This window comes from Amycolatopsis alba DSM 44262 (assembly GCF_000384215.1).
Classification (GTDB): Bacteria; Actinomycetota; Actinomycetes; order Mycobacteriales; family Pseudonocardiaceae; genus Amycolatopsis; species Amycolatopsis alba.
This window is the reverse complement of record NZ_KB913032.1, coordinates 8,663,784-8,721,454: the sequence shown is the minus strand read 5'-3', so window position 1 is coordinate 8,721,454 and position 57,671 is coordinate 8,663,784. Positions and strand designations below refer to the sequence as shown.

The window sequence follows — 57,671 nt, the reverse complement described above, 5'->3', positions numbered from 1 at the left end:
CGCCGCCGGTCGGGGCGAGCGCGGTGGTCGTGTTCACCGTCGGCCAGAGCGGCGGTGGACTGTCCACGGCGGACCTGTTCCTGTTCGGCGCGCTCGTGCTGTGCGCGTTCGGGTACGCCGAGGGCGGCAGGCTGGCCAGGGAGATGTCCGGCTGGCACGTGATCGGCTGGGCGCTGGTCCTCGCGCTGCCGGTCACCGTCGCGTTCACCGTCTTCGGGCTGGTGACCGAGCCGCTGCACGTCACCGGCGAGGGGATCGCCGGCCTGCTCTACGTCGCGCTCATCTCGCAGTTCGGCGGCTTCTTCGCCTGGTACCGGGGAATGGCCGAGATCGGGGTCACGCGGGCGAGCCAGCTGCAACTGGCCCAGCCGCTGCTCACCCTGGTCTGGGCGGTCCTGCTGCTCGGTGAGCACCTCCCGGCCGCCGCACCGGTGACCGCGCTGATCGTCGTCGCCTGCATCGTGGTGACCCAGCGGTCCAAGAGCTAGATCAACGTCGCGAATCCGCCAGACCGCGGTGTCCGCGCGGTGATGGGCTGGGGCATATGACCGCCTCGACCCTCGACACCTCCGCCCGGACCCCGCTGAAGGGATGGCTCGCCGTCCTCGCGGTGACACTGGGGATCTTCTCCCTCGTCACCACGGAGATCCTGCCGATCGGCCTCCTGACCCCGATCGGCGGGGACTTCCGGATCACGCCGGGGACGGCGGGCCTGACCATGACCCTGCCCGGCTTCGTCGCCGCGCTCGCCGCCCCGGCCGTCACCGTCGCCGCCGGGCGGCTCGACCGCCGGATCCTGCTGTGCGCGCTGATGCTGGTGCTGGCGCTGGCCGACGTCCTCGCGGCGACCGCGCAGGCCTACTGGGTGGTGCTCGGCTCGCGAGTCCTGGTCGGACTGGTGATCGGCGCGTTCTGGGCGATCGGCTCAGGGCTCGCCGCGCGGCTCGTCGGCCCCGGCCGCGCGGGCCGGGCGACCGCGGTGATCTTCTCCGCCGTACCGCTCGGTTCCGTGCTGGGGGTGCCTGCCGGGACGTTCGTCGGCGAACTGTTCGGCTGGCGGGCGGCCTTCGCGGCACTGGCTGTCTTCACGATCGGCGTGCTCGCCGCGCTGGCGTGGGCGCTACCCCCGTTGCCTTCAAGGGACGCGATCCGGCTCGGCGTCCTGCGCGAGACGATCCGCGGGCGGGCGACCCGGCTGGGCCTGCTCGTCACGGCGCTGGTCGTCCTCGCCCATTTCGGGACCTACACCTACGTCACGCCGCTCCTGCTCCAGGTGACGCGGGCGAGCCCGGAGCTGATCACCGTCTTCCTGCTGGTCTACGGCACCGCCGGGATCGCGGGCAACTTCGTCGCCGGTGCGGCGATCGCCCGCGATCTCCGGCTGACCTTCCGCGCCGCCGCCGGGTTGATCGGCGCCGCGACCTGCGCGTTGCCGTTTCTCGGCGACTCGAAAGCGGGCGCGCTCGCGTTGCTGGTGATCTGGGGTTTCGCCTACGGAGCCGTGCCGGTCTGTTCGGGAACGTGGTTCGCGAGGGCGGCACCGCAGGCACCCGAAGCGGCCTCGGTGCTGTTCACCTCGTCGTTCCAGGCGACCCTTTCGGCGGGCGCGCTGCTCGGCGGGTTCGTCGTCGACGCGGTCTCCGTCCCGGCCGCGATGGTCGCCGGCGGGGCGGTCGCCCTGGCCGCGGTGGCGGTCCTCAGCCGAGCACGGACAGCGTGACCAGCGCGGTGGTCCCGACCAGCAGGGTGGAGAGCAGGCCGAGCAGCAGGGCGCGGCCCCCGGTGCGGACGAGGTTCCCGATCCGGACCGCGCAGCCCAGCCCGAACAGGGCCCCGGCCAGCAGCAGCGTGCAGGCGATCTTGGCGACGTCGAGCGCGGCGCCCGGCACGATCCCGGTGCTGCGCACGGCGGCCATCGCCAGGAAACCGAGGACGAACAGCGGGACCAGCGGCGGCCGCTTCCCGTCGGCGGGACGGTGGCGTTCGGCCACGCCGACCGCGGCGACCATCGGGGCCAGCAGGACCACCCGGCTGAGCTTGATCACGATGGCGACCGCGATGGCGGCGCTGCCCGCGGGGGTGGCCGCGGCGACGACCTGCGCGACTTCGTGCACGGAGAGCCCGGCCCATTCGCCGATCCGGACCGCGTCCAGGTGCAGCCAGCCGCCGATCAGCGGGACGGCCGCGATGGCGAGCCCGCCGTAGAAGGTGACCAGCGCGACCGCGGTCGCGACGTCGGAGTCCTCGCGTTTGACGACGCCTTCCATGGCGGCGATGGCGGACGCGCCGCAGATCGAGAACCCGGTCGCGACCAGCATCGCCAGGCCGCGCGGCACGCCGAGCAGCCTGCCGAGTCCGATCGTGCCGAGGAACGTGACGCCGACCGTGAGCACGACGGCGAGCAGCGTCCCCGGCCCCAGCGCCAGGACCGACGGGAGGGAAAGCTGCAGCCCCAGCAGCACGACACCGGCGCGAAGCAGCTTCTTCGTGACCCCGGAGATCGCCTTCCGGGTCTCTTCCGACAACGAGGGCAGCGAGCCGGTGAGGATGCCGAGCACGACGGCGATGGTGAGCGCGCTGACGACCGGGAACGCGGTGCCGACCAGATACGCGGCGGCCACTCCGGCGCCGGTGACGGCCAGGGCGGTCAAGTAGGGCTTCGTCGGCCTCGCGTGCGTGGTGCTCATGGTTCGAGCCTCGTCCGGACGAGCCGACCTCGGTAGCCGGGAACACGCGGGGTAGGTCATACACTTGGGCTATGACCACACCCGATCTGGACTCCCTGCGCCTGCTGGTGCTCGTGGACGAGCTCGGCAGTATCGGGCAGGCCGCGACCAGGCTCGGGATCGCGCAGCCGTCGGCGAGCAAACGACTGTCCACAGTCGAGCGACGGCTCGGGCTGGTGCTGGTCGACCGTACGCGGCGGGGCTCCGCGCTCACCCCCGACGGCCAGGTGATCGCGGGCTGGGCGCGGCGCGTGCTTTCCGAACTGGACGGTCTGCTCGACGGCGCCGAGGCGCTGCGCACGCAGCACGAGGCGCAGCTGCGGGTCGCCGCGAGCATGACACTGGCCGAGTACCTGGTGCCGGGCTGGATCGGCGAGCTCAAAAGGAGCGATCCCGGTCTGTACCTCGGCTTGGAGGTCACCAACTCCGATCAGGCGGCCGAGCTGGCGCGGGAGGGCAAGGTCGACCTCGGGTTCGTCGAGTCGCCCGGCTCACTGCCCGGCCTCTCGTCGAAACGGGTGGCCACCGATCACCTGGTCCTCGTCGTGCCGGGAAGTCATCCGTGGGCGCGCAAGCGGCGGCCCGTGACCGCGGCCGAGCTGGCGATCACGCCGCTGGTGGTCCGCGAACCGGGTTCCGGGACCAGGGAGACCGTGGACACCGCGCTGCGCAAGGCCGGCGTCGGACCGGCGAAACCGTTGCTGGAACTGGGTTCGGCCTCCGCCGTCTGCAACGCCGTGATCGCGGGCGCCGGTCCGGCGGTGATCAGTGAACTCGCCATCGTCCGGGACGTCGCCGACAGCAGGCTCGTCCCGGTCGCCGTCGAGGGCGTCGACTTCGGCAGGGAACTGCGCGCGGTGTGGCCCGCCGGGCGACGGCTCGCCGGGCCTGCCGCGGCGCTGCTGGCCATCGCGGTCCGGAATGCGAAATCCCGGTGAGTCCTTTCACGTTCTTCTGTGAACGGGTCGTTAATCACGCGTGATACCGAAAGTCCCGGCGGCATGGATACCGACGACAGGGCGAATCGGTCGCAATTCCCCGGAATGGGCGCGGACCACTATTTCCGGTGGTACTGGCGAAAGCGGGGCGGTGAACTCCGGGTAACAGGCCGGATGGCGTATCGGCCGTTGGGACACCTGGTCGTTGACGGTACTTCCCTGGTACTGCGGGAAAACTTGGCGTGCCCAGTGTCGCCCGTGTATCCGGAACGCTAATTTTCCGCGACGATCCCCGCGTTTCGCAGGTCGGCGTACCGCCATCCGGTTCCTGTGACCGGAAACCCTACTGTCGAGTATTGACGTGAAGCCCCGCCTGCGTTTAAGTACGCCCGGTAACCAAATCACTCTTCCGTGTGCTCGGAGGCTTCCCGTGGGTAAGTCGCTTCGTAGCGCCGCTGCCTCGATGTTGACCGGTACGGCGGATCTGCTCATCGCGGTGCATCCTTTCGGGGTGCCTTCCGCGCGGTTCGCAGCGGCGGCGACACGGGCCGGTGCGCTCGGCGTCCTCGACCTGACCAGCGGAAACCGGGCTGCCCGCGAGGAGCTCGACCTGGCGGGGGAGTGGCTCGGAACAGGTTTCGCCGTCCGTGTCGCGGGGGAGGCCGAGCTTCCCCCGGCGGTGCACACGATTCTTCTCGCCGCGGGCACTTCGGTGTCCACTGTGGACTTCAAAGGGCGCCGGGTTCTCGTGGAGGTCACCAGCCGGGATGAGGCGGTCGAAGCCGTCGCCGCCGGTGCGGACGGCTTGATCGCCCGCGGCCACGAGTCGGGCGGCCGGGTCGGCGAACTCGGCACGTTCGTGTTCCTGCAGCAGCTGCTGGCCGATCCCGCGATCGAAATCCCGGTCTGGGCCCACGGCGGGATCGGCGAGCACACGGCGGCCGCCGCCGTGGCCGGTGGCGCCGCCGGTGTCGTGCTCGACACGGCGTTCGCGCTGCTCCCCGAAGCGGAACTCGCCTCGGACATCACACTGGCGCTGGAGGGCCTCGACGGCTCGGAGACCATTGTGGACGACGGGGTGCGGGTGCTCCGGCGCCATCGAGCGCTGGAAGCGGGGCAGGACGCGTTCCTGCCTCAGCGTTTCCGCGACACCTGGGGAACGCTCCCGGCCGCGATCCAGGGCATTCGCGCGTCGATCGCCGAAGGCCTCACCGCTTCCGCGGGCGCGTTGCCGCTTGCGCAGGGCCCGATGACCAGGGTCAGCGATCAGCCCGAGTTCGCCGAGGCCGTCGCCGCCGGGGGAGCGCTGCCGTTCCTGGCGCTGGCGTTGTCCGGGCCCGCGCAGACCCGCGAGATGCTCGGAAAGACCAAGGCGGCGCTGGGTGACACGCCTTGGGGCGTCGGGGTCCTCGGGTTCGCCGCCGAGGACGTCCGTGCCGCGCAACTCGAAGTGATCCGCGAGATCCGGCCGAGCCACGCGATCATCGCCGGTGGCCGCCCGGCGCAGGCCAAGGCGCTGGAGGACGTCGGCATCTCGACCTTCCTGCACGTCCCTTCGCCGGGATTGCTGCGCCAGTTCCTCGAAGCGGGTGCGCGCAAATTCGTCTTCGAAGGCTCCGAATGCGGTGGGCACGTCGGCCCGAGGGCGAGTTTTCCGTTGTGGGAAGCCCAGATCGGCGTCCTTCTCGAATACGGCGGTGACGTCGAGGTGTTCTTCGCCGGTGGAGTGCACGACGAGCGGTCGGCCGCGATGGTCACCGCCGCCGCGGCGCCGCTGACCCGGCTCGGCGCGACCGTCGGCCTGCTGATGGGCACGGCGTACCTGTTCACCGAGGAGGCCGTCCGCGCGGGCGCCGTCCTGCCGTTGTTCCAGCGCCAGGTTGTCGAGGCCACCCGCACCGACCTGCTGGAGACCGCGCCGGGACACGCGACGCGATGTGTGCGTTCGGCCTTCACGACCGGATACGCGGAGCTCAAAAGCGCGCTGAAGGACCAGGAGGTGCCGGACCGCGAGGCGTGGGAGCGGCTGGAGAAGCTCAACGTCGGACGGCTTCGGCTGGCCAGCAAGGGAATCGAGCGGGTCGGGGACACGATCGGCCCGGTCGGTGAAGACCGGCAGCTCGCCGAAGGCATGTTCATGGCTGGAGACGTCGCCGTCCTGCGGTCCGAGGTCACGACGATCGGCCGGCTGCACGAGGCCGTCGGCACGGGAGCGCGGGCGTTCCTCGAAACCCGCGCGGCCGAGCTGCTGAGCCCCCGCGACGACGAGCCCGCCCCGGAACCGCTCGACATCGCCATCGTGGGCATGGCCGGTGTCTTCCCGCAGGCCGGGGATCTGCCGTCCTTCTGGTCGAACATCCTGTCCGGAGTGGACTCGGTCACCGAGGTCCCCGCCCGGCGCTGGGACCCGGCGCTCTACTACGCGCCCGACGGCGACGGCGAGAAGACGCCGTCGCGCTGGGGCGGCTTCCTGCCGGAGATCCCGTTCGACCCGCTCGACCACGGTATCCCGCCCGCGTCGCTCGCCAGTATCGAACCGGTCCAGCTGCTGGCGCTGGAAGTGTCGCGGAGGGCGCTCGCCGACGCCGGATACGCCGAACGCGCCTTCGACCGGTCCCGCACGTCGGTGGTCTTCGGTGCGGAAGCCGGGAGCGACCTGTCCAACGCGATGACCCTGCGGACCGTGCTCCCGTCCTACCTCGGCGAACTCCCGGCAGACCTCGACCGTCAGCTGCCGCGCCTGACCGAGGACTCGTTCCCCGGCGTGCTCGCCAACGTCATCGCAGGCCGGGTCGCGAACCGGCTCGACCTCGGCGGCGCGAACTACACGGTCGACGCGGCGTGCGCGTCTTCGCTGACCGCCGTCGACGTCGCCTGCAAGGAACTCGTCACCGGCACCAGCGACCTCGTGCTGTGCGGCGGCGCCGATCTGCACAACGGCATCAACGACTACCTGCTGTTCTCCTCGGTGCACGCGCTCTCCCCGTCCGGGCGCTCGGCCACCTTCGACAGCGACGCCGACGGGATCGCGCTGGGCGAGGGCGTCGCGTGCGTCGTCCTGAAACGGCTGGCGGACGCCGAACGCGACGGCGACCGGGTCTACGCCGTCATCAAAGGCGTCGGCAGCGCCAGCGACGGGCGGGCGCTCGGGCTCACCGCGCCGCGGCCGGAAGGCCAGCACAACGCGCTGACCAGGGCTTATCGCAACGCCGGGATCTCGCCGTCACGGGTCGGGCTCGTCGAAGCACACGGCACCGGCACCGTCGTCGGCGATCGCACCGAACTCGCCACGCTCACCAAGGTGTTCACCGAGGCGGGCGCCGAACCCGGCCGGTGCGTGCTCGGTTCGGTGAAATCCCAGATCGGGCACACGAAATGCGCCGCCGGACTGGCCGGGCTGATCAAGGCGAGCCTCGCGCTGCACACCGCCGTCAAACCGCCGACGCTGCATCTGACGAAGCCGAACCCCGCGTGGGACCCGGAGACCAGCCCCTTCGCGTTCCACACCGAAGCCCGGCCGTGGGCCGAGGACGAGCGGGTCGCCGGGGTGAGCGCGTTCGGCTTCGGCGGCACCAACTTCCACGTCGTCCTCACCTCTCACGAAGGCGCCGTCCCGCCCGTCAAGACGCTCGACGAGTGGCCCGCGGAACTCTTCCTGTTCGCGGGCAAGGACGACAAGGACGCCGAGGAGCTGCTGTCCGCCACCGGACAGGGCTGGCGGCTGCGCGACCTGGCCCTGGCCGCGTCCCGCCGTGCGGAGACACGAGGTGGCCGGATCAGATTCGCCATCCTGGCGTCCACTGTGGACGAACTGGCCGTCCTGCTCCGCCGGGCCATCGCGGGTGAGCGCGACGAGAACGCGGGCATCTTCACCGCCGACGGCGAACCGGTGGGCGAGATCGCGTTTCTCTTTCCCGGACAGGGCAGCCAGCGGCCGGGAATGTTCGCGGAGCTGTTCGTCGCGTTCCCCGAACTCCGGCGCTATCTCGCGCACGCCGGGAGCATCGTCGACGTCCTGTTCCCGTCCGCCGCCTTCGACGAGGCCGGACGCGAGGAGCGGCGCGCCCGGCTGACCGACACCCGTGCCGCGCAACCCGCGCTCGGGATCGTGGGGCTCGCCGCGCACCATCTGCTGGGGAAAGCCGGGGTCCGGCCCGCGATGGTCGCGGGCCACAGCTACGGCGAGCTCGTCGCGCTGACCGCCGCCGGAGCGCTGAGTTCGGCCTCGCTGCTCGAATGCAGCCGCGCGCGGGCGGCGGCGATCCTCGGCGCGACCGGCACCGGCGACACGGGAACGATGGCGGCCGTCGCGGCGAGCGCCGCCGCCGTCACCGCCGCGCTCGTGGCCGAGGGGTTGGCCGACACCGTCGTCACCGCCAACCGGAATTCGCCGAAGCAGACGGTGATCTCCGGACCGACCGCCGACGTCGGCCTGGCGGTGGAGCGGTTGCGGGGCCGCGGGATCGGTGTGAAGACCCTGCCGGTCGCCTGTGCGTTCCACAGCCCGCTCGTCGCCCCGGCGGAGGCGGAGTTCGCCCGCGTGCTCGACGGCGTCCCGGTCACCGGACCGGAGATCCCGGTGTGGGCCAACCGGACCGCCGCGACCTACCCGGCGGACCCGGACGGGATCCGCGCCGGGCTGGCCGCGCAGATCGGCGCACCGGTGCGGTTCGCGGACCAGATCGAAGCCATGTACGAGGCGGGGGCCCGGATCTTCGTGGAAGCGGGACCGGGATCCGTCCTCGCCCGGCTCGTCGGCGCCGTGCTCGACGGACGTCCACATCGGACGGTCACGTTCGAGGCCGGGCGCCGCACCGGGATCCCCGGTTTCCTCGCCGCCTTGGCCAGGCTCGCGGTCGCGGGCGTGGACGTCCGCACCGGAAGGTTGTTCACCGGCCGCGCGTGCACGGACGCGCTGTCCGCGCGGCCGCCGGAGAAGGCGGGCTGGACCGTCGACGGCCAGCTCGTCCGCACCGCCGACGGGGAGATCCCCGCCGCCGCCCTGCATCCAGCCCAGCGAATCCCCACGGAGGCGATCGTGACATCCCGGCCCGGCCCCGACGGCGGTGAGGCGCTCATCTCCGAGTTCCTCCGGACCAGCCGCGAGATGATCGCCGCGCAACGGGACGTCCTGCTCGGCTACTTCGGCACGGACCCCGGCGTCCGCCCGCCCGCGCCCGTCGTCCTGCCCGCGGTGCCCGAGCCGGTGCCCGAAGCCGAGCCGGTGCGCGTCGAGGCCGCTCCCGAACGTTCGGTGTTCGACGTCGTCGTCGAGGTGATCGGGGAGCGGACCGGCTACCCGGCCGACATGATCGAGCCCGATCTGGACCTGGAAGCGGATCTGAGCGTCGATTCGATCAAACGCGCCGAGATCGCCGGGGAACTGGCGGCCCGGCTGGGCATCACCGGCGGCGATCCCGAGGAACTGGCCAAGGCCAGGACCGCCGCCGCGCTGGCGGACCTGATCACCGGCGGCGGAAGCGAAGCCGCGCCGCCCGCCGAGGAGACCGGCGCCGTCGTGGTGGCGCCGAAACGCTATCTGATGCGGGAATTCGACCTCGCCGACGCCGTCCCCGCGGACGAGGAACTCGCCGGGCTCCGCTTCGCCGTTGTCGGGGAGGGGCAGGTCGCCGAGATGCTCGTCGCCCGGCTCGCCGGGTACGGCGCCGAAACCGAGCTGGTCCAAGGTGTGCCGCGGCACGGCGCGGACGGCGTGTTCCATCTGTCCCCGGCCTTCCCTGACGATTTCCCGCTGTACCAGGCCGTCCTGGCGGGCGGGCCACGCTGGCTCATCGCGAACGGCCCCGCCGACGGTGCCCGCGGCTTCTTCCGCACGGTGGCCAGGGAGTACCCGGACACGGTCGCCCGCGTCGTCGAGCAGCATCCGGAGTCCACTGTGGACGAACAGGTGGAGACGCTGCTCGCGGAACTGTCCGCCGGGGACTGGGAACCGGTCGTCGTCCGCCGTGACGGCGCGCGGCGCGGGCTGAGGATGACCGAGGCGGGCCTCGGCCTGCTCGGCAGCACGGGTGCCGGTCCGGCGGGCGACGGGACCGCCGAAGCCGAAGCGCTGGGCCTGGACCGGGATTCGGTCGTCCTCCTGGTGGGCGGCGGGAAGGGTATCGCCGCCCGGCTGGCCACCACGCTGGCCTCGGCGTCGCGCTGCCGGATCGAGCTGTTCGGCCGCACCGCCGTGCCCGCCGGGGGCGAGGAACCGGAGATCGCCACCGCGACGACGACGGCCGGGCTGCGCGCGGCCCTCATCGAAAGCGGGCTGAGCAAACCGGCCGAGATCGAGCGGACCATCCGGCTCATCGAGGCCGAACGCGAGGTCCGCGGGACAGTGCGGCGGATCACCGGCCTCGGCAGCCCCGTGCGCTACCACTCGGTGGACATGCTCGACGCGGAGGCCGTGCACCGCGCGGTCAAGGAGATCCACGCCGAGCACGGCCGGATCGACGGCATCGTCTACGCGGCGGGCGTCATCGAGGACAAGCTGATCGCGGAGAAGGACCCGGCGTCGTTCGACCGCGTCTTCGCCACCAAGGTCGAAGGGGCGAGCACCCTGCTCGCGGCGGCGGGTGAACTGCCGGAAGCACCGAAGTTCGCCGTCCTGTTCGGCAGTGTCGCGGCGACACTCGGCAACCGGGGGCAGTCCGACTACGCGGCCGCGAACGACGCGCTGGAGGCGCTCGGCCACCGATGGTCCACCGTGTACGGACGGCGCGGGCTCACCGTCCACTGGGGACCGTGGGCGCCCACCGGGATCAACAACGGGATGGTCACCCCCGAGCTGATGCGGGACTACGCCCGGCGCGGGATCGAACTGATCGACCCCGAAGAAGGCACGTTGAGCCTGCTGCGCGAGCTGGCGTGGGGCGACGAGGCCTTGACGGCCGTCACCTACACCGCGTCGGGGTGGTGACCGGTGGCCGAAACACCCCCGATCGCCATCGTCGGGATGTCGGTGCTGTTCCCCGGCGCCCCTGATCTCGACACCTACTGGCGCAACATCGTCGACGGGGTCGACGCGATCACCGAGGTCCCCGCCGACCGCTGGGACCCTGGCTTCTACCAGCCCGACGCGGCACCGCGAGCGGACCGGATCTACTGCCGTCGTGGCGGTTTCGTCGGTGAACTGGCCGAAGTGGACGTCACCGGCTTCGGCGTGATGCCGTCGTCGATCCCCGGTACCGAACCCGATCAGCTGATCGCGCTGCGGGTCGCGGCGCAGGCCATCGCCGATGCGGGCGGCGAGCACCGGCTGCCCGCCGACCGGCAGCGGACCGGCGTCATCCTCGGCCGCGGCGGCTACCTCACGCCCGGCCTGGTGCGGCTCGACCAGCGGGTCCGGACGGCCGCCCAGGTCGTCCGCACTCTCGGCGAACTGATGCCCGAACTCGGTGGTGAGCGGCTGGAGGAACTCCGCCAGGCCTTCACCGATCGCCTCGGTCCCGAGGCTCCCGACGCCGCGATCGGGCTCGTGCCCAACCTCGCCGCCTCCCGGCTGGCGAACCGGCTCGACCTGCGCGGTCCGGCGTACACGGTGGACGCCGCCTGCGCGTCCTCGCTCGTCGCCGTCGACCACGCCGTGCGCGAACTGGCGACCGGCCGATGCGACGTGGTGCTGGCAGGCGGTGTGCACCATTGCCACGACGTCACCTTCTGGAGCGTGTTCTCGCAGCTCGGCGCGTTGTCGCGCAGTCAGCGGATCCGGCCGTTCCACCAGGACGCGGACGGGGTGCTGATCGGCGAGGGCACCGGCGTCGTCGTGCTGAAACGGCTCGCGGACGCCGAACGCGACGGCGACCGGGTCTACGCCGTCGTCACCGGGACCGGCGTGGCCAGCGACGGGCGCACCGCCGGACTGTCCAATCCGGACACCGCCGGGCAGGTCCGCGCGGTGCGGCAGGCCTGGACCGCCGCGGGGATCGATCCCTCCGCGATCGGGCTGCTCGAAGCGCACGGCACCGCGACCCCGGCGGGCGACGCCGCCGAACTGGCGACCATCGCGGCGGTCTTCGGGCAGTCGGAGGAGCCGACGGCGGTGCTCGGTTCGGTCAAGTCGATGATCGGGCACACCATGCCGGCGGCGGGCGTCGCCGGTCTGGTCAAGGCCGCTTTGGCCGTGTACCACGGGGTTCTCCCGCCGACCCTGCACTGCGACGAACCGCATCCGGCGCTGGCCGCGACCCGGTTCGAGACACTCGGCGCCGCGAAGGTCTGGGAGACCGACGACCGGCGGCCGGTGCGGCGGGCCGGGGTCAACGCCTTCGGTTTCGGCGGGATCAACGCCCACGTCGTGCTGGAGCAGGCCGCGACGCGCGGTGGCGTCGAAGTCTCCGAACCCGAACGCGTCCTGCGGCTCTCCGCGCCGACCGTCGCCGAGATGGGCTGCCTGCTCGAGCGCGACGACCTCCTGAGTACCGGCGACACCGGACGCGGCCGGATCCGGCTCGGCCTCGTCGACCCGACGCCGAAACGGCTCAACCTGGCCAGGAAGGTGGTCGCGAAGGGCAGGCCCTGGCGCGGCCGCAACGACCTCTGGTTCGTGCCGGAACCGCTGCTCGGCGCGGGCGGCGGCAAACTCGCGTTCGTCTTTCCCGGACTGGAGAACGAATTCGAGGCCCAGGTCGACGACGTCGCCCGGCACTTCGGCCTTCGCTGGGATTCCCCGGAGGTCACCGTCGGCGACGTCGGCAGGCACGGCAAGGGTGTGTTCCAGCTGGGCAGGCTTCTCGACACGGCGTTGCGCGGGCTGCGCGTGGCCCCGGACGCGCTCGCCGGGCACAGCCTCGGGGAGTGGACCGCCATGGCCGTCGCCGGGATCCACGCCGGCGACGAGGTCGACGCGTTCCTGGCGGGCTTCGATCCCGACGCGCTCACGGTGCCGGGGCTGGCCTTCGCGGTGATCGGGGCGGACGCCCGCGTGGTGACCGAAGCCCTCGAAGGACAGTCCGAAGTGGTCCTTTCCCACGACAACGCGCCCAACCAGTCGATGATCTGCGGTCCCGCGGAAGCCGTCGACGACTTCGTGCTCGCGTTCCGCGGTGACGGCGTGATCTCCCAGGTGCTCCCGTTCCGGTCCGGGTTCCACACGCCGATGCTCGCGCCGTATCTCGGCCCGATCCGCGAGGCCGCCGAGCGCTACACCCTGCATCCGGCGAAACTCCCGGTCTGGTCGGCCACGACGGGACGGCACTACCCGTCGGCGGCCATCGAAGTGCGCGACCTGTTCGTCCGGCATCTGCTGGAGCCGGTGCGGTTCCGCGGTCTGGTCGAGAACATGTACACGGCCGGGTTCCGCGCGTTCGTGCAGACGGGCGCCGGCCAGCTCGGCTCGCTGATCGGGAACACCCTGCACGACCGCGAACACCTCGTCGTCGCCGCGCATTCCGCGCACCGGCCGGGTCTCCCGCAACTGCTGCGGGTCGCCACGGCCTTGTGGGCCGACGGCGCCGATCCGGCGTTCGAACTCCTGCCGGGTCAAGGCGGCGGGAAGCGCGGCCGGGCTGTCCGCCTCGATCTCGGCGGCGCGCTGGTGTCGCTCGACGAGCGGGTCCGGCGCGCCTTCCGCCCCGTCGCCGCCAAGGCGTCCACTTTGGACAGGATCGCGGAGCGGAATCCGCTGGCGGCCGAGTTCTCCGGGCTGCTGGCCGACACCGCCGGGCTGGCGGCCGAACTGTTCACCGCCAGGTCCGCGCCCCGTCTCCGGCCGCTGAACACCGAACTCCGCGTTTCTGTCGAGACGATGCCGTACCTGCTCGACCACTGCTTCTTCAAACAGCCGGCGGGCGCGGACCCCGTCGACGCGTGGCCGGTCGTCCCCGCCACGACGGTGATCGGGCATCTGATGGAGTTCGCCGAACAGGCGGCGCCGGGCAGCCGCGCGATCGCACTCGAGGACGTCCGGCTGAACCAGTGGATCGCCGCTACCCCCGCGCTGGACGTGCCGGTGGCCGTGGTGCCCCAAGGCCCTTCCCGTGTCTGCGCGTCGCTGGGCGAGTACTCACGGGCCGTCATCGAACTGGGCGGCGGATTCCCCGCCGATCCGCCCGCGCCGTGGACGTTCGCCGCCGGGGACGAACGAACGCCGGACCTGCTCGCCGAGCAGCTCTACACCGAGCGCTGGATGTTCCACGGGCCGAAGTTCCAGGGGGTCGAGGAGCTGGTCGCGGTGGGGGAGCGGCACGTGCGCGGGGTACTGCGGACACCCGAGGCCCCAGGGGCGCTGCTGGACAACGCCGGTCAGCTGCTCGGGTACTGGATCATGTCCCGGCTGACCGGGCGCACCACGGTGTTCCCGGTCGGGATGCGGCGGATCCGGTTCTACGGCGAGCACCCGTTGCCGGGGGAGCGGCTCGACTGTGTCGTCCGCGTCGTCTCGGTCACCGACGCCGAACTCGAAGCGGACATCCAGCTGATCCTTCGCGGCCGGGTCTGGGCGCAGGTCGAGGGCTGGCGCGATCGCCGGTTCGACAGCAATCCGGTGATCCGCGCGATGGACCGGCGGCCCGAACGCGCCACGCTGTCGGAAGAGCGGCCGGGCCGCTGGGCCCTGGTCCGTGAGCAGTGGCCGGATCTGGCGACCCGCGACCTGATCATGCGCAACGTGCTGGCGGGTGCGGAAAGACAGGCGTACGCCGACCAGCCGCCACGCCGGAGACGGACCTGGCTGCTCGGCCGGATCGCGGCCAAGGACGCCGTCCGCCGTCTCTTGTGGACAGGCGGCGAAGGCGACATCTTCCCCGCCGAGCTGCGGATCGGGAACGACTCCTCGGGAGCGCCGACCCTTTCGGGCGCCTACGGGCGGGTGCTGCCGGAGCTCACCGTCTCGATCGCCCACCGGGACGCGCTCGGCGTCGCCATCGCCCGCCGGGGGCCGTGCGGGATCGACGTCGAGGCCGTCGAAGACCGCCAGGAGAGCACGGTCACCGCCGCTCTCGGCGAAGGGGAAAGAGCACTGCTCGGCGAGCCGGAAGCCTTGTGGTTCACCAGGTTCTGGGCCGCCAAGGAAGCCGTCGCGAAACGGCTCCGCACCGGCCTGCGTGGTGACCCGCGCGCGTTCACCGTCGTCGGCGCGGACGGCGGGCGGCTCACCGTCGAGGCGGGCGGTGCCCGGTATCCGGTGTGGCACACCACGATCGCCACCCCGGCCAAGAAGTACGTCGTGGCTTGGACGGAGAACGAAGATGACCACTGAAACCGTATCGGCCGCGGCGGTACTGGCCGACATCGCCGAGATGCTGCGGGAACTGCTCGAGGAATACGGACTGGACGACGCCGAGATCGGCCTGGACACGAAGTTCCACGACGACCTCGAACTGGAGAGCATCGACCTCGTGACGCTGTCCGGCCGGTTGCGCGACCACTACGGCGACAAGGTCAACTTCGCCGAGTTCATCGCGGAACGCGAACTGGACGAGATCATCGCGCTGACCGTCGGCGAACTGGTCGACCACGTCGTCGGGTCCCTGGCAAGGAAGGCCTGAGATGGCGAAGGTCAAGGTGGGCGACCTCGACGTCCATGTCCAGCGCCTCGGGCCCGAGGACGGGGCCGGGCCGGTCGTGGTGTTCGTACACGGCCTCCTCACCGACAGCCTGGCGAGCTACTACTTCACCCTCGGGCACGCCTTCGCCGCGCAAGGCATCGACGTCGTCATGTACGACCTTCGCGGGCACGGGCGCACCACGCGGCCCGCGACCGGTTACCGGCTCGAAGACTTCGTCGCCGACCTCGACGGCCTGCTCGCCGCGTTGGGGATCGACCGGCCGGTGCACGTGGTCGGGAACTCGTTCGGTGGTTCCGTGGCTTTCGGTCTCGCGGCTTCGCGTCCCGAGCGGGTCGCCAGCGTGATCGCCATCGAGGCGGAGCCGCCGGTGCGGGCCTGGATCGGGCATATGGCCGAAGGGCTGGCCGACGCGAAGAACCGGCTCGCGCACGACGAGGTGATCGGCTGGATCGCCGAGAACCACGGGGCGCACACCGCCCGGCTGTCGAAAGCGGCGTACAAGATCCTGGCGGCCACCACGCTGGCCGAGGACATCCCGCTGAGCCGCACCATCGGCGACGACCTCGCGGCGGTGCGCTGCCCGGTGCTCGCGTTGTTCGGCGACCTGTCCGGGCTTTCGGCGCAGGTCCCTGACCTGGAGGCGAACCTCGGCACCTGCCGCACGGTCGTGCTGCCGGATCAGGGGCATTCGGTGCTCGTCGAACGCACCGACGAGACGTCGGAGCTGATCCTGGACTGGGTCCGCGAACACTCGTGCGAGGTGGCGGCGTAAGTGGGCAGATTCCTCTTCGTCACGCCGCCGCTGACCGGGCACGTGAACCCGGCGGTGGGGGTCGCCGCCGCGCTGACCGCGCGCGGGCACCAGATCGCCTGGGCGGGGCAGCCGCAGGTCATCCGGCGGCTCGCCGGCGACGGCGCCGACGTGTTCCCGTGCGCCGTCCCGCGAGGACTGCCCGAGCGCGACGCGAGCCTCAAGGGACCGGCGGCGTTCCGGTTCCTGTGGGAGCAGTTCCTGATCCCGCTGGCCGAGGCGATGGCGCCGGGGATCCGCGCGGCGATCGCCCGGTTCCGCCCGCAGGTGGTGGTCGCCGACCAGCAGGCCATCGCGGGCGGGCTGGTCGCCGACGGGCTCGGCCTGCCGTGGGTCACCTCCGCGACGACGTCCGCCGAACTCGTCGACCCCCTGGCCGGGATGCCGAAGGTGGCGGCGTGGCTCGACGACCTCCTCGACGGTTTGCGCAAGCGGATCGACGGCGGCCCCGCCGACCCCAGGATGTCCCCGCACGGCGTGCTCGCGTTCACCACGAAGGAACTGCTCGGCCCGGCCACGCTGCCGAAGCGGGTCCGGCTGGTCGGTCCGTCGATCGGCGGGCGCGTGCCCGCCGATGATTTCCCGTGGGACCGGCTCGACCCCGCGGTGCCGACGGTGTTCGTCACCCTCGGGACCGCGAACGCCGACGCCGCCGTCGACTTCCTCGGCGCGGCCGCACGAGGGCTTTCACGGGTCGCCGGGATCCGGACCGTCATCGCCGATCCCGGCGGTGCCGTGGGGTGCGTGGGGGACACGGTGCTCGTGGTGCCGCGCGTGCCCCAGATGGCGTTGCTGGCGCGGGTGGACGCCGTCGTCTGCCACGGCGGGCACAACACCGTCTGCGAAAGCCTGTGGCACGGTGTGCCGCTCGTGGTCGCGCCGATCCGGGACGACCAGCCGATCGTCGCCGGGCAGGTCGTCCACGCGGGCGCCGGGGTCCGGCTGCGGTTCGGCCGTGTGAAACCCGACCGGATCGCGGCCGCCGTGACCAGGGTGCTGGACGATCCGGCGTACCGCTCGGCCGCCGAAAAGGTGGGCGCCTCGTTCCGGGAGGCGGGCGGGGCCGCGACGGCGGCGGATCACCTGGAGGCTCTACTCTCCTAGCCCTTGAAAAGCCCGCGTGTAGGGACTCTCCTGGAGGGGTACCAGCTTTCAGAAGGTGTGTCCTCGTGCTGGGAGTCGCCGTGACCACAGTGAAGACATCGCCCCGACGGGAGGCCATCCGCTTCGGCGGGCGGCCTCGCGCCCCCAAAGGCTCCGTGTTCCTCAGCGTCGTCCGCACCACCGACCACAAGACGATCGGCCTGCTCTACCTCGGCACCTCGTTCGCGTTCTTCCTCGCCGGCGGGTTCATGGCGCTGCTCATGCGCGCCGAACTCGGCAGGCCGGGACTGCAGTTCCTCTCGCAGGAGCAGTACAACCAGCTGTTCACCATGCACGGCACGATCATGCTGCTGCTGTACGCGACACCGAATCTGTTCGCCTTCGCCAACTACATCCTCCCGCTGCAGATCGGATCACCCGACGTCGCGTTCCCGCGCCTGAACGCGTTTTCCTACTGGCTGTACCTTTTCGGCGGCACGATGACGCTGACGTCGTTCGTCACGCCGGGCGGCGCACCCGACTTCGGCTGGACGGCCTACACGCCGCTCTCGGAAGCCGCGCACGCGCCGGGCGTCGGCGCCGATCTGTGGATCATGGGCCTGATCGTGTCCGGGCTGGGCACGATCCTCGGCGCGGTCAACATGATCACGACGATCCTCTGCCTGCGCGGGCCGGGGATGACCATGTTCCGGCTGCCACTGTTCACCTGGAACATCCTTTTCACCACGATCCTGATCTTGATCGCGTTCCCGATCCTCACCGCCGCGCTGTTCGCGCTGGAAGCCGACAGACGGCTCGGCGCGCACGTTTACGACCCGGCCAACGGCGGGGTGATCCTGTGGCAGCACCTGTTCTGGTTCTTCGGCCATCCCGAGGTCTACATCGTCGCGCTGCCGTATTTCGGCATCGTGACCGAGATCGTCCCGGTGTTCAGCCGGAAGCCGTTGTTCGGCTACAAGACCATGGTGTTCGCGACGATCTCGATCACCGCGCTGTCGATCGCGGTGTGGGCGCACCACATGTTCGCCACCGGCGCGGTACTGCTGCCGTTCTTCTCGATCATGACCTTCCTCATCGCGGTGCCGACCGGGATCAAGTTCTTCAACTGGATCGGCACGATGTGGAAAGGGCAACTGACCTTCGAGTCGCCGATGCTGTGGTCGGTCGGGTTCATGGTGACGTTCCTGCTCGGCGGGCTGACCGGGATCATCCTCGCCTCGCCGCCGCTGGACTTCCACGTGCACGACAGCTATTTCGTGGTCGCGCACTTCCATTACGTGCTGTTCGGCACCATCGTGTTCGCCACCTTCGCCGGGATCTACTTCTGGTTCCCCAAGATGACCGGCCGGATGCTCGACGAGCGGCTCGCGAAATGGCATTTCTGGACCACGTTCATCGGCTTCCACACGACGTTCCTCGTCCAGCACTGGCTCGGCAACGAAGGCATGCCGCGCCGCTACGCCGACTATCTCACTTCGGACGGATTCACCACGCTCAACACGATTTCCACGATCGGCGCGTTCCTGCTGGGCGTGTCGGTGCTGCCGTTCCTCTGGAACGTCGTCCGCAGCTACCGGTTCGGGGAAGTCGTCGAAGTCGACGACCCGTGGGGACACGGGAACTCCCTGGAATGGGCCACCACCTGTCCGCCTCCCCGGCACAACTTCCACGACCTGCCGAGGGTCAGATCCGAACGTCCGGCGTTCGAACTCCACTATCCGCACATGGTTCCCCGGCTGCGCGCCGAAGGGCATTCGGGCCGACCGAAGGAATGAGGTACCGCACATGATCACGATGGACGTCGAAGGGATGGCAGTACTGGCTCCGGAAGCGGCACCGGTGATGCTGCTGCGGGAGCGGGAGGGCGAACGCCGCTGGCTGGCGATCACGATCGGCGGCCCGGAGGCGAGCGCGGTGGCGCTCGCGCAGGAGAAGATCCGGCTGCCCCGGCCCGGCACGATCGAACTGATCGGCAAGGTGGTCGAGTCGTTCGGGCACCGGGTCACCGGGGTCGAGGTCACCGCGCTGCGGGACGGGATCTTCTTCGCCGACCTGGTGCTCGATTCCGGCATCCGGATCTCGGCCAGGCCGAGTGACGCGGTCGCGATCGGCTTGCGCGCCGGGGTCGTGATCGAGGTGGCGGACTCGGTACTGGAGGTCGCTTCGGTGCGGGTCGAGATCGTGGGGGCCGGGCCCGACGCGGAACTGCCGTCGGCGCCGCCGGATCCGGTCGCGCAGGAGCGGGAGGTCGAGGAGTTCCGGGCGGCTTTGGACAAGATCGTGCCGGAGGACTTCGGGGACCCGCCGTCCGAGCCGGGCGACTGACCCGCCGAAGTAGTGAAGGCCTCCTTCACCACCCTGAGGGTAGGGAAGGAGGCCTTCACGGACCTTCTGCAGGCTACTGCTTCGCGAGGCCCCGTTCGATCGCCTCGATGATGCGCGGCCGCATCTCGGCCGCGCTGATGATCGCGTCCACCGAACCGACCTTCACCGCGCGTTCGATGCTGTGCACGCCGTCGAACTCCGAAGCGACCGCGCCGAGCTTCTCGGCCCGCACCGAAGACTGGACTTCCGCCAGTTCCGCGGCCAGCGCGGCGCGTTCGGCGCCGGTCGCCCCGCTCAGCTTCTCGTTGAGCGACCGCACCCGCTGATCCGCCGCGGTCCGCGCGTTGACCTCACCGGAGAACACGACCGCCGCGGCGGGTGCGCCACCGAGCACGGAGGCGAACGAGCCTTCCAGCGCCAGCACGGTCATGTTCGGGTTCAGCGCCTTCGAGAAGACCACGAACGCGCCGCCGTGGTACCGCGAGATCACGGTGAACACGATCGGGCCTTCGAAGTTCACGATCGCCCGGCCGATCTCCGCGCCGTACTCCAGCTGGAGTTTCCGCATCGACTCCGGCGAACCGTCGAAGCCGGACAGGTTCGCCAGCACCACCAGCGGCCGGTTGCCGCTGGCCGCGTTGATCGCCCGCGCCGCCTTCTTCGACGACCGCGGGAACAGGGTGCCCGCGGTGTAGGTGTCCGGGCCGTCGGTGGGCGGGAAGCCGCGGCGCGGCACCGAACGCGACTCGATACCGAGCAGGCACACCGGCCGCCCGCCGAGGTGCACGTCCTGCACGGCCGCGGTCTCCGCGTCGGCCATCCCCGGCCAGCGCTCCAGCACCGGGTGGTCCTGATCGGACAGCGCGCGCATCACGGTGCGGATGTCGAACGGCTTCTTGCGGTCCGGGTTGGCCTCCCGCGAGAAGATCTGGCCGACCGTGGTGAAGTCGCTGTCGACGGCCGCGTGCGGGAACGACGAGATGTCCCGTTCGACCGGGTCGTTCGTGACCGCCTTGCGCGGGCCGGTCTCCTCCGGCGCCACGTAGGTGTGGTCGTAGTGCGACATCAGCACATCGCGGGCCGCGGCGAGGTTCGGCGCCCAGTACTGCGCCTGGCCGTTCGGGCCCATGACGCGGTCGTAGCCGCCGATGCCGAAGTTGTCCTCGGCCGAGACGCCACCGGAGAAGTCGAGCGACTGCTTACCGGTCAGCACCATCGCGGAATCCGGTGTCATCACCAGGATTCCCTTGGTGTGCATGAGCATCGTCGCTTCGGCGTTCCAGTACGGCTGGGCACCGACGTTGATCCCGGCGACGACGATGTTGATCTCGCCGCCGTCCTGGGTGAAGTGCACGATCCGCTTGAGCGCGGCCGCGACCCAGTCCATGTTCTCGGTGCCGGACTCCATCGAGATCCTGGCGCCCGCCGAGAGTGCGTACCACTCCAGCGGGACCCGCAGCCGTTCGGCCAGATCCAGTGCCGCGATCACCCGCGAGCACTCCGGCTCCGACAGCGCGCCGAGCGCCTTCGTCGGGTCGCCCAGCAGCACCACGCGCTTGACGCCCTCCGGGTACCGCTCGGTCGGCGTGGTGACCACACCGGCGACGATCGCCGCCTTGTTGCGGCCCTTCTTGCGGTCGACCGGGACGAGGGTGTTGCTGTCGTCCATGTCGTACTCGGTGAACGAGCCGAGCATCTCGGTCAGCTCGTACGGGTACACCGTGTCGCGGCGGCGGGCGCGCAGCACGTTCTGGCGGTAGTCGTCGAGCGGGAGGACCGGCTCGGTGGTGGGCTCGGACAGCGACATCTGCACGCCGCCGCTGACGTCGTAGCCGATCCGCACGGCGACCTCGGTGACGTCGCCGGTCACGCGGTCGCGCTGCCTGCCGAGGAACTGGACCTCTTCGAGGCCCGCGCCCGCCGTCGACGGCTGCACACGCTGCGCGACCGTGTTCAGCTCCTCGCCGGTGAGCTCACTGGTCGGCCACACGTACAGCATGATCCGGTTGGTGTCGAAGCGCTTCTTCGGCGGAAGCTTCGCCTGCACCTCGCGGATCGCGTCGAGGCAGCCCGCCAGCGTGCCCTCGACCGCGGGCAGGGCCAGCAGCTTGCCGTCGTTGTCCCGCAACGGGGTCAGGTCACGGACCTGGGCGAGCGCGACCAGCCGCTGATCCGACGGGTTCATCGGCGAGACGCACTTGAACAGGTAGACGTCCTCGTCGCCGGACGGCAGCCGCGTGAGGTCGAAGTTCGCCAGCCGCTGCAACTGCATCCGCAGGGCGATCAGCGGGTGGAGGCCGCGGATCAGCCGTTCCTCGCTGAAACCGGTCGAGGACGGGCGGAAGGTGAAGTGGTGGTGCGTCACCGCTCCGCCGTGCCCGGCGACCGTGGTGGTGACGCGCCGGATCCGGCTCGGCAGCGACTCGGCCGTGAGGACCTCGCGCAGGCCAGCCGCCATCGTGTCGTCATCGGCCGATTCGTCGTCCCACGTCAGATAGATGTCCGCCTCGACGTCGGTGTCGGCGGGCAGCTGGGCGGCGAGATCGGCGACCGCCTTGATCGCGCCGGGCAGCCCGGCACGGTCGACGGCGGTGGTGGCCATGTGGAACCGCTCGTTCTCGTCCGCGTAGTCACCGGTGACGAAAGTGCAGCCACCGACGGTGACCTGCTGGACGCCGGTGAGCGCGCGGTTGCCGTAGTAGCGGCGGCTCAGCACTTCGAGCAGTGGCGTGTGATCGGTGCCGGGGCGCCCGATCCGCTGCCCGAGCAGGCGCACCAGCGGCTGCGCGCTGGCCAGCATGCTCGCGATCCGCTCGGCGCGGTCCGGCGAGTCCGGGTGCAGGTCGAGGTGACGCAGGTGCTTGCGGACCTCGCTGTACACCTCGGCGCGGGTGCGGCGGAGCAGCGGCTGGGCGAACCAGCGGAACACCACGCTGCGCGCCAGGTCGCCGACCACCGGGAACCGGAGCTGGGTGGCGGCGATGAGTGCCTCCAGCGCCTTGCCTGCCGGTTCGCGCATCGACTCGAACGGCTGCGCCTCGGTGAGCCACTGCCGCAGCAGCGCGGTGACGATCGCGACGTCCGAAGCGGTCCGCTGCTGGGCGAGGAAGATGCGGAAGACCGCCTCCTCCAGTTCCGGCGTCCGCTCCAGGTCGGTGATGCCGTAGTGCGCGAGCACCTTCTTGAGCTTGTTCTGGAACGACTCCGAGAGCCCGGCGCGTTCGACGTCGAGGCTCTGCAGGTAGGTGTGGAAGAACTCGCGTGCGCTGTGCACACGGGTGTCCGTCTTGGCCTCTTCGCGCGCCGGCTTGTTGCGCATCAGCTCGGAGAGGTCGGCGAACACGGTCAGCAGTTCGACCTCGCCCTCCAGCGGGCGGTCGCCGTTGTCCTCCAGCTCGGCACGGGCGGCCAGGTACGCGCTGAGCGTGCGGCGCTCGTCGTGCGGGTCGACGTCGAAACCGAGCAGGAGACTGCGCAGATCCTGCTGGCCTCGCGTGATCCGCTGCGCCGCCGACGCGCCGTCCGGCTCCACGGGCAGCTCGATCTCGACACTGCCGGTGTCTTCGGCGGCCTCGTCGCCTTCGTCCGCCACCGGTTCGAGCCGCAGTAGAGGAGCGCCGGTCTCGACCTGGCTGCCGACCGAGACGACGCACTCACGCAGCTTCGCGCGGAACGGCGCGCGGAGCACCGTCTCCATCTTCATGCTTTCCAGCACCAGCACGGGTGCGCCTGCCTCGACCTCCGCGCCGACCTGGAGCGGTGTCGCGACGACGAGCGCGGGCGCAGGGGAACGGACGACGCCGCCCTCGTCGCGGCTGACGCGGTGGGTGACACCGTCGACCTCGACCAGGTGGATCGGCCCGTGCGTGCCGGTGACCAGGCGGAACCGGGTGCCGTTGACGGTGATCTGGCCGGTGTGCTCGTCGAACCGGTCGACCTCGACGTCGGCGGGGTGGATGTCGCCGCCCCCGGAGACGCCGACGCGGAACCGGCGGTGGCCGATCCTCGCCACGCTCACGCGGTACGCGGCGCCGCGCAGCTTGAGGTCGAGCGGACGTCCGCTCTCGTGCTGCACCTGCGGGCGGCCACCGTGCGCGGTGGACAGAAGCCGTTGGCGCTCAACGGCTTCCTCGTCCTCGTAGGCCTCGATCGCGGCGGCCGCGAGCGCGATCGCCGAATGGCGGTGGGTGACCAGGTCGCCCTCGGCGCGGACGCGGTCGATCCAGCCGGTGTCCGCGCTGCCGTCGATCACCTCGGGCCGGTCGAGCAGGTCGAGCACGAAGCTCTTGTTGGTCGCGCCGCCCTCGATGATGACCGTGGTCTGCGCCATCGCGCGGCGAAGACGGCCGAGCGCCTCGTCACGGTCGCGGCCGTAGGCGATGATCTTCGCGATCATCGAGTCGAAGTCGGCCGGGATCGTGTCGCCTTCACTGACGCCGGTGTCGACGCGGATGCCGGGTCCGGCGGGCAGGTCCAGGCGCGCGATACGACCGGGCGACGGGGCGAAGTCGCGGTCCGGGTCCTCGGCGTTGAGCCGCGCCTCGACGGCGTGGCCGAACTCAGCGGGCTGGGCGCCTTCGAGCTTGCCGCCGGACGAGACGTGCAGCTGCGCCTTGACCAGGTCCATGCCGGTGGTCAGCTCGGTGATCGGATGCTCGACCTGCAGGCGGGTGTTGACCTCGAGGAAGGCGAACAGCTTGTCGCCGGGGTGGTAGAGGAATTCAACGGTGCCGGCGCCGCGGTAGTCGACCGCGAGCGCGAGCCGCTCGGCGGACCGCTTGAGCTCGTCGGCCTGCTCGGGGCTCAGCACCGGGGAGGCGGACTCCTCGATGATCTTCTGGTTGCGGCGCTGCACCGAACAGTCGCGGACGCCGAGCGCCCACGCGGTGCCCTGACCGTCGGCGATGACCTGGACCTCGACGTGCCGGGCGCCGGTGACCAGGCGCTCCAGGAACACGACGCCGCTGCCGAAGGCCCGCTCGGCCTCCAGGCTGGTGCGCTCGTAGGCGTCCTTGAGCTCGTCGGCGGACGTGATGACCCGGATACCGCGGCCGCCACCGCCGGCGGTGGCCTTGAGCATCAGCGGGTAGCCGATCTCCTCGGCCGCGCTGATGGCCGCGTCGAGGTCCGCGACGGCGCCGCGGCTCCACGGCGCCACGGGCACGCCGACCTCTTCGGCGATCAGCTTCGCGCCGATCTTGTCCCCGAGCTTGCGCATCGCGTCCGCGCTCGGGCCGATGAAGGTGACGCCCAGCCGCTCACACAGCTCGGCGAAGGCCGGATCCTCGGCCACGAAGCCCCAACCGACCCAGGCCGCGTCGGCCCCGGTCTCGGTCAGCGCCCGCTCCAGCACGGCGAAGTCCAGATACGGGCGCGCCGACGCGGGCCCCAGGTTGTGGCTGATGTCGGCTTCCCGCACGAACGTCGCCGACCGGTCCGCGTCCGTGTAGAGAGCGACGGTCTCGATCCGCTGTCCGGTCTCCGCCGACAGCTCGCGGACGGCATGGATGAGCCGCATCGCGGCTTCTCCGCGGTTGACGATGGCGACACGACTGAACACCGACTGAGCCTCCCAAGTACGCAGCACAACAGGGTGACGTCCCGCCGGATCTCGCGCGGGACAGTCTCCTGTACCTGCCTTACAGCCTGCCTCTTACCGGCCGGTACGAGAATGTCGTCGGTGGCGCATGCCGGGGGCCGGGTCTTGTAGGAACCCGCCAAAAAGTGTCCTGGAACACCTAGTGCAGGGCCCTGATGACGTGATGAAGTGGACAATCGGGGGTCCGGCTTGCTAGTCGGGTTCGTGAGCTGTCATCAGGTGTTCACGCCGGTTTCACCGGGGTGCTCGGGTGGTTGTTCCGGTCCGGGCGGTCGTCGAGTCGGTCGTCGAGTCGCGGGGGTGGCGAGAGACGGGGGCGAGCCGCTCCGGGGAGGGGCTGTGGCCGTTTTTCGGCGACAGGGTCGGCACGGCGGTGGTTCTACGGCGAGCGGGCGCAGTGATGCCGGATAGGGGTTTTCAGCGGAGGTCTGCTTGCGAAGGTGGCCTTTCGGCTGGGGGCTCTTCGAGTCACGGGGTGTCCGGCTCGGATGTGGTGCTGCTTTCGGCAGGGGCGTGGCCGTTTTTCGGCGACGGCGTTCTGTCGGGGCGACGTAACAGGCCCCGTGTGGAGGGATGCTCAGGCGGGACGTGGCCGTTTTCTGACGACGGGGTTCTGTCAGGGGCGACGTAACGGGTCCCGTGTGGAGGCGGCTCGTACGCTCGGCGTCGTCGTCGTTTTCCGGCGACGGGGTCAGAACGGTGGTGGTTCGTCTGTCAGGCGGGGTTCGTGCAGCGGTGGTGGTGAGCTGTCGTAGGTCTGCCCTGTCGGGGTGGTGACAGTGAGCGTGCCATCAGGAGCGAGCGTGTAGATCCAGCCGGGTTCGTCCTTGAGCCGGTGATCGCGGCGGCACAGGTCGACCAGATCGTCAGCGCTGGTATGGCCACCGAACTGCCACGGCACGGAATGGTCGAGGTCGCAGGCCTGCGCGACCCGGTGACAGCCGGGTCTTCGGCACTCACGATCCCGCACCCGCACGAACTCACCCAACCCGGCGGTGGGCCGGTACCGCTCCCGCCCCAAGTCCAGTACCTGCCCGGACAACGGGTCGGTGATGATCCGCCGCAGCACCGTGTCCGGACCCGAAGCGATCTCCCGCGCCAGCGACGCCGGGATATGGCCATGCCCGGCCAGTTCCGCGGGATCCTCGTTCAACCCGAGATAAGTATTCAAGTCCATATACAGGAACACCTCCGACCGTTCACCGGGCCCACCCTGCCCACCGAGCAGGAGATCGAGAGCGACATCGGCACGCAACTGGTCCAGCGTCCGGGTCTCACCACCCGCCCGCAGCGCCCGTGCTTCCCGGTCGATCCGCGTGTAGGCCGCGGCCACCTTCTCCACCGGGCCGTCCTCGACCTCGATCGACGCCACCCCGCTCTCACCCTGCCGCAGCCTCAACCGACGGCCCTCGCGGAAATGCTTCGTGCGCCGGGCGGCGCCCTCCCGGTCCACCGTGTTCGCCGCATGACTCGCCGCTTTCCGGATCTGCTCGGTGTTCCTCTCCTCCAAACGATCCTCCAGCAACGCATCCACCTCCAGCGCGTTCTCCTGCGAGAGCCATCCGGTCGCGGCGGCGACCTTCGCCGCACCCGCGCCACTCACCAACCCCTGGTCCATCAACCCCAGCGTGCGGGGCAGGCGAGTCGCCAGCGCCTCCGCCGTGGACACCAGCACCGCAGCATGACCATCCACAACAGACAACGCGAACGCCACCTCCTGCACCACACTCGACACACCCCCACGATGACGAGACAACTGCGCGATCGCACGAAACCGCACCGCCTCCAATCGTGCGATATCCGCCGATGCGGCCTGCGCCACAGCAACGCATTCCTCATCGGTCAGAGACGCAATTTCCTTGCGTGAAGCCAAAAAGGCTCTATCAGTGTCCACGGCAAACACCGTACAACCGCCCACCGACAATTCCGGACCACGAGAACACCGCAAGCGTCGCCGATTTCCGGCAACGCCCGGTTCAGAGGCGGCCCGGTCCACATAGGACATATGTCCCGAGTGTGTCGAAGGAAGCCCAGACGAGGCTGAAACCTACTGCGAGGGAGGGGCCAGTTCGACGCGATTGCGGCCACCCTGCTTCGCCCGGTAGAGCGCGGTGTCGGTGGCGACGAGAAGGTCGTCGACGCTGGTGATGTTGGCGGCCGGGTACAGCGCCCCGCCGATCGACACCGTCAGATCGGTCAGCACGGCGTCACGATCGGGCAGAACGACCGAGACCACCGCCACCTGGTGCCGGATCCGTTCGGCCACTTGGCGCAGGGTCTCCTCGCCGTGGATGTCCGGGATGACGATCGCGAACTCCTCGCCGCCCCACCGCCCGCAGACGTCCTGTTCGCGGATCTCGGCGCGCAGCGCGTCGCCGACCGCGCGCAGGACGAGGTCGCCGTTGGGGTGACCGTAGGTGTCGTTGATCGTCTTGAAGTTGTCGAGGTCGAGGAACAGCACGCCGAGTTTGCGTCCGGCGCGTGTCCGGCCCAGATGCTCTTCGGCCAGCTGACGCCAGCGGCGTTTCGTGACGAGCCCGGTGGTGGCGTCGGTGTGCGCGTCGCGCCGGTACTGCGTCAGCAGCAGTCCGCGGTGCAGCGCGACCAGCGCGATGACGACCCCGACCAGCACCAGCGGATTGGCCTGGACGAGGACGACGGCCGTCACGAGCCCGAGGCCGAGCGCGCCCGCTTCGAGGATCTGGTCGCCGAATCCGGAGAACAGTTCGCCGATCGACTTCGGCGGCGAGGAGAGCGCGATCGCGATCATCACCAGCACGGTGTTGATCGCCCAGCGCAGGGCCGCGGCCACGATGATGACGGCGAGGTCGCCCAGCCCGGCGAGCAGCCCGGAGTCGGGCGAGCCGGGGTAGTGGCGCATGCCGACGCTGAGGACGACGACGGCGGCCTGCGTGCCGCAGAGCACTGTCGCGGCGGAAAAGATCCACCGATGGGGGAGAACCGGCCGTTGGTGTGGCCAGATCCGCAGCCATGCGATGGTGTAGGTCACCACGACCATCGCGGCGGCGAGCACCGGCGGCAGCGCGATGACGGCGGCGACGCTCCAGACCGCTTTGGTGTCGACGTAGGCGACCGACGGGGCCCTGTCGTACTCCCGCTGGCGTTCGATCTGCCGGGTGCCCTCGATCGCGATGGCCGCGCACAGCGTCAAGACGCCGAACCGGATCAGGTCGGTACCGGTCACCGGGACCAGCCAGGCCGTCGCGGCGGTCGAGAGGACCGCGATGAGATTCACGACCAGGACGTAGGAACGCACAGGTCGCGGCAGGCTCCACAGGTGCCAGGCCCCGAGCCGTCGCCGCGCGTCGCCGAGTCGTCCGTCCACACACCCTCTTCCGTCGGTGATCTACACCGTAATCGAACCGGGACTGCGACGACCGCGTTGTCTCCGACGATAAGAAGCGCGGCCGCGAATTCCCCCGGACAGCCCAACCGCAACAAGGGAGGTGCACCGATGCAGGACAACAACTGGTGAGTGTTTTGCCGGATACATCGCAATCGCGAAGGAGGTGAACGGCATGCGTGACAACAACTGGACGACCCGTCGTGACAACAACTGGACGTGATGAGCCGATCGAGTCAGGAACCATGCTCGCCAACGGGTGTCGTCCCGCCGTCCGGGCCCACAGGGTCTCCGGGGCCGCGGCGGGACGACACCGTCCGTGACCAGCCCACCCCGGCGGCACCGGCGACCATCACTCCCGCACCGGCCGCGACGGCGACCACGGTGGTCGGCGCGACGACCTGGGCCAGCAGCCCGGCGGCCGCGATCCCCGCCGCCTGCGCCGCCCGCAACGCCGCGATCGCGACCCCGATCACCTGACCGCGATGGGCCGAGGGCGCGGCGAGGCTGTACTGCGTCTGGGTGATCATGTCGTGCGCGGAGAACACGCCCGAGATCGTCCACAGCACGACGATCGTGACCAGGCCGTTCGCCCAGCCGGTCGGGATCAGCACCAGGCTGCTCGCCACCGTCAGCGCGCCCAGCACCCGGACCTGCCGTTCGCGCGGGATCCGGCTCAGCAGGATGCCGCCGAGCACCGAGCCGACCGGATTCGCGGCCAGCAGCCACGGCAATGCGCCCGCGCCGCCCAGTTCGGCGGCGACCGGGACCGCGAGGCCCTCGGGAACGACGTAGAAACCGCAGCAGCAGGCGATGAGCAGCAGCCAGCGGAGCTTGCGGTCGCGGGCGACCAGACGGCAGCCCGCGATCAGGGAAGGACGCTTGTGCCGGCCCGGTGCCGAGGGCGGGTACCGCTCGAGCCCGAAGCGGAGCATGAGGGCCGACAGCGCGAACGTCCCCGCGTCGAGCAGCAGCGCCCCTGGCACGCCGAGGCCGGTGACGACGGCGGCGCCCGCACCGAAGCCCACCACCAGCCCGGCCTGATAGGTGGACGAGATGACGGCCTGGCCGACGACCAGCCGGTCCGGATCGAGCAGATCCGGCAGCATCGCCTGCCGGGCCGCCTGGAACGGCCCGGCCATGAGCTGCACGAGGAACAGCAACGCGGCAGCGGCGGGCAGCGGCAGGCCGGGCACCGCCATCAGCGCGATCAGGACCGCGCGGCCGACGTCGGTCACCACCATCACGGTGCGCCGGGAGAACCGGTCCGCGACGCCGCCCAGCGCGCCGCCGAGCAGATCGGGCACGAAGGTCAGCGCGTACGCCGCCGAAGCCCACCCCGCCGACGACGTCCGGTCGAACACCAGCACCGTGAGCGCGACCCTGGCCAGCTGGTCACCGGCGACCGACAGCAGATGCGCGAGCCAGATCCGGCGGAACCCGGCGACCGCGAAGACGCTGCGGAACGACGCCGCCCGTGCTGGCATGCGTTTCAGGCTGTCGTGAAGCGGCCACTGGGCGCAACCCCGAAGATCTTCGAAAAAATTTGCTGCCGTGTCGAACCGCGGGGTACCCGTTCGACGTGTGAGTAAGAGAAGGAACGGAGAATCCGATGTCGCATTCACTGGGCCCGCTGGCGAACAACCTGGCCGCCTACGCCATCTACTCGACCGCGCAGACCGAGATGCGCCACGCCTACAAGCTGATCGAGGCCGGCGACTACCTCGGCGCCGCCGCGGAGATCGAATCCGCCGCGCACGCCGCCGAGGTCCTCGCCCGCGCCACTTCCGATCTGGACGCCGAGCGCTCCGAACGCTGGCTCAGAGTCGTCGTCGCCCGAAGGCGGTTCGCCGAACAGGCCAGGGTGCGGGCGGCGGGCACCGGCGTGCCGCTCGCCGCGTGAGTCAGCCCGCCGGGTAGGCCGAGCCGATCCAGGCCTCGTCCACCCGCAGCCGGTCGACGCCCTGGCTGTCGACCTTCTCGATCCGCACGTACCGCGCCGTCGTCACGGGCAGGTCGATGAACCGCACGCCCCGGTGGTTCGGCAGCGAGCCGGTCTTCACCGGTGAACCCCAGTCCTTCCCGTCCGCGCTGACGAAGACCCGGTAGTTCTTGATCCGCGCCGAATTCGACGCCGGGTAGGTGGTCGAGTCCTCGCGCTGGTTGATCCCGATGTACTGGATCCGCTTCGGAGCGCCGAGGTCGAACCGCAGCGACACCGGCTGCGCGGACGTCGCGTCCCAATAGGTCGAGTAGTCGCCGTCCGCCGCGGCTTGCGCCGGATGCCCGCTCCCGGAGGCACTGGCGCTCATCGTGTACGACGACGGCGGATAGACGCCCTCGCGTCCGCCGGTCTCCACGGCGAACACGGTGTCGTACTGGTCCCACGACGAGATGCCCGACACCGTGAGCTTGCCGCCCGACTGGCTGTGCGCGACCACCGCGCCGGTGCGCTGGTTCGTCACTCGTTTGACCTTGTACCCGTTGTCCCGCAAGGAAAGCGTGCTGCCTGACGGCCGAGTGAGCACGTGAAGGTAGTGCTTGTCCGGGTCAGTCTTGGACACCGTCGTGACGCCGTGCGCGCCGTCGTTCCAGAAGCCGGGCGCGAACCCGCCGTGGTCGTAGCCTCCGCCGTAAGTGCCGTCGATGGACGGCCAGATCTTGTCGAAGTACCCGGCGGCGAAATTATTGAACGCCTCTTGGTCCGAGGGGAACCGCCCGTTGACCATGGCGGTCTCGGCCATCAGTGCCTTGACGTCCGAGCCCTTGTTGGCCAGGTATCGGCCGAGGGTGAGCTTGTAGTCGACAGCGGAGTTCGAGCCGCTGTACCACCACGCGCCGGAGGTGGGGAGTTTGAAGCACGCCTCGATCAGCCGCGGCGCGGCGGTGTAGACCGCCTGCGGGTAGTCGTAGGCCGGGGTCATGCCGGTCTTCTGCTCGTTGCTGATCGTGTCCATGATCGGGGTGTCTTCGTTGTTGTTGCTCAGCAGGTAGTCCGGCCGCTCCCGGCGCACGCGTTCGTAGAGTCCGTTGCGCTCCCAGTAGGCGTTGTCGTTGTCGATCCAGAACCCGGCGAGATCGGGATAGCGCCGCATGATCTCGACGAAGTTGTCGTAACCGAACTCGCCGAAGCCGTCGCGAGTGTGCAGGTCGACCTGCTTGCCCTTGTACTTCGAGTACGCCGAGGAGTTCAGCCAGCTCTTCCCGGAGCCCAGGCCGTCGTTGTGCCACTGGGGATCGTCGGTCATGTAGGTGATGACCTTGACCCCGCCCGCCTTGCCCGCCGCGATCAGCTCGCCGAGGAAATCCCTTGTGGTCGAACAACTTCCCGGCACCGCGCTCGGCCACGCCCTGGCGTAGCCGAGCTTGCTGTGGAACGACGCCAGCACGACGTACTGCGCGTGCAGTTTCTTCGCCTCGTCGATCCAGTACTTCGCGTTCCAGCCGCCGTCGGTGACGGCCTTTTCCCAGTCGGCGCAACTGGTGTAACCGGGGGAGGTGCGCATTCCCCAGTGCAGGAACAGCCCCGCCGTCGAGGCGCGCAACCACTCCTGGCGGGGATGGTGCACCTCGGCGTTCGCGGGTGTCAGTCCGGTGAAAAGGAGTACGACGGCGAGTAAGACGCCCAGCTTCTTGCCCAGCACGAGCCTGCCTCCTGACGACGTCCCCTACGGCGGGAGAAGACGTGCTCGGTGATGTGTACGGCCATCGTCGCCGGGAGGTCCGGTCATCGGCAAGAGGCGTTCCCGCTCAACGGAAAGCGCGTCGATAGGCGACCGGGCTGACGCCGGTCGTGCGCTTGAACCGGTCGCGGAACGAGGTGGGCGAACCGAAACCGACTTCGGCGCCGATCCGTTCGACGGCGTGCTGCGTGGTCTCCAGCAGATGCTGGGCCTGCCGGATCCGGGCCCGGTGCAGCCATTGCAACGGGGTCGTCCCGGTCTGTTCGCGGAAGTGCCGGATGAGCGTGCGAGTGCTCGTCCCGGCGTTCGCGGCGATGTCGGCGAGACTGAGGTCGCGCGCGAGGTTTTCCTGCATCCAGAGCAAAGTGGGTTCCAGCGCCGCGCCTCGGGGAGCGGGCGGATGCCGCAACGCGATGAACTGCGCCTGGCCGCCCTCGCGTTCCAGGGCCATCACCGAAAGGCGAGCGGCGTCGGCCGCGATCGCGGCGCCGTGGTCGCGCCGGATGAGGTGCAGGCACAGGTCCAGGCCCGCGGCGGCGCCCGCCGACGTGAGGATCTGCCCGTTGTCGACGTAGAGCACGTCCGGGTCGACGTCGACGTCCGGATAGGCGGCGGCCAGCGCTTCGGCGGCGACCCAGTGCGTGGTGGCACGGAGGCCGTCGAGCAGGCCCGCGGCCGCGAGGACGAAGGTGCCGGAACAGATCGAGGCGATCCGCGTGCCGTTCGCGGCGGCCGAAGTGAGCGCTTCGCGGACGGTTTCCGGCAACGGCCCGGCCGGGTCGGCGGTACCGGGGACGATGATCGTGTCCGCCTCGCGCAGCGCGTCCAGTCCCCACGGCGCGCGCAGGGTGAAGTGCCCGGCGTCGACGTCCGGATGCTCGGCGCAGACGATCACCCGGTAGCCCGCGCTCCCGTCGGCGAGCCGGGTCCTGGCGAAGACCTCGATCGGCGTCGAGAGGTCGAACGGGATCACCTTGTCCAGCGCGAGGACGGCGACGGTCTGCATGACCGCAACCTACCTCGCCGGATGGCGGGATCCCGTCGGAAGGCGTCGTTCACGCCACTGGGAGCGGGCCCTGTCCGGCTCTAGCGTCGAGCCATGATGATCATCGCGCCGCTTCTCGTCGGCCTCGTCTACGTCGTGCTGATGTCGCTGATCCACGAGCCGCATCGGCGCCGCTTCAACGCGATCATGGTGGCGGGCGCCGGAGCCGCGTACCTGAGCGGTGGCGGCCTCGGGATCTGGGAGTTCGCGTTCACCGCCGTCATGACCTACGTGGCGTACCGCGGCCTGGAGTCCTGGACGTTCATCGGCATCGCCTGGCTGCTGCATACCGGCTGGGACGTCGTCCACCATCTCAAGGGTGCCCCGATCATCCCGTTCGCGGAGCATTCGTCGTTCGGCTGCGCGATCTGCGACCCGGTGATCGCGATCTGGTGTTTCGCGGGCGGTCGATCGATGACGGATTTCATCCGCACGCGGGTTGGCCGTTGGGCCGATTGATGCGAACATATGTTCTATGCCGCCCGAGGGTCCCATCCTGCACGCCGACCTGGACTCGTTCTACGCGTCGGTCGAGCAGCGTGACGACCCGAGCCTGCGCGGGCGGCCGGTCATCGTCGGCGGAGGTGTCGTCCTGGCGGCCAGTTACGAGGCCAAGGCGTACGGCGTCCGCACGGCGATGGGCGGCGGGCAGGCGCGGCGGCTGTGCCCGGACGCGATCGTCGTCCCGCCCCGGATGCACGCCTACTCGGAGGCGAGCAAGGCGGTCTTCGAGGTCTTCGGCAACACGACGCCGCTGGTGGAGGGCATCTCGATCGACGAGGCGTTCCTGGACGTCGGCGGGCTGCTGAAGATCGCGGGCACGCCGAGCCGGATCGCCGCGAAACTGCGGAAGGACGTCCTGGAGCAGGTCGGCCTGCCGATCACCGTCGGCGTCGCCAGGACGAAGTTCCTCGCGAAGGTCGCCAGCGGCGTCGCGAAACCCGACGGTCTCCTTGTCGTGCCGCACGACAAGGAGCTGGAGTTCCTGCATCCGCTGCCGGTCGAGCGGCTGTGGGGGGTGGGCAAGGTGACGGCGCAGAAGCTGCGCGAGCGCGGCGTCACGACGGTCGGGCAGATGGAAGGGTTCGGGGAGAAGGAACTCGTCCGGATGCTCGGCCGCGGCGTCGGCACCCATCTGCACGCCCTGTCCCACAACGACGACCCGAGGCGGGTGCGGACCGGGCAACGTCGCCGGTCGATCGGGGCGCAGCGCGCGCTCGGCAGCAGGCCGCGGTCGCCCGCCGAACTCGACGCGATGCTGCTGACCCTGGCCGATCGCCTGGCCCGGCGGCTGCGCGCGGCGCGCAGGGTGTGCCGGACCGTCGTGCTGCGGATGCGGTTCGCCGACTTCACCAAGGCGACGCGTTCGCACACCCTGCTGGAGGCGACCGAACAGACCGGCGCGATCGTCGCGGCGGCCCGTGACCTGCTCGCCGCGGCGAGACCGCTGATCGACGAACGCGGGCTCACGCTGATCGGCCTCGCGCTCACGAACCTGACCGAGGACGACGCGATCCAGCTGGCACTGCCGTTCGGGGCGAAACCGAGGGACGCGCTCGATGCGACGCTCGACACCGTCCGGGACCGCTTCGGTTCGAAGTCCATCACGCGGGCGGTGCACCTCGGGCAGGCCGAGGAGCCGTGGGTGCCACTGCTGCCGGACTGAACCCGTCGCTAGGGTGTCCCGGTGGCGGAAGTCGAGATCTACACCGATGGCGCGTGCAGCGGGAATCCCGGCCCCGGCGGCTGGGGCGCGGTGCTGCGGTACGGCACGGTCGAGAAGGAGATCTACGGCGGGGACGCCGGGCCGACCACGAACAACCGGATGGAGCTGATGGCGCCCATCGAGGCGCTCGAAAGCCTCAAGCGCCGGGTCACGGTGGACATCTACACCGACAGCACCTACGTCCGGAACGGCATCACCAGCTGGGTCCGGAACTGGAAGAACAACGGCTGGATGACCTCGGCCAAGACACCGGTCAAGAACGCCGACCTGTGGCGCCGCCTCGACGAAGCCGCGTCACGGCACGACGTCGAATGGCACTGGGTCAAGGGCCACGCCGGGCATCCGGAGAACGAGCGAGCGGACCGGCTCGCCGTCAAAGGCGTGGAAGAGGTCGTGGGGCGACCTGTCGTCCAGCCCGGCGAACGGCGTTCGTGAGTGGCAAGTCGGGTTATCGAGGGGTAGGACAAACGTGTCGTGCTCGAACGCTCGTGTGTCTGCCGGTTTCGGGTGTAGCGAAAGCCACTTTCGGGACATCAGACGTCCCGAAAGTGGCTTTCGCGACGTCAGGACCTGCCGGAGCGCATCGGGCCCGGCCGATCCCCACCAGCCACAAGAACACCGCCACTCCAGCCCCGCATCCGCACCCACGGCGCCTGCAAACCAGCAGCCGCGACCTTTGCCTTACCCCTCAAGAGAACCGTCCTCGCCACTCACGACCCCTCGGCCCGGCGCGGTCTGGTGGGTCGGCGATGTTGCGAAAGTGGCTTTCGCAACATCCGAAGCCGACACGCCGGTGAGCGAGCAGGACACCTTCGCCTTACCCCTCAATAACCCGAAACGCCACTCACGACCTCTTCGTAAAACTGCGCAAAGCACCTAAAGCGGGCGGGTCAGTCGGAAAAGTTGTCCCTTGTGGACAGTCAGGGTTGCGGTCGGAGAAGTCCTGCTGGGCAGGAGGTTCGGACACGCCGCGCCTGGCCGCTTCTCTTACTCCTCAAGGGAGACGTCAGCAGCTGACGGTCACCTTCGCGCTCTTGGCGAAGGAAACGTGGACGTGGTCCATGTGGTTGGCGGTCGCGCCGCCGCGGTCCTCCATGGTGTCCCAGCCGCTGCCGTCGTTGTAGCGCTGGCGCCAGATGACGTAGGTGACGCCGAAGTCCTTCTGGTTGGCCAGGATGTAGTCGGCGATGGCGTTGCCGGTGGCGGTGTCCACCATGAAGTCCAGCGCGAGACCGGACGGGTGGTCGCTGGCGTTCGACCGGCCGGCGACGCCGCCGACGGTCTTGACGCCGAACTTCGCCTTGACGTGGTTGCCGACCTGGGCCACATGCGGCTTGGTGCCCGCGAGGCTGGTCGAACACGCCGTCTGGGCGGGCACTGTCGTCTTCACCGGGGCGGGGGCCTTGGTCGACGTCGTCGGCTTCGGGGGAGCCGAGGAGGTCGACGAGGGCGGGGTAGTCGTTGTGCTAGAGGGCGGGGTGCTGCTGGTCGACGGCGGGGGAGTCACGCTGGAGACCGGGGGAGCCTGCAGCGCGAGCGCGGCACTGGCCGCCTCGACGTCAGGGGTACCTGCGGTGGTCAGCCACATCGACGCCGGGAGCGCCGTGGCGACCGCTGCCGCGATACCCGCGGGGAGCTTCCACTGCGGAGCCTTGTTCTTGCGATGTCTGCCGGCCATTTCTCTGATCACTCACCACTTCGGGGACGGGAACTCGCGTCGGGGGCCGCGAGCTCCGGGCAACATTACGAAATGGACACGGCAATGTCACGCCCGAGTGTGTTCGCCCACAGTTACCTTGATCGGTGAACCAAAAGGGGCTCACGTCCGTACAGATACGAGAAGCGCTTATATGTGAGCACTGTGAGTGACTAATTCAGTCCGCTTTGCAGGACTGGAAGAGCACGTTCTCGCTCGGCGAGATCACATTCACGGCACGGGAGTGCGAGGTCTGGCCGTTGGCCGCCGAGGCCGCGATCACGGTGCAGATCAGCTGATTGATGGCCTGGTCGGACAATTTGCGCACCGAGAACGGCAGCGCGAGGCTCGCCGGGTCGCCGGAATAGACCTTGACCCGGCCCAGCTCCGGCGGGACGAACGTGGTGAGTCCCTGCGCGGCTTCCTTGTCCGTCGGCCCCTTCAGCAGCAGCGTGATCGCGCCTTCCGCGGAGATGGAGCCTTCGCTGGGCCTGGTCACCGGAAGGACACGGCCGTCGGAGACGAAGTACAAGGTCACCCCACCGAGCATCTGCATCCCCTCGGTGTTGCGGATCGAGGGTCCCGGCCCGGCCGGGACGACCCCGGTCGGCTGCACGCCGCAGGCCGCCACCAGCGCCGCGAGCACGAGCAGGACCAGGGTCTTCCTCATCGCGTCCCTCCTGAGAGCCGGTGCGGCAGGCGCAGGACGAACCGGGCGCCGTGCCCGGTGTCGGCGGCCGTGATGTCGCCGCCGTGCAGCCGGGCGTTCTCCAGCGCGATCGCCAGGCCCAGGCCGCTGCCCTCGGAACGGGCGCGGGACGTGTCGGCCTTGGTGAAGCGGTCGAACACGTGCGGCAGGACCTCGGGGTCGATCCCCGGCCCGTGATCGTCGACCTCCAGCGTGATGCCGTCGTCGCCGGCGCGGAGCCGGACTTCGACCGGGGACTCGCCGTGCCGGAACGCGTTGCCGACGAGGTTGGCCACGATCAGGTCGAGCCGCCGCCGGTCGACCTGCGCGAGCACACCGTCCGGCAGGTCGGTGACCAGTTCTTCGCCGTCACGCCAGCCACGGGCGTCGAGGCTGTCGCGGATCGCCGTCGCGAGATCCCATTCGTCGAGGACCAGTTCGGCGCGGCCCGCGTCGAACCGCGAGATCTCGACCAGGTCCTGGACGAGCCGGGTCAGCCTGCGGGTCTCGCCCGAGACCAGCCGGGCCGCGACGGCGGTGTCCGGCGGCAGCGCCTCCGCGTCCTCGTCCAGGACGTCGGTGACCGCGTTCATCGCCGCGAGCGGCGTGCGGAGTTCGTGCGAGACGTCGGCCACGAACCGGCGGGCGTCGGCCTCCATGGCTCTCAGCTCGCCGACCGTGCGCTCCAGTTCGGCCGCGGTGTTGTTGAAGGTGGTGACCAGCTCGGCCAGCTCGTCGGAGCCTTTGGCGGGCAGCCGGACGTCGAGCCTGCCTTCGCCGAGCTGGGCGGCGGCGGTGTTGAGCGCCCGGACCGGCCGCAGCACCTGCCTCGCCGCGAGCAGGGCGAGCGCGGCGGCCAGCGGCAACGCGAGCGCGGCCATCTGCCAGGCCGACTTCGCCAGTTCGTCGATGGCCTGTTGCTGCTGGCCGAGTGAGGTGAGCGAGTACACCTGGAGCCCGCTGCGCCCCATCGACCCGTTCGGCTGCCTGGTCAGCACCGGCATGCCGACCAGCAGTTCGGGGATGGTGTCGCGGTCGAGGCGCTGGAACTGGATCCGGTCGTCGTCGGCGACCGTCTGCCGCAGTTCGGGCGAGAACGTGGTCAGGTCCGGGCCGTTGACCGACCGCAGGTCCCGGTAGACCGCGACGGCGTTCAACCGGAGGCTGCCCGCGAAGTCGTTGAGCTGTTCCTGGGTCGGTGGCGTGGACAGCGGGCGGCCGTAGACACTGACCCGGTCCTTCAGCTGGTTCATCGCCGCGTTCTGGACGGCTTCGAGGATCGCGTTGCGGGCCGAGACGTAACTGGCCCCCGCCGCGGCCGCCGCCCCGATGATCGTCATCGCCGCGAAGGCCAGGATGAGCCGGGGCCGCAGCCCGGAAAGCAGCCTCATGAACGGCCGAACCGGTACCCGAAGCCGCGGACGGTCTGGACGTGATCGGGTTTCGCGGGCACGTCTTCGATCTTCGCGCGCAGCCGCTGGACACAGGCGTCGACCAGCCGGGAGTCGCCGAGGTAGTCGTGATCCCAGACGGCGGAGAGGATCTGCTGGCGGCTGTAGACCTGTCCGGGGGTGCGCGACAGCTCCAGCAGCAGTTTCAGCTCGGTCGGGGTGAGCGAGACCGGCACGCCGTTCTTCGTGACCACCAGCCCGGTCCGGTCGATGACCAGGCTGCCGTGTCGTTCCCCGGCTTGGTCGCCCTCGCTCGCGGGCTTCTCGCTCACCGCGCGCCGCAGCACCGCCCGGATGCGGGCGTCGAGCACGCGGGGCTCGATCGGCTTGGTCACGTAGTCGTCGGCGCCCGCCTCCAGCCCGGCCACGATGTCGAAGTCGTCGCTGCGCGCGGTGAGCATGATGATCGGCACCTCACCCGCCGACCGGATCCGGCGGCAGGTCTCGAAGCCGTCGATCCCCGGCAGCATCAGGTCCAGCACGACGATGTCGGGCTGGAACACCCGGAGCTTCTCCAGCCCGAGCTCACCGCTCTCGGCGGCGTGGACGGTGTGCGACTGCCGTCGCAGCGCGAGCTCCAGCCCCTCCCGGACGGACGCGTCGTCTTCGATCAAAAGGACACTTGCCACGCCGCCATTATTCGGATATCGCCGCGTGTGTGCGACTCGGCTCGATCTTGTAGCAGAACCATGACATTGTCCGGACCTCACGGCGAAACGGCATGGGGACAGTGGGACCCATGGCCGTACTCACCCCCGAAGCGAAGCCGACCCTCACCCGCCGTCCGCTGCCCGGAAGGCATGCCGAGACCAGGCCCACCCTGTCCAGGGCCGTGTTCCAGCTCGCCACCGGATTGGGACTGGCCGCCGCGTTCATCGTGACCTTCGTGCTCTTCGTGCACACGACGGCCGGCCAGCTCGCGGAGAACGGCGTCGTCCGCAGCGCGCAGTCCGGCCAGTGGTCCACAATGGACTGGGCGGGGCCGCTGCGGGACCAGGACATGGTGCTCGTGCTCGGCGCCGCCTGGATCGTGCTGGTCGTCGTGGCGCTCCTGCGCCGCAAACCCGGCCTTCTCGTCCCCGCGCTGGGCGTCCTCGTGCTCCCGCTCATCGCCGCGCAGCTGCTCAAGCTGTACGTCCTCGAACGTCCCGACCTGCCCGACGCCGGCTACGGACCGGGACACAACAGCTTCCCGAGCGGGCATGTCAGCGCCGCCATGGCGATCCTGATGGCCCTCGCTTTCGTGCTGCCCCAACGGTTCCGCCCGGTGATCATCGGGATCGGCGGCGTCGCCGTCGCCTGGGTCGCGTCGTCCACCGTCGCGCTGGGCTGGCACCGGCTCAGTGACACGGCGGGGGCCTGCCTGCTGGGGGCGTCGTTCGCCTGCCTCGTCGCCGCCTGGCTGACCACCCGGCGCCGCGACCTGCGCCGCACGCCCGTGCTCCTGGTGGTCCTGGCCGCCGTGCTGCCCACCGCGATCGTGCTGGTCGGGTTCGCGGTGCTGAGCACGGCGACCGACGGCGCCGCCCAGTTCGTCGCCGCGCTGGTGCTGGCCGCGCTGGCCGCGGTCGGGATCGTGCTGGTCGCGCTGTGGCCGCTGTGCGGGTCCGCGTTCGAACGGCGGACCGGCGTGGAGACCAGGGTGGTCGACGACCTGCTCGAGACCCGCCTCGTGACCCGCCGCTGACGCGTTCAGCGGACTGGACGCGTCAGTCCCGGCGTGTCTCCCCGGCACGGGTCAACGGTGACATCGGTGCCCGAGGAGAGGGAGGGACGGCGGACGGCGCCACGACGACCCGGTTCCGCCCGGTCCGCTTCGCCTGGTACATGGCCGTGTCGGCCGCCCGGAAGAGCTCGCCGTAGTCCGTCGAGTGCTCGGGCGAGAGCCCGACGCCGATCGAAACGGTGCAGCCGTGGATCGGCCCCACCACGCGGGGTTCGTTGGTGGCGTGCCCGCTGGCGAGTTCCGTCAGGCCGGTGATCGCGGTCTTCGCGACGGCTTCCCGGATCCGCTCGGCGATCCGCATCGCCTCCTCGCGGGTGGTGTCCGGCAGCAGCACCGAGAACTCCTCGCCGCCCCACCGCCCGACGACGTCCGAAGCGCGGGTGTTCTGCCGGAGCACCGCGCTGACGCAGCCGAGCACGATGTCGCCGCCGGAATGCCCGTACTTGTCGTTCCACTGCTTGAAGTGGTCGAGGTCCAGCATCAGGAACGCGGTCGGCCGCCGATCGGTCTGGTCTTCGAGCAGCCGCAACGCGGCGGGCGCGTGGAAGGAGTCCTCGGTCAGCAGCCCGGTCTTCCGGTCACGCTGGCTGCGCGCGATCGTGTCCGCCAGCGTCTGCGAGAGCCGGGTCGAGCGCAACGCGACACCGATCATCACGAGCGGCACCAGCGCGATGTTGACCGCGCCGAGGATCGTGGTGCACGCGGCGAGTTGCAGCGCATAGACGAAGTCCGCGTTGTCGGCCCAGCTGCCGATCAGCTTCTGCCGCCGCCAGCCACCCCAGGCGAGGCCGCGCGCGATGCTGATCAGGAGCGTTTGCGACGCGAAGTACCAGAGCGCGGCGCCCACCAGTGCGATGGCGGCGATCGCGATGTCGCCTGCTCGCTGGGGGAGCGTCCCCGATTCGAGCCAGGTGTGCAGCGACGTCAGTTCGGTGATCGCGTGCACGCCGAGGATGGAGGCGGCGTGCGCGGCGGTCGTGAACAGGAACGTCGTCATCGCCTTGTGCGCGATGGAGTAGCGCTGCACCCGCACCATCAGCAGCAGCGTGAGGGACAGCGTGGGCGGCAGCAGGACGGCCGCGCTGCCCAGCCAGACGGCGGTCTGGTCGATGTGCTCGCCGCGCCGGTCGTCGGCGCGGCGCTGTTCCTCGGGATGCTGCGTCTGGACGAGGTACCAGATCGCGCAACCCGCGATCACGCCGAAGCGGACGAGGTCCGTGGCCGTGGCGGAGGCCTTGAAACCGCTGTACAGGGCCCAGGCCGCGACGGCGATCTCGGCACCGAGCATCCACAGGACCGCCGCGGGCGGCAGCCGCCACAGTTCCCACCCCGCCGGATGCCGCAGGGTGTTCCAGGCGCGGCCACGCAGCCGCCAGACGCGGGCGGCGGCGAGGCCGACGGTGTCGGCGAAACCCCGGAGCGAACCGGGCGGCCGCGCCGAGACCACGTCACGGTCGTGCTTGCCGAACTCGCTGACGGTGGCCACCTCCATTCGTCACGCACCGCACCCGCTTCGATCTTGCTGGGTCACCGCAAGGGGGTGACAGGGGGACCGCGTTGACGATCGCGTGAGACAGGGCAATGCCTGCGTTCGCCGGACGCGATTGCGCCAGCGGCTGGCATGGTGGCTCGTATGCCTGACGCCGCAGACGCTGCCGCCGCGGTCCCCGTGATGTTCGGCCCCGAATTCGACAGGGATCCCTCGCCCGCCTACGAATGGCTCCGGGCGAACGCCCCGGCGTTCCGGCTTCCGTTGCCCGGCGACACCTGGACCTGGCTGCTGACCCGGCACGCGGACGTCGTTTCCGCGATGGCCGACCCCCGGCTGTCCAAATGCCCGTCCGTCGCCGCGGACCATTGGCGCAAGGCCAACCTCGGCCTGCCCGCCGACCACCGGCCGACGCTCATCGGGCATATGAACAACTTCGAGGGCGAGGAGCACGCGCGGCTGCGCAAGGCCTGTGCCGGCGCGTTCGGCCCTCGGCGGCTGCAGCACCTGCGGGACCGCACGCATCAGCTCGCGAACGAACTGCTGGACCCGATCCTGGAGCGGGGCGAGGGCGACCTCGTCGAGGATTTCGCTTACCCGCTGGGAATCCGGTCGATCTGCGAGCTGATCGGCATCCCCGAAACCCTCCTGGACGAGGTCCGGCCGCCCGCGCTGGTGGTCGCCGCCGGCGACGTCACCGACATGGCGTCGATGATCGAGGCGACCGACGACCTGGACGCGCTGCTCGCCGACGTCGTCGCCCGGAAACGCGCCGAACCCGGCGCCGACCTGATCAGCGACCTGCTCACCCAGGAAGCCGACGGCAAGCTGACCGACGAAGAGGTCGCCGCGACGGCGTTCCTCTCCCTGATCGCCGGGCACGAGACGACGATCAGCCTCATCGCGTCCACCGCGCTGACCCTCATCACGCATCCGGAGGAGGCGGCCCGCGCCCGCGCCGACGGCTCTTACCTGACGCTGGCCATCGAGGAGGTCCTGCGCCGCGACACCCCGCTGCAGAACACCAGCTGGCGGTTCGTCACCGAGCCGATGGAACTCGCCGGGCAGCGGATGGAAGCGGGAGACCCGATCCTGTTGTCGCTGCTGGCGGCCAACCGCGATCCGGAGGTCCACCCCGAACCGCTCGCGTTCCGTCCTGGCGAACGGCCGGTCCGGCATCTGGCCTTCGGGGTCGGCCCGCATATCTGCATCGGCGCCGCGCTCGCGCGAATGCAGGCGTCCGCGGCACTGGAGACGTTGTTCGGCCGCGCGCCGTCGATGACGCTGACCGTGCCCGAAGACCGGCTCGTGTGGTGGCCCAGCGCGATCACCCGCGGCCTGCACCACCTCCCGGTGAAGCTTTAGACAGTGCCTTCGAGGCGGCCCCGGAGCACGTTCGCCTTGCGGTCGTCGAGGTCCATGACGAGCTGGAGCGCGTCGCGCCAGACCGTCATCGCCTCTTCGGTGTGCCCCTGCTCGGCCAGCGCGCAGCCGCGTTCGTCGAGCGCGTCGGCCTGGCCCCAGACGTCGCCGCAGTTCCGGTAGGCGGTCAGCGCCCGGTCGCAGTACCCGAGCGCCTGCTCCGGGTCGCCGAACCGGCGGCAGGTCCGGGCGAGCGGCACCAGCGCGAAGCCCATGCCGTGCTGGTCGGCGTCCTTCGCGTAGGCGTCGTAGGCGCGAAGGCCGTGTTCGAGGGCGAGGTCCCGTTCGCCGAGATCGCGATACGCGCGGCCGAGATGGACCCGCGCGGTCGCTTCACCGAGCTGGTACCTGATCCGTGCGTTCACCTCGACACCTTCTTTGACCAGCCGCGCCGCTTCGGCGTAGTCCTCCCGCTCGTGCGCGATGTTGCCGAGCCCGACCAGCGCCCAGCCGAGGCTCGGGTTCTCGCCGATCTCGTCGGAGATCCCGACGGCCTGGCCGAACAGTTCGTGCGCGCGGTCGAGGTCCCCGCGCCGCCGGATCGCCTCGGCGAGGTTGATCGCCGACCACGCCAGCCCGCCGAGGTCGCCGCCCGCCTTCGCGGATTCGATCGCGACCTCGTGACTGGAGATCCAGGTCTGCCACGGCCTGCCGAGCAGGTGGTAGTCGAACAGCTCGACCGGCAGCCGCCAGCCGGTCTCGTAGAGCCCGTGGTCCAGTGCCAGCCGGGCGACGCCGGTGATGCTCGGCATCTCCGACGCGCACCAGATGTAGGCCTCGTCGAACGTGGCGAACCGGAGCGGCTCCACGCCTTCGGGCGCGGGACCCAGGTCGACGTGGTGGTCACGGGCCGGGGTCAGGGTCCAGCTCGCCGCGTTGGCCGCGTGGAGGTACCACTGGGTCAGCCGGGTGACCGCCGCCTGCCGCTCGTCCCGCCATTGCTCGGCGGCGGCTTCTTCGGCCGCGTAGACGCGGAGCAGGTCGTGGAACCGGTAGTACTGAGCGCCGACCTGCTGGACGAGATGCGCCTGCACCAGTTTGTCGAGCAGCCGTCGTGCGTCGTGTTCGGGCAGCCCGGCCAGCGCGGCCGCCGCTCCCGCCGGGAAACGCGGGCCGGGGTGGACGCCGAGCAGCCGGAACATGCGGGCGGTGTCGGCGTCGAGCGCGCGGTAGGACCAGCTGAAAGCGGCCCGGACCCCGACGGCGTCGTCGTCGACGGCGAGCAGTTCGAGGCGCCGCCCCTCGGCGACGAGTTCGCGGGCGAGGTCACCGACACTCTGATGGGGATGGGTGGCGACCCGTTCGGCGGCGATGTTCACCGCCAGCGGCAGCGCCGCGCACAACCGGACGAGCCTGCCGACGCCTTCGGGGTCACCCGCCGCGCGTTCGTCGCCGATGAGGTCGGCCATGAGCTGCGTCGCTTCGAGATCTTCCAAGGGTTCCAAGGAAACCTGGACCGCGCCGCTGCCGACGACGAGCCCGGAGAGCCGTCGCCTGCTGGTGATCAGCACGGTGGTGTCCGGGGTGCCGGGCAGCACCGGCCGCACCTGGTGCGAGTCGAGGGCGTTGTCCAGTACGACGAGGGTACGCTGGCCGCGCAGCAGTCCGCGCAGGAGCGCGAGCCGCATGTGCTCCTCGGCGGGGACGCGGTCGGGACGGACGCCGACGCAGCGGAGAAGGTCGTCGAGGATGTCGGCGGGCTGCGCGGGGGAGCCCGCCGCGTACCCGCGCAGATCCGACCAGAGGACGCCGTCGAACTCCTCCTGCCGCCGGTTCGCCCAATTCAGCACGAGCGCTGTCTTCCCGACCCCCGGCGGCCCCGCCACGAAGACCACTTTGGCCGGTCCGGTGAACACTTTCTCGTCGAGCAGGGCGAAGTGTTCTTCACGGCCGACGAAATGGCTCGGCGGCGGCGGAAGGTGAACGTACGGTTCCGCGCGGGCGGCTTCGGCGAGCACGATCAGCGTCCCGCCGGCGTCCAGCGCGCGATCGCAGGATTCGGCGAATTCCGCACTCGGCGGAGTGAGACCGCGTTCGACCCGGCTGATGAGACTTTTGTCGACATAGGCGAGTTTCTGGAGTTCGCGCAGCGCCAGTCCTCTGGCCTGCCGCCGTTGCCGCAGCGCGCGCCCGAACGCCAGTGCGGCCGTCGAAACCGGCCTCGGTTCCGCGCGTGCTTTCCCGGTCTCCCCGGATCTGGCCGAGCCGGAATTCTCGGTCACCAGAAGCACCTTTCTCCCTGCACCGCGGCAGATCGTGCCACAACCCCCGTGACGGCGGGCAGGGCCATCTGCCGATTCACCGCTGGGCGGAACGGCTCCGCGCGCGACAACCTTCCCATTACGTGGGTCACAACACGGCCACCGGGTGTGCGGAGGGGTGAAGAGAGCCCCCAAACTGTGCGAGAACGCGCCCGTTCCCCACCGGTGCGCCAGCCGAAAGGGAGGTGGATCATGCGCGACCGCGAAATGTGAGCAGGCCCTGTTCCGCTTGCGAACAACCGGGCGAGTGCTGATCTCCTCGGAAACCGGCCGTGGCCGCCCGTCCGGCGTCCACGGCCGGTGTCCTTCCGGAGCATGTAGAAGCGCTTAACGTCGGTGTAGATCTTTTCACTTGTCCTGACGAGTCGCCCGAGGCAGCTTGGAGAAGTATCGAGCAGCCCGGCGAAAGGAACGAAGTGAGCATCGGCGCACCGGGAACTCTGGTCCGGATGGGCGTTCTCGCCCTGTTGTGGGGGTCGGGGTTCCTGTGGATCAAGCTTGCGCTGACCGGGCTGCCGCCCGTTCAGGTGACCGTCATCCGCTGCGCCCTCGGCGCGGCCGTCCTTCTCGTGCTGAGCCGCTGGGCCGGGCAACGCCTTCCGCGTGGCCGCCGGATCTGGGGCAGGCTCCTCGTCGCCGCCTTCTTCTGCAACGCCTTGCCGTTCGCGTTGTTCGGCATCGGTGAACTGACCGTCGATTCCGGGATCGCGGGGGTGATGAACGCGACGACCCCGCTGTGGTCGTTGCTGATCGGCATCGGGATCGGCGCCGAACGCCGGATCACCGCGATCCGGGTCGGCGGGCTGGCCCTCGGTTTCGCCGGCATCCTGCTGATCTTCGCGCCCTGGCAGAAGAGCGGCCTGTTCGGCTGGGGGACGCTGGCCCTGCTCGGCGCCGGACTCAGCTACGCCGTCGCTTTCGCTTACATGGGAAGGAAACTCGTCGGCGAGGGCGGCCCGATCGCGATCTCCGCCGCGCAGCTGCTGACCGCCACCGTGCTGAGCGCGCTCGCGCTGCCGTTCGACGCGACGCCGACCGGCCCGCTGAACGTGACCGCGTTGATCGCCGTCGTCGTCCTCGGGATCTTCGGCACCGGCGCCACCTTCTACCTCAACTACCGGCTCATCGCCGACGAAGGAGCGACCTCCGCGGCGACCGTCGGCTACCTGTTGCCGGTCGTCTCGGTCGTGCTGGGCGCGATCGTGCTCGGCGAGGACCTCGGCCCGCGCGTGCTCGCCGGGATGGCGGTGGTGCTGCTCGGAGTCGCCCTGACGCGCTACGTGAGGTCTTCGGCGAGCAAGTCCATCAGCAGCCCGTCGTGCCAGCCGTCGCCTTCGGTGTCGCGTTCGTAGCGGCGCATCAGCCCGACCTCGCGGAAACCGACGGCCTTGTAACAGCGGATCGCGGCGTCGTTGTCGGCGGCGGGATCGATCACCAGCCGATGGTGCCCGCGATCGTGCAGAAGATGGCGCGCCATCGTGCGGACCGTGTCCTTGCCCAGCCCCCGGCTGTGCTCCGCCGGGTCGAGGAAGAGGTCGACCGACGCGTGCCGGTACATCGGGTCCTCCTCCTCGCCGTACTGGACGAAGCCCCGGACGGCGCCCTTCTCCAGGACGGTGAAGCGGGCCGTCGTGGGATCGTCGAACGGCCAGGTGGGGGAGTCTTCGACCGAACCCCAGCGCGCTCTGACCTCGGCCGTGCCGCGGATCCGCCGCAACTCCTGGACGTGGGCTTCGGTGACCGGGGTCAGGGTCACGCTCTCCCCGTGCAACTCGGTGGTCAGGTCCCGCTCCGTCCGCTCGTTCGTGATGATCTCAGTCTAGGGAAAAGCCGCCGGGAGCGCACAAAGACGGGGGCCATCCCGGCCGGGATCGGGTATCAACGAAGGGGAACACGGAGGTGGGTCATGGGGAACCTGTTCGAAGAACCGAATCCGGCCGGGGAACCGGCCGACGCCGGGGCGACGGCCGTGCGGGCGGCGGTACTGCGCAAGGCGACCGAAGCGGTGGTCGCGAACGCCCGCGACGCGACGGACTGCCGGATGCTGCTGGAAATGCTGGGGCTGCACTCCGAGCCGTCGGCCCGGTCGGGCGACGAAGCCGCCTGAGTCTCGTCGACAAGTCCGTGAAGGCTTCCTTGAGGGACTCAGAGTCCCTCAAGGAAGCCTTCACGGACTGCCGTGGTGGCCCGGCCGAAGCGCCATACTCACCAGGTGGCTTTCTTCGACATCGAGGGTTATGAACCCGTCTGGCTCTCCGGGCTCAAGGAGATCCGGAGCACGCACGGGGACCGGTTGGGCGCCCTGGTGGGCAAGCGGCTCCAGCGTGTCCACCTGACCTGGTTCGTCGACTACGACGAGTGGCTTCCGGACACGCCGGTCGTGGTGGACTTCGGCGACGAACGCCTGGAGATCACGCACTGGAAGTTCGACGAGGTTTCCCTGACCTGGAACACGATCGATCCGTACGGCAGGCCCGAATGGGACTGGGGCGACCCGGCGGAGCCCAGCCCGCTCCTGTGGCGGCAGGACCTCTACCCCGAACTGTCCGCTTTGGAGGGGCAGGTACTCCAGGACGTCGAACTCCTGCAGTCCATGAGCCGGGACATGGCCGGGCGCATGGTGGCGCTCGGCTTCGTCTTCCCGCGCGGCCGGTTCACCGTCTTCAACGCGCTGGACGAGAACGGCATCGAGTTCACGGAGCCGGAGTCCTATCGGAAGCATTCCCTCGCGGGCTGAAAACGGGATGCGGTTCTCGTCGATCTTGGCGATACTTCCCGTCATGTCCCCGATCAAACTGGCCGAAGCGCTCGCACTGCGCGCTGACGCGACGAAGAAGGTGGAGGCGCTGCGTTCCCGGATCGTCGACAACGCGCGGCACCAGGAAGGCGAGGAACCGGCGGAAGACGCTTCCGCCCTGCTCGTCGACGCCGAAACCGCGCTGGGTGAACTGGAATCGCTGATCCGGCGGATCAACCGCACGAACGCCGCCACCCCGCTCGGGGAAGGCACGATCACCGACGCGATCGCGCGCCGCGACGTCCTCCGTCTCCGGCACGGCGTCCTCACCTCGGCCGCCGACGCCGCGGCCGGTCGCAACCAAGGCGGATACGGCCGTCAGCTCCGTTCGGAACTCCGGTATCTGTCCGCGCTCCCGGTCGCGGAACTGCGGTCCAGCGCGGACCGGGTCGCGGGGGAGATCCGGGTGATCGACGTCGAGATCCAGCGCACCAACTGGGAGACCGACCTCCTGGACTGACCGTGGAAAGCAGGTAGCCCTCCGGGAAGCGGGCACAAGCCGAGAGCCGGCGGCGTTCCGGCTCCATCCTGGCACGTGGCGGGCAGCGTGGGGTTCGACTCCCCGATCACAACTCCGCCCAGCACGGCGCACAGGTGACGGCGCAAACGGCACAGTTCATCACCACGTGCCGGTCCCGGAGGGTGAGGGCGGGTACGGGGCCTTTCCACGGCATTCCCCTCGGCCGAGTGGTGTTCCCGACACATCGAGGTATGGGCGAACCTGATCGACTCTGTGCCAAGGTGAAAGCGAACAATCCAAGAGCCCAGGTGGTGACCCCGGATGGCACTGAAGATCGGTTACAAGGCGTCGGCCGAGCAGTTCGGCCCGCGCGACCTCGTCGAGTACTCCGTGCTCGCCGAGCAGGTCGGGCTGGACAGCGTGATGGTCAGCGACCATTTCCAGCCCTGGCGGCACCAGGGCGGGCACGCGCCGTTCTCGTTCGCCTGGATGGCGGCGGTCGGCGAGCGCACCGAGCGGGTGGTACTCGGCACCAGCGTGCTGACGGCGACCTTCCGCTACAACCCGGCCGTGGTGGCGCAGGCGTTCGGCACCCTCGGCAGCCTGTACCCCGGCCGAGTGCTGCTCGGCGTCGGCAGTGGTGAGGCCCTCAACGAGGTCGCGGTCGCCCGGATCGAGTGGCCCGCGTTCAAAGAGCGGTTCGCGCGGTTGCGCGAGGCGATCGAACTGATGCGCAAACTGTGGTCCGAAGAGCGCGTCACGTTCGAGGGCGAGTACTACCAGACCACCGACGCCACCGTGTACGACCGTCCCGAGGGCGGCGTCCCGATCTACATCGCGGCCGGTGGCCCGGTGATGGCGAAGTACGTCGGCAAGCAGGGTGACGGCTTCATCTGCACCAGCGGCAAGGGGATGGACCTCTACACCGAGAAGCTGCTGCCCGCCGTCGCAGAAGGCGCCGAGCAGGTCGGCCGGAGCACCGGCGACATCGACAAGATGATCGAGATCAAGCTGTCCTACGACCCGGATCCCGAGCAGGCGCTGGAGAACACCCGCTTCTGGGCGCCGCTCTCGCTGACGCCGGAGCAGAAGGCGGGCATCGAAGACCCGGCCGAGATGGAGAAGGCCGCGGACGCGCTGCCGATCGAGCAGGTCGCCCGCCGCTGGATCGTCACCTCGGATCCGGCCGATGCCGTCGAGCAGATCAAGCCGTACGTCGAGGCAGGCTTCAACCACCTCGTCTTCCACGGCCCCGGCCACGACCAGGAGCGATTCCTGCGTTCGTTCTCCGAGCAGGTCGTCCCCGGTCTGCGCGAACTCGGCTGAGCCGGGACGGGTAGCGGTGCCGCCCGCTGCACGGCACCGCTACCCGTCCCCCCCGGTTCTTACAACGGCGACGCGATGTTCCTGCCGCCCTTGCCCGTCGGCTTCTTGGTCTCGGTCTTCTTGGTCTCAGCTTTCTTGCCGGTTCCGCGCTGGAGGTCCTGGCGGTCGAGCTGCTCTTGTTTGCGGATGGCTGCTTCGCGTGAGGTTTCCGCGTGCGGTTTTGCGGTCTTCTTGGTCGCGGGTTTGCCGATTCCTCGCTCGAGGTCCTGGCGGTCGAGCTGCTCTTGTTTGGCGATGGCGTCCTTGCGTGAATAGACCGGCTTGTAGGTCGCGGGTTTGCCGATCCCGCGCTGGAGGTCCTGGCGATCGAGCTGTTCCTGTTTGAGAACCGCCAGTTGCTTCGGCGTGAGGGCCTTCTTGAGCGGGGCGCCCCGCTGCTTGTCTTGCCGGTCGAGCTGTTCCTGTTTCATGACGGCCAGTTCGCGGGTGGTCGGGACCTTCACCGGGAAAGCCCTGGCGATGTGCTCCTCCCACTCCGTCCGGATCGGATTGACCGCCTTGACGTAGTTGCCTTTGCCGTCCGGCACGATCTGCGGCCGGTAGGTGTTGCGCAGCGCTTCGAGGAACGTCTTTCGCTTGTGCGCGTCGGGCAGGACATACCGCAGGATCGTGTTCTTGATGGACTGCTTGTCTTTTTCCGTCGGCGCGTCCTGCAGTGCCTGGGCGAGCGAGTAGGCCGTCGGCAGGTACTTGTTGTCGTGAACCTCCTTGAAGGAGTACGGCGGCGCGATGCCCTGGAGGAAACCGACGCCCGCCCGCAATTGCGAGGCGCCGCGGAACGTCTTCTCGAGGGCGTAGCCGGGCGGAGGTACGCGGACGTTCGCCGTCTGCTTGGGGCTCTTCGGTGTGGCCAGGGTGCCGCCATCGCGGTCCTTGATCAACGTCTTCAGTTCCTCGTGGGCCTGTTCGAGGCGGTCCGCGAGCTTCTTTTTCGTCGCCGCGCTCTGTTTGCCGTTGGTCTGCTGTTCGAGACCCCAGATCGTCCGTTCCAGATTCCTGATGCGGGCGTCCGGGTTGAACTGCTTGGCGTCGTGCTCGGCCTTCTTGAGGAGTTTGCCCAGGCCCTTTTTGCCGTTCGTCTCCTGCGTGATCTTCACGCTGATCCGGTCGCGGGCTTTCTGGGTCTTCGCGTCGGCCTCCTGCTGCCGCAGGGCCGCGATTCGATCGTCCACTTTGGACATCCGGTTTCGCAGGCCGGTGACATCCTGCTTGGACCGGCGGTGGATCTCGAAGACGTCCGACACCATTCCCTGGAGGTCGCCAACGGAGAAGCTCACGCTACCGCTGCCCAGTTTGGTGATGGCCCGGTTGGCCAGCACCTGCTGGTACAGCTTCTTCCGGTAGGCCGGGTCCGCCGGGTCCAGCGGACCGGCCAGGTCGATCATCTTCGCCAGGATCTGGGCCTTGAGCTTCCCCTTGGCGCTCTCCGATGGCGGTTCGTAGGAGACCTGCCGTACTCCCGTGTCCAGCGTGGATTCGAGACTGTTCGACAGCCCGGACGCCAGGACGGTGGCGGTCAGCAGGCCCGCGAAGGCGAGCGTTCCGGTTCCCAGCACTCGAGGAGGCTTCACCAGCGGGTTCATCCGATCCTCCGTTCAGCGTCGACCAGACTTCCGATTTCGGCGTCGGTCCGGTCCGGCTCGACCGTTTCGACGTGCGTCTTCTGCCGTGGGGGTTCGGGTTCCGCCGGTGCGACGAGCACGTCGGCCGAGCGCACCTCGGCGATCGTGGGCGCCGGGTTCTTCGGCGCGCGGGGGTTTTCGGCCTTGGGTGTCATCACGGCATAGGGCGTGATCGGAGAGATGCCGCTGCCTTCTTCCACCGCCGCGGGTTCCGGCCGGGTGTCGATCCCGGCCGCCGGTGTGGCGGGCGCCGGGTCGGCTTCGGCACGCAGAGTGACCGGCGCCTCGGCCTGGATCGCCGGGGGCGGATCCTGAACGGCCACGCCGATCGGCTCGGCCACAGGCAACCCAGCCACGGGCAGCTCAGGCACGGTCAGTTCCGGCACGGCCGGCCTGGGCACGGTCAGTTCCGGGAAGGCAGGCCGCGGCATGGCCTCGACCGGCCAGAACTCCGATTCGGGCCGAGTCGAAACGGGGGCAACCGGCACCGGCACAGCGGGCGCGGGCGCCGGAGGAAGGTCGGCAGGCGCCGGCAGCGGTGCGGGAGCGGGTTCCGCGCCGGTGTTCTCGGCCGGCCGATATCCCTCCTCTTCGAGGTACTCGGCGACGAGGTTCTTGAGCGCTTCCGGTAGCTCGCCCGCGGTCAGCTGGGTGGTCTGCGGAGGCGGCTGCTCGTCGCTTCCGGCGAGCAGCGTCGCCGCCAGCGCGCCCATGGTCACTCCTCCCGCGAACCCTGCCCAAGCCAGCGGGCCGGGGGCGCGGCGCCGCCGGACCGGGCGGAATCGACGTTTCGGCATCGGCATCGTCCTTTCACGTGTTCGGTGCGATCACCGTCGAATCAATCCGTCTGCCCCAGCTCAGGCAACGGTTTCGGACGGTTCCGGACGATCTCGGACACCCCTAGACTCGGCCGAGTGCATCGACCTGGGGAGGAGCCGTACATGGTGGAAGACTGGCCGGATCCGCGGGAGGCCACCGACGCCGCGGAGTTCGTCGTGGCGATGCGCACCCTTCGCGCCCGCACCGATCTGAGCTATCGAGTCCTCGAACGGCGTGCCGCGAAAGCGGGTACGCCGTTGCCGAGCTCGACGATCAGCGGAGCACTCTCGCGAGACACCCTGCCGAGAGCCGATCTGCTCGCGACGTTCATCCGGGCTTGCGGCGCCGACGACGCGACGACCGAACACTGGCTGGCGGCGAGGGCCGATCTCGCCGCGTCCGAACAGGCGCCGGAATCAGAGCCTCTCGTGCCGGAGGCCCTTTCCGAGGACCAGCCGGGACGAAAGCGGTCGAAACTGTGGTGGCCGTCGATCGGGGTGGCGGTCGTCGTGGTCCTGGTGGCGGGCGGGCTGCTCGTGCTCGGCGACCCGTTCCCGGAGCAGCCAGGGGCATTGCCTGGTTCTTCATCGGCGGCGGCGCCACTCACTTCCGTTTCCGTCACCACGTCGGAAGCCACGAAGGCGAGCCTGGGCACACCGCCGACCGGACGCTCGCGGGTGCGGCTCGCGCATACCGGGTTGTGCATCGGGGAAGGGCCGGAGAAGTTCGTGCAGGAGGAGCGGATCGTGCTGGGCCAGCAGGACTGCGCGACGGCGTCGCCAACGATGTCGGTCGAGGCCGTCGACGGCGGGTACCGGCTGCTGCTGCACAGTCCGGAGAACGGTGAGGGCTGTGTGACCGTCGACTACGGCGGCACGCACGCGTCGACCCTCCTCGCCGGCGACAACTGCGAGCCAGGGCGTCCCGATCAGCGGTTCGCCTTCGAGCCGGTGACAGCGCCGGCGAAGGGGTACCTGATCAAATCGGCCGCGGGCGCCAGATGGTGTGTCGGCGTGTTCAAGGGGAGCGGCGAGACCGGCGTGCAACTCATCCAGGATCGGTGTGACGGCACCGCCGCCCAGGTGTTCCTCATCGACCCGGTGGTCTGAGCACGCCGAGTCCTGACAGGGTCAGGACTCGGTGACGAGTTTGGCCATCTCCTGGTCGAAGTCGAACCATTCCGGCTCGGAACCGGCGGGCACCACGTCATAGGTGCGGTCGAGGAACTCCGCCAGTTCCTGAGCCGGGGCTTCGAGGACCGCGCAGCCGTCGGGCGCGCTGAGCGCGAAGATCACGATCGAGGTGTCGTCGGCCGGGCTGATGATCACGTCGCCCTCACCCGATGGGGTGAGGAGGCCGTCTGCCAGCAGATCACGGCCGAACATCCAGCGGACCGTCCCGCCGCCCGAGTGGTAGGCCACCACGACGGCGTAGGGGTCCTCGGGGTCGTACTCGAGATCGGCTTGGACGGGGAGGGGGTCCGCACCGAAAGTGCGCAGGCCGAAGACGATCGTCCCCCGGATGAGGTCGCTTTCCTTGTCCAACGCTTCAGCCCCTTACGTTCGGTTGCTGTTGATCTTCAACTATTGATAACGCAATGTGAAGCGTTTTCGTGACCCGAGACGACAACTTTCACACGTTCGGCTGAGAGCTGCGTCTCAGCCGCTCACGGACGGTCCCCGTCGAGCACGTGCGGTGAGCGGCCGGGAAATGCGATCATTCGTGCAAGGGAAAGAGATTCCGCACGTGCATATTCCGGTGAATGGAAATAGCCAACCGTTCGGCGGAGTGAACCGGTTTTTCCCGCCGTTAGCATTGTCGGGCGTCGTTCAAGAATTCCAGGAGACCGGCGTGGCTCCGTCCTGGACCTCGGCGAGCTTGATCGTTGTGGATCAGGAGGGGAACAGCAATGGGTGTGCGAATCACCGTCGTCATTCCCAGGGAAGGCCAAGCGCGCCGGGACGCGGTTTGCGGATCGCGCGAGCGGGCGGTTCCGGGCCGTGGGCAGGCTCCGTCCCAGTTCGGTTCCGGGACCGAACCGGCTGTGCCACGAGCCAGGGAGCGTCGCCGTGATTGAGCGGCTCCCGATGAGTGTCGGGCAGGCCGACATCGACCGGCTGGAGGGCGTCATCGCCGCGCTCCGGGCACGCGACTATCGCGAAGGCGGCGGCTCCTGCCGGGAACTGTTGCGGGTGCTGGAGCCATACGGCGCGGCACTGCGGCGGGGAATGATGCCCGAGTCGCTGGCCCGGCGGCTGGCGGGCGTCGTCGCGGATCTGCACAATCTCAAGGGCTGGACGGAATTCGACTCCGGTCGCCCGGCCAGGGCGGAGTGGCACTTCCGTCGCGCGCTCGAGTTCGCGGCGGAGTCGGGCAACGACGACCTCGTCGCCAACATTCGCTACCGGCTGGGCCGGATGTACCTGCATCATCGCTCTCCGGCGGAGGCGCTGGAGCAGTTCGGCCACGGCCAGTTCGCGGCACGCCAGGCGGGTAGGCCGCTGCCACAGGCGATCCTGTCGGCGAACGAGGCGTGGGCCTACGCGCTGCTCGGGGACGCCCGGCAGGCGCTGGACAAGCTTTCCCTTGCCTCGGAACAGTTCGCCGGTTCCCTCGGCGATGCGGTACCGTCGTGGTCCGCCTTCTTCACGGCCACTGACATGGCCGCGATGATCGGCACGGTGCGCACCGAACTCGCCAGGATCGTCGACGTCCGTCACAGCCGGGAGGCCATTCCCGCGCTCGTAGAGGCCATCGGCGGATACGGCCCGGACATGGCGCGCAGCCGATCGCTGACGATGATCTGGCTCGCGGTCGACCACGCGCTGGAAGGGGATCTCGACAGTGCGGCGGAGGTCGGTGTGGCCGCGATGGATATCGCGTACGGAATTCGTTCCGCGCGTACGCGGGATCGTTTGCGGCCGTTGTCGGAAAGCGTGCGGAAGCGAGTAGGTGATATTGATGCGCGAGATCTCCTTGATCGGATCGCAACATTTCGGGCCACCGCCTGAGCATCGCGGAATAGGCGGAGGAATGACCGGATCAATTCCGGCGAGCGTAGGCTCGCGGGTATGAAACGGACTTCGTTCGCGCAGTGGCCGTGCTCGATCGCGCGCACCATGGATCTGCTCGGCGACTGGTGGACCCCACTGGTCCTGAGGGAGGCGTTCTACGGGATCCGCAGGTTCGACGAGTTCCAGCAGGAACTCGGTATCGCGCGGAACACCCTCGCCGACCGGTTGCGCCGCCTCGTCGGCGAAGGGTTGCTGGAAAAGCGCGCCTACCAGGCCGAGCCGGTCCGTTACGACTACGTGCTGACCGAGAAGGGCGCGGATTTCTACGGTGTGCTCGCCGCGATGTCGCGCTGGGGCGACCGCTGGCTCTCCGGGGAGGAAGGGCCGCCGATCACGCTCCACCACGACACCTGTGGGCACGACACGCATGCCGAGGTCGTTTGCGCGCGGTGCTCCGAGCCGCTCACCGCGGAGAACACGCGGGCGCGGCTCGGAGCGGGCTACCCGCCGAAGCTCGCGGACCGGCCTGACGTGGTGCGCCGCTTCGCCGCGCAGGAAGGTTTGACAACGTAAGTCCATCTACGCAACTATCGAGGTCACGAGCACGGGAGGCGACCACGATGGAGTGGACGGGCGCCAAGTACGCCGACAAGCCGACGGTCGAGGTCCAGGCATGGGTCGACGCCGCTCCGGAGCGGGTCTGGTCGATCGTCTCCGACGTGCGGCTGATGCCGGAGATGAGCCAGGAACTCCAGGCGGCCGCGTGGTGCGACGGCGCGGACGGCGGGGCCGCGGTCGGCCGGAGGTTCGTCGGCCGCAGCAAACACGACGCGCTCGGTGAGTGGGAGACCACCTCGCACGTCGTCGAATGCGAGGAGCCGCGGGTCTTCACCTGGGCCGTGCACGACCCCGAGACACCTACCGCGCTGTGGCGCTTCACGCTGGAGGCCGAGAACGGCGGGACGAAGCTGCGGCAATGGATGCAGCTGGGGCCGGGGCGGTCGGGCCTTTCGCTGGCCATCGATCAGATGCCGGACAAGGAGGAGAAGATCGTCTTCGTCCGGCTGCGGGAGTTCGAGAAGGCGATGACCGGGACCCTCGCCGCGATCAAGGAACGGGCCGAGGCGGGCCGCGCGTGATGCGGACGGCGACCACGGTCGAGGCTTCGCGCGGCTGGCGGGAGACGCTGGATTTCGTGCTGGAAGCGGAAAAGCTCGGCCTCGACGACTGCTGGGTCGCCGAGGCGTGGGGTTCGGACGCGCCGTCCGTGCTCGGCTATCTCGCCGCGCGGACCGAGCGCCTCCGGCTCGGCTCGGGGATCATCCAGCTCGGTACGCGGACCCCGGTGGCGATCGCGCAGGCCGCGCTGACGCTCTCGGAGCTTTCCGGCGGCCGGTTCGTCCTCGGGCTCGGCGCTTCGGGGCCGCAGGTGATCGAAGGACTTCACGGCGTTTCGTTCGCGCGGCCGCTGACGCGGATGCGGGAGACGGTCGCGATCATCCGTCAGGCGTTCGCGGGGGAGAAGATCGCGTTCTCCGGCGAGGAGTTCGAGATCCCGGTGCCGGGTGAGAGCAAGCCGATGCGGCTGTCCACGACGCCGAATCCCGGCCTCCCGATCCATCTGGCCACGCTTTCGCCGAAGCTGCTGGAGCTGACCGGTGAGATCGCGGACGGCTGGCTGGGCACCAGTTTCGTCCCGGAGGGGGCGCAGGCCTACTTCTCGCATCTCGACGCCGGTCTCGCGAAGGCGGGCAGGTCGCGGGCGGATCTCGAAGTCTGTCAAGGCGCCGAGGTCGCCTTCGCCCGCGACGAGGAGGAGTTGCGCGGGATGGTCGCGGGCCGCAAGGCCGAACTCGCGTTCAGCCTCGGCGGGATGGGCTCGGCGAAGACGAACTTCTACAACAACGCCTACAGCAGGCAGGGCTGGGCCGAGGTCGCCGCGGCGGTGCGGGAGCGCTGGCAGGCGGGCGACAGGGAAGGCGCCGCCGCGCTGGTGACCGACGAGA

General features: G+C 69.8%; 43 protein-coding genes (1 of these 43 only partly in view). 26 read left to right on the top strand and 17 right to left on the bottom strand.

What is annotated here, in order from left to right; all coding sequences use genetic code 11:
• Positions 1–23: 23 nt before the first annotated feature.
• Both AMYAL_RS50645 and AMYAL_RS0140350 read left to right on the top strand, forming a co-directional pair.
• Positions 24–488 carry a DMT family transporter gene (locus AMYAL_RS50645; protein WP_020636997.1) on the top strand — a complete coding sequence of 155 codons (465 nt, stop codon included), beginning with the start codon at positions 24–26 and terminating at the stop codon, positions 486–488.
• A gap of 56 nt (positions 489–544) precedes the next feature.
• Positions 545–1,720: an MFS transporter gene (locus AMYAL_RS0140350; RefSeq protein WP_020636996.1), complete on the top strand. Its 1,176-nt coding sequence runs from the start codon at positions 545–547 to the stop codon at positions 1,718–1,720.
• On the opposite strand, the gene AMYAL_RS0140345 is transcribed toward AMYAL_RS0140350, so the two are convergent.
• Complete coding sequence (locus tag AMYAL_RS0140345; protein WP_020636995.1) at positions 1,698–2,687, bottom strand: YeiH family protein; 990 nt, start codon at positions 2,685–2,687, stop codon at positions 1,698–1,700. The two genes, AMYAL_RS0140350 and AMYAL_RS0140345, sit on opposite strands and share 23 nt — an antisense overlap.
• A gap of 71 nt (positions 2,688–2,758) precedes the next feature.
• Here AMYAL_RS0140345 and AMYAL_RS0140340 point away from each other — a divergent pair, with 71 nt between their 5' ends.
• From AMYAL_RS0140340 to AMYAL_RS0140305, 8 genes are all read left to right on the top strand, one after another.
• A complete protein-coding gene (locus AMYAL_RS0140340) occupies positions 2,759–3,664 on the top strand; it encodes a LysR family transcriptional regulator (protein WP_020636994.1) in 906 nt (301 codons plus the stop codon).
• A 463-nt stretch (positions 3,665–4,127) separates the two neighbouring features.
• Positions 4,128–10,589, top strand: a complete 6,462-nt coding sequence (locus AMYAL_RS0140335) for a type I polyketide synthase (RefSeq protein ID WP_020636993.1) — start codon at positions 4,128–4,130, stop codon at positions 10,587–10,589.
• A gap of 36 nt (positions 10,590–10,625) precedes the next feature.
• The gene (locus AMYAL_RS0140330) at positions 10,626–14,867 is read left to right on the top strand and encodes a type I polyketide synthase (protein WP_039796091.1); all 4,242 of its coding nucleotides are present in this window, start codon (positions 10,626–10,628) and stop codon (positions 14,865–14,867) included.
• Positions 14,857–15,156, top strand: coding sequence for an acyl carrier protein (locus AMYAL_RS0140325; RefSeq protein ID WP_020636991.1), 300 nt, complete (start codon positions 14,857–14,859; stop codon positions 15,154–15,156). Before AMYAL_RS0140330 ends, AMYAL_RS0140325 begins: the two co-directional genes overlap by 11 nt.
• A 1-nt stretch (position 15,157) precedes the next feature.
• Positions 15,158–15,949 (top strand): alpha/beta fold hydrolase, encoded by a 792-nt coding sequence (locus tag AMYAL_RS0140320; RefSeq protein WP_020636990.1) that lies wholly within the window; start codon positions 15,158–15,160, stop codon positions 15,947–15,949.
• Entirely contained in the window at positions 15,950–17,092 is a 1,143-nt protein-coding gene (locus tag AMYAL_RS0140315; protein WP_020636989.1) for a glycosyltransferase, read from the top strand.
• A 116-nt stretch (positions 17,093–17,208) separates the two neighbouring features.
• Positions 17,209–18,867 (top strand): aa3-type cytochrome oxidase subunit I, encoded by a 1,659-nt coding sequence (gene ctaD / locus AMYAL_RS0140310; RefSeq protein WP_209447352.1) that lies wholly within the window; start codon positions 17,209–17,211, stop codon positions 18,865–18,867.
• A 10-nt stretch (positions 18,868–18,877) separates the two neighbouring features.
• Positions 18,878–19,417 carry a bifunctional nuclease family protein gene (locus AMYAL_RS0140305; RefSeq protein WP_020636987.1) on the top strand — a complete coding sequence of 180 codons (540 nt, stop codon included), beginning with the start codon at positions 18,878–18,880 and terminating at the stop codon, positions 19,415–19,417.
• A 73-nt stretch (positions 19,418–19,490) separates the two neighbouring features.
• On the opposite strand, the gene AMYAL_RS0140300 is transcribed toward AMYAL_RS0140305, so the two are convergent.
• The 4 genes from AMYAL_RS0140300 to AMYAL_RS0140285 form a co-directional block, all read right to left on the bottom strand.
• The gene (locus tag AMYAL_RS0140300) at positions 19,491–24,977 is read right to left on the bottom strand and encodes an ATP-binding protein (RefSeq protein ID WP_020636986.1); all 5,487 of its coding nucleotides are present in this window, start codon (positions 24,975–24,977) and stop codon (positions 19,491–19,493) included.
• A 730-nt stretch (positions 24,978–25,707) separates the two neighbouring features.
• Positions 25,708–26,910 (bottom strand): HNH endonuclease signature motif containing protein, encoded by a 1,203-nt coding sequence (locus AMYAL_RS0140295; RefSeq protein WP_026467840.1) that lies wholly within the window; start codon positions 26,908–26,910, stop codon positions 25,708–25,710.
• Between the two features lie 153 nt (positions 26,911–27,063).
• Entirely contained in the window at positions 27,064–28,293 is a 1,230-nt protein-coding gene (locus AMYAL_RS0140290) for a GGDEF domain-containing protein (protein WP_039794865.1), read from the bottom strand.
• A 323-nt stretch (positions 28,294–28,616) separates the two neighbouring features.
• Positions 28,617–29,867 (bottom strand): MFS transporter, encoded by a 1,251-nt coding sequence (locus AMYAL_RS0140285; RefSeq protein WP_020636983.1) that lies wholly within the window; start codon positions 29,865–29,867, stop codon positions 28,617–28,619.
• Positions 29,868–29,992: 125 nt separating this feature from the next.
• Here AMYAL_RS0140285 and AMYAL_RS0140280 point away from each other — a divergent pair, with 125 nt between their 5' ends.
• Complete coding sequence (locus AMYAL_RS0140280) at positions 29,993–30,283, top strand: hypothetical protein (protein WP_020636982.1); 291 nt, start codon at positions 29,993–29,995, stop codon at positions 30,281–30,283.
• A gap of 1 nt (position 30,284) precedes the next feature.
• On the opposite strand, the gene AMYAL_RS0140275 is transcribed toward AMYAL_RS0140280, so the two are convergent.
• Together AMYAL_RS0140275 and AMYAL_RS0140270 are read right to left on the bottom strand one after the other, a co-directional pair.
• Positions 30,285–32,024 (bottom strand): discoidin domain-containing protein, encoded by a 1,740-nt coding sequence (locus tag AMYAL_RS0140275; RefSeq protein WP_020636981.1) that lies wholly within the window; start codon positions 32,022–32,024, stop codon positions 30,285–30,287.
• Positions 32,025–32,130: 106 nt separating this feature from the next.
• Positions 32,131–33,069: a GlxA family transcriptional regulator gene (locus tag AMYAL_RS0140270; RefSeq protein ID WP_020636980.1), complete on the bottom strand. Its 939-nt coding sequence runs from the start codon at positions 33,067–33,069 to the stop codon at positions 32,131–32,133.
• A 93-nt stretch (positions 33,070–33,162) separates the two neighbouring features.
• Here AMYAL_RS0140270 and AMYAL_RS0140265 point away from each other — a divergent pair, with 93 nt between their 5' ends.
• Genes AMYAL_RS0140265 through rnhA form a run of 3 tightly spaced genes read left to right on the top strand, consistent with a single transcriptional unit; the run spans position 33,163 to position 35,269 of the window.
• Positions 33,163–33,567 (top strand): DUF6010 family protein, encoded by a 405-nt coding sequence (locus AMYAL_RS0140265; RefSeq protein WP_020636979.1) that lies wholly within the window; start codon positions 33,163–33,165, stop codon positions 33,565–33,567.
• A 16-nt stretch (positions 33,568–33,583) separates the two neighbouring features.
• The gene (dinB, locus tag AMYAL_RS0140260; RefSeq protein ID WP_020636978.1) at positions 33,584–34,774 is read left to right on the top strand and encodes a DNA polymerase IV; all 1,191 of its coding nucleotides are present in this window, start codon (positions 33,584–33,586) and stop codon (positions 34,772–34,774) included.
• Positions 34,775–34,795: 21 nt separating this feature from the next.
• Complete coding sequence (rnhA, locus tag AMYAL_RS0140255; protein ID WP_020636977.1) at positions 34,796–35,269, top strand: ribonuclease HI; 474 nt, start codon at positions 34,796–34,798, stop codon at positions 35,267–35,269.
• Between the two features lie 571 nt (positions 35,270–35,840).
• On the opposite strand, the gene AMYAL_RS0140250 is transcribed toward rnhA, so the two are convergent.
• The 4 genes from AMYAL_RS0140250 to AMYAL_RS0140235 all read right to left on the bottom strand — a co-directional run bounded on the left by AMYAL_RS0140250 (position 35,841) and on the right by AMYAL_RS0140235 (position 39,298).
• Positions 35,841–36,512 (bottom strand): VldE C-terminal domain-containing protein, encoded by a 672-nt coding sequence (locus AMYAL_RS0140250; protein WP_026467839.1) that lies wholly within the window; start codon positions 36,510–36,512, stop codon positions 35,841–35,843.
• A gap of 196 nt (positions 36,513–36,708) precedes the next feature.
• Positions 36,709–37,200 (bottom strand): hypothetical protein, encoded by a 492-nt coding sequence (locus AMYAL_RS0140245; RefSeq protein ID WP_020636975.1) that lies wholly within the window; start codon positions 37,198–37,200, stop codon positions 36,709–36,711.
• Complete coding sequence (locus tag AMYAL_RS0140240) at positions 37,197–38,609, bottom strand: sensor histidine kinase (RefSeq protein WP_020636974.1); 1,413 nt, start codon at positions 38,607–38,609, stop codon at positions 37,197–37,199. The genes AMYAL_RS0140245 and AMYAL_RS0140240 overlap by 4 nt, the downstream gene beginning before the upstream one ends.
• Positions 38,606–39,298, bottom strand: coding sequence for a response regulator transcription factor (locus AMYAL_RS0140235; RefSeq protein ID WP_026467838.1), 693 nt, complete (start codon positions 39,296–39,298; stop codon positions 38,606–38,608). The genes AMYAL_RS0140240 and AMYAL_RS0140235 overlap by 4 nt, the downstream gene beginning before the upstream one ends.
• A gap of 110 nt (positions 39,299–39,408) precedes the next feature.
• Between AMYAL_RS0140235 and AMYAL_RS0140230 the strand changes: the two genes are divergently transcribed.
• Positions 39,409–40,356 (top strand): phosphatase PAP2 family protein, encoded by a 948-nt coding sequence (locus AMYAL_RS0140230; protein ID WP_020636972.1) that lies wholly within the window; start codon positions 39,409–39,411, stop codon positions 40,354–40,356.
• 22 nt (positions 40,357–40,378) lie between these two features.
• Here AMYAL_RS0140230 and AMYAL_RS0140225 read toward each other — a convergent pair whose 3' ends face one another.
• Positions 40,379–41,887, bottom strand: coding sequence for a GGDEF domain-containing protein (locus AMYAL_RS0140225; RefSeq protein ID WP_020636971.1), 1,509 nt, complete (start codon positions 41,885–41,887; stop codon positions 40,379–40,381).
• A 141-nt stretch (positions 41,888–42,028) separates the two neighbouring features.
• Here AMYAL_RS0140225 and AMYAL_RS0140220 point away from each other — a divergent pair, with 141 nt between their 5' ends.
• Positions 42,029–43,249 (top strand): cytochrome P450 family protein, encoded by a 1,221-nt coding sequence (locus tag AMYAL_RS0140220; RefSeq protein ID WP_020636970.1) that lies wholly within the window; start codon positions 42,029–42,031, stop codon positions 43,247–43,249.
• On the opposite strand, the gene AMYAL_RS0140215 is transcribed toward AMYAL_RS0140220, so the two are convergent.
• Positions 43,246–45,528 carry a helix-turn-helix domain-containing protein gene (locus AMYAL_RS0140215; RefSeq protein WP_245193328.1) on the bottom strand — a complete coding sequence of 761 codons (2,283 nt, stop codon included), beginning with the start codon at positions 45,526–45,528 and terminating at the stop codon, positions 43,246–43,248. The two genes, AMYAL_RS0140220 and AMYAL_RS0140215, sit on opposite strands and share 4 nt — an antisense overlap.
• Positions 45,529–45,983: 455 nt before the next feature.
• On the opposite strand from AMYAL_RS0140215, the gene AMYAL_RS0140210 reads away from it, so the two are divergent.
• Entirely contained in the window at positions 45,984–46,919 is a 936-nt protein-coding gene (locus tag AMYAL_RS0140210; protein ID WP_020636968.1) for a DMT family transporter, read from the top strand.
• Here AMYAL_RS0140210 and AMYAL_RS0140205 read toward each other — a convergent pair.
• Positions 46,844–47,323 (bottom strand): GNAT family N-acetyltransferase, encoded by a 480-nt coding sequence (locus AMYAL_RS0140205; RefSeq protein WP_020636967.1) that lies wholly within the window; start codon positions 47,321–47,323, stop codon positions 46,844–46,846. The genes AMYAL_RS0140210 and AMYAL_RS0140205 overlap by 76 nt on opposite strands.
• Positions 47,324–47,473: 150 nt before the next feature.
• On the opposite strand from AMYAL_RS0140205, the gene AMYAL_RS0140200 reads away from it, so the two are divergent.
• From AMYAL_RS0140200 to fgd, 4 genes are all read left to right on the top strand, one after another.
• Positions 47,474–47,674, top strand: coding sequence for a hypothetical protein (locus tag AMYAL_RS0140200; protein WP_020636966.1), 201 nt, complete (start codon positions 47,474–47,476; stop codon positions 47,672–47,674).
• A 105-nt stretch (positions 47,675–47,779) separates the two neighbouring features.
• The gene (locus tag AMYAL_RS0140195) at positions 47,780–48,304 is read left to right on the top strand and encodes a hypothetical protein (protein ID WP_020636965.1); all 525 of its coding nucleotides are present in this window, start codon (positions 47,780–47,782) and stop codon (positions 48,302–48,304) included.
• A 43-nt stretch (positions 48,305–48,347) separates the two neighbouring features.
• Complete coding sequence (locus AMYAL_RS0140190) at positions 48,348–48,824, top strand: DIP1984 family protein (RefSeq protein ID WP_143267636.1); 477 nt, start codon at positions 48,348–48,350, stop codon at positions 48,822–48,824.
• Between the two features lie 321 nt (positions 48,825–49,145).
• A complete protein-coding gene (gene fgd, locus AMYAL_RS0140185; protein ID WP_020636963.1) occupies positions 49,146–50,150 on the top strand; it encodes a glucose-6-phosphate dehydrogenase (coenzyme-F420) in 1,005 nt (334 codons plus the stop codon).
• A gap of 59 nt (positions 50,151–50,209) precedes the next feature.
• Here fgd and AMYAL_RS0140180 read toward each other — a convergent pair whose 3' ends face one another.
• A complete protein-coding gene (locus AMYAL_RS0140180) occupies positions 50,210–51,793 on the bottom strand; it encodes a hypothetical protein (protein ID WP_020636962.1) in 1,584 nt (527 codons plus the stop codon).
• On the bottom strand, positions 51,790–52,629 hold the full coding sequence (locus AMYAL_RS0140175; protein WP_143267635.1) for a hypothetical protein: 840 nt from the start codon (positions 52,627–52,629) through the stop codon (positions 51,790–51,792). The genes AMYAL_RS0140180 and AMYAL_RS0140175 overlap by 4 nt, the downstream gene beginning before the upstream one ends.
• Positions 52,630–52,773: 144 nt before the next feature.
• Between AMYAL_RS0140175 and AMYAL_RS0140170 the strand changes: the two genes are divergently transcribed.
• Positions 52,774–53,760 (top strand): helix-turn-helix domain-containing protein, encoded by a 987-nt coding sequence (locus AMYAL_RS0140170; protein WP_020636960.1) that lies wholly within the window; start codon positions 52,774–52,776, stop codon positions 53,758–53,760.
• Positions 53,761–53,781: 21 nt separating this feature from the next.
• Here the strand turns inward: AMYAL_RS0140170 and AMYAL_RS0140165 are convergent, their stop codons facing one another.
• A complete protein-coding gene (locus AMYAL_RS0140165; RefSeq protein ID WP_020636959.1) occupies positions 53,782–54,195 on the bottom strand; it encodes an SsgA family sporulation/cell division regulator in 414 nt (137 codons plus the stop codon).
• 525 nt (positions 54,196–54,720) lie between these two features.
• On the opposite strand from AMYAL_RS0140165, the gene AMYAL_RS0140160 reads away from it, so the two are divergent.
• The 4 genes in view from AMYAL_RS0140160 to AMYAL_RS0140145 are tightly spaced (at most 60 nt apart) and all read left to right on the top strand, a layout consistent with a single transcriptional unit that may run on beyond the window.
• Positions 54,721–55,662 (top strand): NsdA family TPR-like regulatory protein, encoded by a 942-nt coding sequence (locus AMYAL_RS0140160; protein ID WP_026467836.1) that lies wholly within the window; start codon positions 54,721–54,723, stop codon positions 55,660–55,662.
• A gap of 60 nt (positions 55,663–55,722) precedes the next feature.
• Positions 55,723–56,238: a winged helix-turn-helix transcriptional regulator gene (locus AMYAL_RS0140155; RefSeq protein WP_020636957.1), complete on the top strand. Its 516-nt coding sequence runs from the start codon at positions 55,723–55,725 to the stop codon at positions 56,236–56,238.
• Positions 56,239–56,285: 47 nt separating this feature from the next.
• Entirely contained in the window at positions 56,286–56,804 is a 519-nt protein-coding gene (locus AMYAL_RS0140150; RefSeq protein WP_020636956.1) for an SRPBCC family protein, read from the top strand.
• Positions 56,804–57,671, top strand: partial view of an LLM class flavin-dependent oxidoreductase gene (locus AMYAL_RS0140145; protein ID WP_020636955.1) — the 5' portion only. The gene runs 170 nt beyond the window's last position; the window shows 868 of its 1,038 coding nt (coding positions 1–868); the start codon lies at positions 56,804–56,806; the stop codon falls past the right edge of the window. Before AMYAL_RS0140150 ends, AMYAL_RS0140145 begins: the two co-directional genes overlap by 1 nt.

Excerpts from the sequence above, each read along its gene's own strand:
- AMYAL_RS0140350 (WP_020636996.1), top strand. The coding sequence starts at position 545 with ATGACCGCCTCGACCCTCGACACCTCCGCCCGGACCCCGCTGAAGGGA.
- AMYAL_RS0140345 (WP_020636995.1), bottom strand. The coding sequence starts at position 2,687 with ATGAGCACCACGCACGCGAGGCCGACGAAGCCCTACTTGACCGCCCTG.
- AMYAL_RS0140340 (WP_020636994.1), top strand. The coding sequence starts at position 2,759 with ATGACCACACCCGATCTGGACTCCCTGCGCCTGCTGGTGCTCGTGGAC.
- AMYAL_RS0140335 (WP_020636993.1), top strand. The coding sequence starts at position 4,128 with ATGTTGACCGGTACGGCGGATCTGCTCATCGCGGTGCATCCTTTCGGG.
- AMYAL_RS0140330 (WP_039796091.1), top strand. The coding sequence starts at position 10,626 with ATGTCGGTGCTGTTCCCCGGCGCCCCTGATCTCGACACCTACTGGCGC.
- AMYAL_RS0140325 (WP_020636991.1), top strand. The coding sequence starts at position 14,857 with ATGACCACTGAAACCGTATCGGCCGCGGCGGTACTGGCCGACATCGCC.
- AMYAL_RS0140320 (WP_020636990.1), top strand. The coding sequence starts at position 15,158 with ATGGCGAAGGTCAAGGTGGGCGACCTCGACGTCCATGTCCAGCGCCTC.
- AMYAL_RS0140305 (WP_020636987.1), top strand. The coding sequence starts at position 18,878 with ATGATCACGATGGACGTCGAAGGGATGGCAGTACTGGCTCCGGAAGCG.
- AMYAL_RS0140285 (WP_020636983.1), bottom strand. The coding sequence starts at position 29,867 with ATGCCAGCACGGGCGGCGTCGTTCCGCAGCGTCTTCGCGGTCGCCGGG.
- AMYAL_RS0140280 (WP_020636982.1), top strand. The coding sequence starts at position 29,993 with ATGTCGCATTCACTGGGCCCGCTGGCGAACAACCTGGCCGCCTACGCC.
- AMYAL_RS0140270 (WP_020636980.1), bottom strand. The coding sequence starts at position 33,069 with ATGCAGACCGTCGCCGTCCTCGCGCTGGACAAGGTGATCCCGTTCGAC.
- AMYAL_RS0140265 (WP_020636979.1), top strand. The coding sequence starts at position 33,163 with ATGATGATCATCGCGCCGCTTCTCGTCGGCCTCGTCTACGTCGTGCTG.
- dinB (WP_020636978.1), top strand. The coding sequence starts at position 33,584 with ATGCCGCCCGAGGGTCCCATCCTGCACGCCGACCTGGACTCGTTCTAC.
- AMYAL_RS0140250 (WP_026467839.1), bottom strand. The coding sequence starts at position 36,512 with ATGGCCGGCAGACATCGCAAGAACAAGGCTCCGCAGTGGAAGCTCCCC.
- AMYAL_RS0140245 (WP_020636975.1), bottom strand. The coding sequence starts at position 37,200 with ATGAGGAAGACCCTGGTCCTGCTCGTGCTCGCGGCGCTGGTGGCGGCC.
- AMYAL_RS0140240 (WP_020636974.1), bottom strand. The coding sequence starts at position 38,609 with ATGAGGCTGCTTTCCGGGCTGCGGCCCCGGCTCATCCTGGCCTTCGCG.
- AMYAL_RS0140230 (WP_020636972.1), top strand. The coding sequence starts at position 39,409 with ATGGCCGTACTCACCCCCGAAGCGAAGCCGACCCTCACCCGCCGTCCG.
- AMYAL_RS0140225 (WP_020636971.1), bottom strand. The coding sequence starts at position 41,887 with ATGGAGGTGGCCACCGTCAGCGAGTTCGGCAAGCACGACCGTGACGTG.
- AMYAL_RS0140220 (WP_020636970.1), top strand. The coding sequence starts at position 42,029 with ATGCCTGACGCCGCAGACGCTGCCGCCGCGGTCCCCGTGATGTTCGGC.
- AMYAL_RS0140200 (WP_020636966.1), top strand. The coding sequence starts at position 47,474 with ATGGGGAACCTGTTCGAAGAACCGAATCCGGCCGGGGAACCGGCCGAC.
- AMYAL_RS0140190 (WP_143267636.1), top strand. The coding sequence starts at position 48,348 with ATGTCCCCGATCAAACTGGCCGAAGCGCTCGCACTGCGCGCTGACGCG.
- fgd (WP_020636963.1), top strand. The coding sequence starts at position 49,146 with ATGGCACTGAAGATCGGTTACAAGGCGTCGGCCGAGCAGTTCGGCCCG.
- AMYAL_RS0140180 (WP_020636962.1), bottom strand. The coding sequence starts at position 51,793 with ATGAACCCGCTGGTGAAGCCTCCTCGAGTGCTGGGAACCGGAACGCTC.
- AMYAL_RS0140175 (WP_143267635.1), bottom strand. The coding sequence starts at position 52,629 with ATGCCGAAACGTCGATTCCGCCCGGTCCGGCGGCGCCGCGCCCCCGGC.
- AMYAL_RS0140170 (WP_020636960.1), top strand. The coding sequence starts at position 52,774 with ATGGTGGAAGACTGGCCGGATCCGCGGGAGGCCACCGACGCCGCGGAG.
- AMYAL_RS0140155 (WP_020636957.1), top strand. The coding sequence starts at position 55,723 with ATGAAACGGACTTCGTTCGCGCAGTGGCCGTGCTCGATCGCGCGCACC.
- AMYAL_RS0140150 (WP_020636956.1), top strand. The coding sequence starts at position 56,286 with ATGGAGTGGACGGGCGCCAAGTACGCCGACAAGCCGACGGTCGAGGTC.